Below are 57,671 nucleotides of genomic sequence, written 5' to 3' on the forward strand. Positions count from 1 at the left end.
AAAAGTCCTAATCATTTAAGATTAGGACGGTAATAGATATGTGTACATAACTCAAGAAAAAATTTTAACGCTTATTGCTTTGCCGCCAAAAGCCTAACTTCTGTGCTTCGCGTATTAATTCTTCTCGGAAATCGGGGTGCGCAATGCTGATCAATTTCTCCGCCCGTTGCCAGGTCGCATTCCCTTTGAGACAAACTTTCCCGTACTCAGTTACGACAAATTGAACCGTTGGGCGGGTATCCGTAACCACGGCACCTAAAGTTAATAGTGGATTAATGCGAGAGTGCTTATTTCCTTCTTTGTCAGTATACACGGAAGAAAAACAAAGGAAACTTCTTCCGCCCTTAGAATTGTACGCGGAATCCACGAAATCTAATTGTCCGCCGGCTCCACTGATCATGCGGCTTCCTTTAGACTCCGAACAAACCTGGCCTGTTAGGTCAATCTCAATTGCATTATTAATGGAGACCAAATTATCGATGCTGCAAGCGATAAGCCTGTCGTTCGTATAGTCAACAGGGTAGCCAGCACATTGAGGATTATTATCAATAAAATCATAAAGCTTTTGGGTGCCCGCAGCGAAGGTATAGACAAGCCGACCGGGATCTCTTTGCTTTCTCCTGTTAGTAATTCGTCCTGCTTCCACCATATCTACGTAGCTATCTACGAGCATTTCAGTATGAACTCCCAAGTCTTTTAAGCTTGATTGGGCAATCATTTTCCCCAAAGCATTGGGCATCCTTCCGATTCCCAGTTGCAAACAGTCTCCATCTCTTAATTCTTCAAGAACATAGCTTGCAATTTTTTCATCAACCTCTGTAGGATTCGGTGAAGAAACCTGAGGCAATCCCGTATGACCACCTTCAACAATGTAATCTACTTCGGAAACATGGAGATAATGTCCATATCCTCCATGAGCGATTGGCATATCCTCATTAACCTCAACAATAATGGTTTTTGCCACGTCGGCGCAGGCACGATAATGAGAAATTGTTGGCCCAAGATTAAAGTTTCCGTGTTTATCCATCGGGGCGACTTGGACCATTAGAACATCAACGATGGAATTCTCTTTAATGTAGCGTGGCTCTTCTGAGTACTTCGTAGGCATATAATAAGCTCTACCCATTTTAAAATATTTACGATCAATCCCCGTCATATGAGTACAATTCCAGGTAAAATGCTCACCTTTAGGGTCTGCATCAATGATAGCATGGGGACGCATTGAAACCCCAGCATGAATTTGAACATCATAAAGTTCAGGAATACGCAAAGCTAAAGCCTTATCGAGAACCGGCACTGTGTTAACACCAAATGTATATCGAATCCAATCACCGCTTTTAACTACACTTACCGCTTTTTCAGGGGAAACGAGTTTACCTTTGTATTCATTAACCCACTCTGCCATTTCCGTACCTCCTAGTTAACTATATATTAGCTATTCAGCCTAAAATCCAAGTTAACATTTTACGAGCTTAAGTTTGTTTTATTTTTTTATATTAAATGGCTATACTGTGGTTAAAACCTGTCTTCCTTCTTCAATGTCAGGAAATATATTTTTTGCGACTATTCCAACAACTTCCAACCTAGCGCATAAATAATCATGTTTTACCATCTCGTTTATATGAGAAGGAATGAGCTCTCTGGAGCACACCCCTTCTCATTAAAACTCTGTTATTTACGTTTAGCCTTTTATATCGTGACCATGAGCAGCAGCATGGGCACCCGGTAACTTAGCCAGCACTTTACCGATCAGAAAAATACCAACTATGAAAAGACCCCCGCCAATTAGTTCTATTCCCATCCACTGATATACATTAGTGATCGGGATAGTAGTAGCTAGTGCCTTGTCTGTTGCGGCTTTCATTGCAGCTATCGCAGCAGGGTCACCTTTAGCAGCAACTGCATTAGCTGCTCCGGCCACGGTCTTTCCTACTAAAGCTGCGGCACTGTTTCCACCTGATGCCAGAGCAGCGAAAATAAAGACCATAAAGGCATAATCATTGAATACCCAGGTTATGACATCTTTTAAGAAGATGATCGATAATACAAATATAGCAACATAGACTAGTTTAGAATTAAACATAGCCTCTACAGTTTCAGGAGAAGTGGCTTTTGCCATGTTTCCTCCAAAGATCGGAACTGTTAATCCATACCAATATTTGATTATGATAAGATTGCAAAACCCAAAAAAGCATCCTATTAAGATAGCTGGAGCTTCTTTGATTTTAGCGTGAGCCATAAAGAAAAAAACCATAATCATAAAAGCTGGCCATGTAGCAAGATGAAACTTTTCTAAGACAACTTCACCTACCATGATTAAAGCTACTAGTAAAACTCCTAGTACAACATTGTGCATATTGAAGATTTTTTTAATGGCAGTCGTCATTATTCTTCCTCCTCAGCGACGTTTTAATAATTCCTAGGTAATAACTAACAATGAAGAGCTCTAGTTTTAGGACAAGCATTTAATGCTTGTGCGACCACCATACTTCATCTTTTCCTCTGGGGAAGGGAGGGAGAGCGTTTATAGTACCAAATTTGTTGAGTATTTAATATCTTAATTCTCAACTTAATCGTTTCCCCTCTTTTAATTAAGAAGTAAGGTTAAGCCGAAACTTTATTAATTCACCCCCTTTCCATTTTAGTATTTATTTAACTTATCTAAATATTTGCAATTTATATGCCAAAAATATATTTTCAATTCATTCAATTAAAAATAAAAATTCAATAAATTGTTCAAGCGCTTTCTTGTTATTTTAGGCCCAAAAAACTAGTGCCCCGTAATCCAAGGATTCTCCCATAAATATGGGCTGTATAAATAGTAAACACTTTCTATTTATACAGCCCTGTGAAAATTGGGTTTTTGTTATAACTAACTTACGATGAGAGATTCTTCAGGACATTCCAGACTTGCTTTATCCGCACTTTTTATGATTTCAGTTAGGATAAATGCATTCGGCAATACATTATTAGCATAATACTTTGCACTAGCCACTTTTCCTTTATAGAAGTTTACATCGAAGTGATCTTCAGGTAATTCTGCTAGTTTCTTTTGGGCAATTAAAGCCTGCTCGAGTAAACACTCGGCCACTACTACCTGTGAACATATAAATAGCGAACGAATTGCGTATAGGCCAATTAACTCACTAGCCTTATTGAGATGCCATGATTCGTATAATTTCCTTACCTCATCCAAACAGGAATAGGCTTTGTCCAGATTGTTAAATTCTTTCTCAAGGCCTGCTGTCGCCTTATTCTCGTCGATAAAGGACTTAATCTCAGCCATAAAGTCAGCGAAAGGCTTACCGTCACCCATCCTCATTTTTCGCTTCACAAGGTCTTGGCCATGAATGAACGATGTTCCTTCCCAAATTGTGAGGATTTTTGAGTCGCGCAAAAACTGTTCGATGGGGAATTCATTGGTGTAGCCAACTCCGCCTAATACTTGCATAGCTTCACAGCTCAACGCAACTGATGTTTCACTGCCATAGCACTTGATCAAAGGGGTAAGTATCGAGGCGATCTCCTTATATTTCTTGGCTTTGACCTTATCATTGGAATTTTCGGCGATATCTAGGCTATAGTATCCTTTAAAGATCATAGCCCTAATACCTTCGGTATGTGCCTTCATATCCATTAACATTCTACGCACATCGGCATGTTTAATAATCGGTACCCTCTCGCCTTTAATGTAGCCCTGCACTCTTTCCTGAGCATATAGTGCAGCTTGAGCATAGGCTGAAGACGCCTGATTATTAGCATTGTGACCCGTTCCAATGCGGGACTCGTTCATCATCCTAAACATCATAGCCAACCCCTGGGATCGACCCTGCTTATCCGGAGGCGCACCCAGCATGATACCGTAGCACTCATCATTTTCACCGTGGTTTAACATACAAGTTGCTGATCCTTTGAGCCCCATCTTATGCTCAACAGCTACTGTCGTAACGTCATTGGGTTTACCCATGCTGCCATCTTCGTTAACCCAATATTTCGGTACAATATAAAGCCCTAAGCCAGCCGATCCTTTACATCCATTAGTCGGACGCGCTAAAACCAGATGGATGGTATTTTCACACATTGAGCCATCACCGGCCGTGATAAACATCTTAGACCCCTTAATTTTATAGATTCTAGGATCGTCTGTTGGATAAGCCTTTGTTAATGCATCCCCTACATCTGAACCGGCGGAAGGTTCTGTGAGGTTCATTGTTCCTTGCCAGTCACCGCTCAGCATTTTGGGCAGGAACCTTTTCTTATCTACCTCAGTACCATAATTAATAATCAAGTTGGTTGCACCCGAAGTCAGTTTAATGTTTGAACCCATCGCCGGACAGGCCGCCGAAATCATCTCAAAAGCGCCTTTAAAGAGAAGCAGGGGCATGCCACCTTCAACTTCAATACACTCGCTGCTTGAACCCCAGCCATTTTTCTGAAGAAATTGATACACTTCTTTATAGCCTGGAGGGGATGTTACGACTCCATTTTCAAAGGTAGCTGGATTTCTGTCGCCTGCTACATTGATAGGACTAACAACTTCACGGCATACTTTATATGCCTCTGTTAAGATCGAATCAATATCCTCCATGCCGAAGAACTCTTTAAAACGGTCACATTCCAACACTTCCTCAGTAGGCAGCCATTCTTTCAAAATAAACTTTAAATCACGGACATTGTATTTAAATTCCACGATAATTCCTCCAAACAAAATAGAGTCTTATCTATATCCTTGTGAGTTCTTTATAAATATAAGTGTGAGTTCTGTATAAATCCGATTTCTTTACTCGTAGTTATACCAACCTTTTTTCGTCTTCCTGCCCCATTCTCCCTTTACAAATTTTTCTACAACTAACGGTGAGGGCTTGTCTTTGGGATCGCGGGTTTCCTGATACTTTTCCATACCGACATAATAGGTCAGGTCTATACCCGTTAAATCCATCAAAGCGAACGGTCCCTTCGGGTGACCTAAAGCATTCGTTACCGCAATATCAATCTCTTGTGGGGTAGCGATCCCAATATCTGCAAGGAGCAGTGCCTCATTTTTCAGCGCTGCCAAAATCCGGTTAACCACGAAACCATAAATTTCTTGCTTTAACAAGATAGCGGTTTTTCCTAATATTGCACACAAATCCATTGTTACTTGTGCAGTTTCCGGAGATGTGTGCGGTCCTTGCACAACCTCAACGAGTTTCATGACCAGAGCAGGATTAAAAAAGTGCATGTTACACACTTTATCAGGCCGCTTGGTCGCATCGGCAACCTTCGAACTGACGATATAAGAACTGTTTGTTGCCAAAATCGCATGAGGAGGAGCAATTCTGTCTAAGTCCGCAAACAGTTTCCGTTTTATATCCATTTTCTCGACAGCTGCCTCAATGACAAAATCAGCGTCTCCAGCTGCTTCCTCTAAATTTTGGGTAAAGGAAATATTATTCTTAGCCTGGTCCGCTTGTTCCTGTGTCAATTTACCTTTGGCAACCCGCTCCGGCAAATAGGTTTGAACAAAGCTTGCAGCCTTATCTAACATTTCCAGACTGATATCAGTACAACTGACTTTATAGCCAGCTATAGCAGCGGCCAGAGATATTTGGTGGCCCATGTTTCCTGCTCCAATAACACAAATCTTTTTGATGTCGTCAATTACCATTTGTTCCACCCCCGTAATATTTATACCGTTAGTCAATCAAGTTCTCGATGATCGTAGAAATACCTTGACCCCCGCCTATGCACATTGTAGCTAAGCCATAACGTTTTCCTGTACGCTTTAACTCATTGATCAGTTTGATCAAGATGATAGCACCCGTCGCACCTAGAGGATGCCCTAAAGCAATAGCCCCGCCGTTCACGTTGGTTTTGGCCATATCCAGTCCAAGCTCTTTAATAACAGCCAGCGACTGGGCTGCAAATGCTTCATTCAGCTCAATCAAGTCGATTTGATTCAATGACAATCCGGCCATCTTAAGAGCGGCTTGAGTGGATGCCACCGGACCTATGCCCATGATTTGGGGCGGACATCCTTTGGCACCCATCCCGATGACCCGGGCTAACGGTTTCAGGCCATAGGCTTTCGCCCTTTCCGGTGTAGTCACAATCACAACCGCGGCTGCATCATTACGACCGCTGGAATTTCCTGCAGTGACTGTACCATCATCTTTAAATACTGGTTTTAATTTAGTGAGCTGAGCCATACTGGTTTCTCTTGGATGCTCGTCGGTATCAAAGATGATACTTCCCTTTTTCCCTTTAATTTCGTAAGGAACGATTTCCTCTTTGAACAGCCCTTCTTTAATTGCCCGGAGAGCTCGTTCCTGACTGCTTAGGGAAAATTCATCTTGTTCTTGGCGGCTAAGGTTATACTTTTCAGCCAGATTTTCCGCCGTTAATCCCATGTTCAAATATCCGTAACGGTCCTCAGGTTGGCACCGGGGTTGACTTTCCGTGTTGGAATCTAAAATCTCAGCGTTTCCCATACGGAAGCCATAGCGGGCATTCCTCAAATAATATGGAGCGGTACTCATGCTTTCAGCCCCACCAGCCATCACCGTTTCTTGAGTCCCTGCCCAAATCGCTGTTACAGCATTATTTACAGCTGTCAGGGCTGAACCACATTGACGATGTACAGTATAGGCCGGGACTCCTTCGGTCATATTCGCTCTTAACCACGCTAAACGAGCAACATTAGGATTGTCACCACTTTGTTTTGTATGACCAAAGACGACTTCGTCGATCGCCGTATCGGGAATTCCGCTGCGTGACATCACTTCACTTATGACTTTTGCCGCCAGGAAATCGACCGGAACATCTTTCAGGGTACCACCCACTCTGCCTACCGCAGTTCTTACTCCGGCTACTATAACTGCCTCATTCATCTTTTCTCCTCCTTAACCTAGAGTGCATATTCTTTCTTTAATTGAGCGGCTATGATGTTGCGCTGAATTTCCGAGGTTCCTTCATAAATACGGGCGATCCGGGCATCACGATAAAAACGTTCTACTTCGCACTCGCGCATGTACCCCATGCCGCCATGAATTTGAACTGCTAAATCCGCAACCCGGCCGTAGACTTCTGAACCATATGTTTTGACAATAGCGGCTTCTTTGATTACTTTTTGCCCTTCATCAATTTTCCGGGCAACATCGTAGGTTATGCTGCGCAAGGTCTCGATATCTATAGTCATGTTCGCTAAATAATGCTGGATAATTTGTTGTTCGAAAATTGGTTTTCCAAATTGAACACGTTGCAAGGCGTATTTAACGCTTATTTCCAGCAATTTCTCACAGGATCCGAGATTCCGAGCAGCGAGGCCAGCCCGTCCATTCGCCAATATTTTGAGGGCATTGACATAACCCTGTCCCAACTCTCCTAAGACATTCTCTACAGGTACTTCGCAGTCTTCAAAGATCAACTCAGCTGTTTGAGAACCGTGCAAACCCATTTTCTTTTCATATTTGCCCACGGTAAACCCTTTAAAGCCGCGCTCTACAAGAAAAGACGTAATTCCTTTGGGCCCTTTTTCCTTGTCGGTCACGGCCATGACTGTAAAAATATTAGCAACATCGCCGTTAGTAATAAACTGCTTAGTACCGTTTAAGATCCAACGATCACCTTTTAAAACTGCTGTTGTTTTCATGTTTCTTGGGTCTGAACCTGCAGATGCTTCTGTGAGTGCAAAAGCCCCGATCATTTCGCCCGAGGCGACTTTTGGCAAGTAACGTTTCTTTTGCTCCTCATTGCCGCACTCAACGATCCCGACACTTCCTATTCCATTATGACAACCAATAACTGAGGTAAAGCAATTGGGCCCTCGGCCTAGTTCCTCATAAATCCTGCATTTGCCAACCATACCTGCGCCCAATCCATCGTACTCTTGGGGTGTACTAATCCCAAACAATCCAATCTCGGCAGACTTGTCAAGCAAGCTGCGAGGAATTTTATCCTCTTCCTCCATTTGATCTGCCAAAGGTTCAACTTCTTTTTTTATGAAAGTACGAACAGTTTGTACAATGATATTGAGCTCTTCTTGGGAAACTTCCATTGGTTTAATCCTCTCTTCTTTAGTCATTGACACTTGTATAAAAATTTAAAGCAATAACTATACCAAAAACTAACATTCCGTTACCCTCAATGTTTCCAATTACTTTTACTCAATCTCGACCCCGGTATTTTCTAAAAATCTTGCCACCATATTATAAAAGCCAATGGTCAGGGTAAGTTCAACCAATTCTCGGTGGCTGAGAAACTGGGATAATTCGTTAAAAGATTCTTCAGTGGATTTTACCCTCATAGTAACTTCCTCTGTATATTTGAGAACAGCACGATCTTGATCATTAAATACGGCACTATCGATATCTCCTCGAACAGCAATTATTTGTTGTTCGGATACACCAACCTGTCGAGCTATAATTTCATGCTGATACCACTCATATCGGGAGTCACACAGAAAACCGATCCGTAAAATAGCTAACTCGCGCAAGCGCGCATCAAGTTTTGCTTGGGTAAGCAGTGAATTTCCCATACGCATAAAATGGCGTACACTGTGTTCAGCATGAGCCATCATTTTATTGATATTTAGCCCACTCAGTTGAGACTTACCCCCTGTAATCATATTGCGAGTCTTTTCGGGCATCTCCTCCAAAGGTAACACTGGTAACCTAGACATCCGCAATTTCCTCCGTTCGTTTATGATTTAACATAGATCAAATCTCAATAGGCGTCCTCTCCTTATAATTAATAATAAACCTACATTTACCATCAAATAATGCAAATGCAATGTTCACTTAAAGCAGAGATCCCTTCAGCGCGTTTGATCACTTCTTTAATGACTTCCAGATTTCAATTTTCGCTTCGACAATTTATTGTTAAAAAATATTTAATATTTCGACTTTTAGTACTATTATTATTTATTTTCCCTTAAAGGTCGGTTTGCGCTTTTCAATAAAGGCCTTCATGCCTTCTTTTTGATCTTCGGTTGCGAACAATAAGCTAAAGCATTTATGTTCGTATTGTAAGCCCATGTCTAAATCCATTCGCTGCCCTTCGTTGATACATGATTTTGCCATTTGAAGAGCCACAGCGCCACGATAAGTGAATTTCTTAGCCATTTTCTTTGCTTCTGCTAATAGCTGGTCTGCAGGAACTACTTTGTTCACAAGGCCAACCCGCAAAGCCTCTTCAGCACTAATAAAGTCCCCGCTAAAGATTAATTCTTTTGCTTTTCCGGCCCCGATCAGACGAGGCAAACGCTGGGTTCCCCCTCCGCCTGGCAAAATACCTAGTTTTATTTCTGGCAAGCCGAATTGCGCATTGTCTGCGGCAATACGAATATCTGCTACCAAGGTCAGCTCACACCCTCCGCCTAGGGCATAACCAGCTACAGCTGCAATTACGGGCTTTTTCATATTTTCAATCAGATTAAAAGCTTGTCTTGAGGGTCTGGCATTTCCTGATACGTCAACTGCAGTTAATGATGCCATTCCCTTAATATCTGCCCCTGCGGCGAATACTTTGTCACCACCAGTGATAATCACTGCCCGTACTGAATTATCCGCCCCCAAATTCGCAGCAGCATCTGCCAGCTCATTGAAAACCTGGCTACTTAGAGCATTGAGCACTTCTGGACGATTAAGAGTGACAGTCGCAATTCCTTCTTCAATTTCCACAATTATCGTTTCGTAAGCCAATTTTATTACCTCCCAAATAGTTATTTATCGCCTCGTTTAAGTTTCCGGAACTCACCCCTTTCTTCAATAGCAGTTATTATTTTCATTTATTACTTAAAACCATGCCAAGTAAGATTCCTTAGGAAGGGTTACTTCAGGGATGTCCATAGCTTTATTAGGGACTATTTTCCAAGAATATCTTTGACTATTTCCGGAACTTCAAAGGGCAACTCTGCCACTTTAGCTCCAGCCGAAGTCAAAGCATTCACTTTGCCTTCATAGGTTCCATTACCCCGTTCAATAATGGCCCCCGCATGTCCCATCCGCTTTCCTGGAGGTGCACTCTTTCCAGCGATATACGCTACCACTGGTTTGGTCATTTCCTTAATATATTGAGAAGCCTCTTCTTCCGCGTTGCCGCCAATCTCACCGATCAAGACTACGACCTTTGTTTCGGGATCTTGTTCAAATTTTCTTAAGACATCCACAAAGGTAAGACCGACCACTCTGTCTCCACCCATACCTACCACTGAAGACTGGCCGATACCCTGAGCGGTGAGATTCCCGACAATTTCGTAGGTCAACGTTCCAGAGCGAGCGACAACGCCCACGGATCCAGGGATAAAAAACTGATTCGGTGGAATACCTATCTTACATTTACCAGAAGAAACGATACCGAATGTATTTGGGCCGATCACTACGGCATTGACACGTTTGGCATAAGCGACGATTGCCATTTCATCATGGACTGGGATATGCTCGGTAACCACCACAACGACCCTAATTCCAGCTTCTAGTGCTTCCAAGGCTGCGTCTTTGGCAATTGCAGCTGGAATAAAAATGACGGAGGCATCGATTCGGTGGTGTCCACAGGCCGCGCGAACACTGTCATAAACGGGTATGCCTTCACTGGTGCTCCCGCCCTTGCCGGGCGAAGTGCCTGCGACAATTTTGGTGCCGCAAGCTAACATTTGCTGCGTATGGAAAAATCCCTGTTTGCCGGATATGCCTTGAACCAGAACATTCGTGGTTTCATCAATAATAATGGCCAATTTACTACTCCTCCTTGCCCAACTTATCGTTGTTATCAGCGTAGCTACAGTGAGCGGGCATTAAGCATACGCCAACTTCACAGTCTCTTTGATTGCATCCTGCATGAAGTCATAGGCTTCAATGCCTACTTCCTTAAGAATAGCTCGTCCTGCTTCCTGGTTTGTGCCTACCAAACGGATAACCACTGGGACTGGGATGCCTACCTTCTTTTTGACGGAGGCAAATGCCCTGGCAACATCATCGCAACGTGTAATTCCGCCAAAGATATTGATGATGATCGACTTAGGATTTCTGGATAAGATGAGTTCAAGCGCCTTAGCCGTGCCTTCTTCCCCTGTGCCGCCGCCAGCATCAAGGAAGTTTGCAGGTTTCCCGCCGAAATGAGTTAGTGTATCTAATGTGCCCATTGTAATTCCAGCACCATTGGCCATTACGCCAATGTCCCCGTCCAATTCTACAAAAGCAAGACCTAGATCGTGAGCCGCTTTTTCGGTTTTCGTACGTTCTTCCACTCTTGGAAGGTCTACTTGGCGGTAGAGCGCCTCGTCGTCGATAGTCACCTTGGAATCCGCTGCTATGACTTTATCACCGCTGATCACGAGTGGATTAATTTCAACCAGTTCTGCATCTTTTTGGGTAAATACTTTGTATAATGTTTTGATAATCGATACAAGTTCTTTTCCCTGGGGACTCTTTAAACCAATACCCATTCTTCTTACAATCTCATTGGCGATAAATCCTTGCATGCCCAGTTCAACATCAATATGTTGTTTAACAATATACTCTTCAGCAACTTCTTCAATATCCATCCCACCGTGGGATGAGGCAATGAACACTGGTTTTTTGGCTGTACCGTCGATGGTAATGGACAGATAGAGTTCTTTGTCGATTTGCAGCTTTTCTTCCACCAGGAGAATGTTTACGGGCAGACCCTGGATCGTCATGCCGAATAATTCTTGTGCTGCAGCTCTCGCTTCTTCTGGATTTTCGGCAAATTTGATGCCCCCGGCTTTACCCCTCTTACCCGATAAAACTTGAGACTTAATCACGACAGCACTACCAATTTCTTTTGCTACTTGTGCAGCATCATCTGGGTTGCTAACCATTCTCCCCTTTGGCACTGGAAGTCCGAACTCGGCGAAAATTTCCTTCCCCATGTATTCGAACATTTTCACGGTTCAATTCTCTCCCTCTTTTACTAATGTACTATTACAACTTGTTGAGCTTAATCTTGGAACGCAAACCAAACTATTTAGTGTCTCCACCATAATGGGTCCTACCCAAACTAAGATCTTCAGCCAAAAATTCCTCTGATGATCCGTCGGGAAAATCTATGATAAGCCCACCTCTCTCGCTAATATCAACAGCTAAACCATGTTTAAGGTCATTTCCCTTATTGATATTAACTTCACGCCCTAAAGTGACATTGTTAGCTATCCACTTCGTTCTAAGAAATGAATGCCCTTCTTCTATAAAACGCTTATAATGCTCATCCCAAAGGATAATGAATTTCTCAAGCAATCTCAGACGAGAAAATTTCTGACCGAGCTCTAACTTAAGTGAAGTGCCTGTTTCTCTGCAATCAGGGGGAAGTTGATCATAAGTTTGGTTAACATTAATCCCAACGCCCATGATGACATACAATGGCGCATGACCGGAGAAACTGCTTTGAGCGAGAATCCCGCAAACCTTTTTACCACCGATGACAATGTCATTCGGCCATTTGATTCCCGCTTCGCAGCCTGTCGTTTTTCGTATAGTTTCTGCGACTGCAACTCCGCAAAGAAGTGTAAGTTGAGGAATCAACTGCACATTAATTTTAGGTCTTAGTATCATGGACATTAAGATTCCTTGACCTGCCGGACATGCCCACTGGCGTTTCATCCTCCCCATTCCGGAAGTCTGTGAACTACTCAGAACGATAGTGCCCTCAATGGCTCCTGAACGTGCCATATGTTGAGCAATACTATTGGTAGAGGATACTTCACGAAATAGGAATAGATCCTTTTCTAGTATTCTAAGATATTTGTATGGTAAAGCCATTTCTTCACTAACATTAGTATCAATGGTTAACAACCCACAATCCCCCCCTTTCGTAAAGAATATTTTTTCAAAAACGAGTGGTCAAAGAGGTAATACATGGAATATTGCGAATATTATATGTACTATGATTTTACGTTATCGAAAAACTTATCCTTTAATAACTCTCGGTGTCAACATCTGATGAACTGCACAAATGGAGGTTGGATTCTGATAATAGGACCCCACAAAGGCTTGACAGTATTTACGCAAATTCCCATAATAAACAATTTCATCAACCCAACCCTTTTTAGCGCAATATCCGGGTCTGGATTTATCATAGTAATCTTTGATCATATCGTTCATCTTCTGAATCGTCGGTTCTAAGGATTTACCTTCATCCTTATCTTTGACTAAACGTCTTGCATAGGATGCGGCTGCAGCTGTTTCTCCATGCATGACGTAAACTTCTGTAGTAGCAGTACCAAGCGTAAAAACATTATTGTTATTAGCTTGTGGGCCTCCTAATACATAGTGGGCTGCTGCCGTACCTTTCCTTAGGATAATACCCATCATGGGGAGATCCGACTGTTCTATAGAATAAATCAAGGACATGCCCAATCCCAACATCTCCGCCTGTTCAGCGGTGTCCCCAACGTCAATTCCAGTTGTATCCTGTACCCAGATAAGGGGAATTCGATCACGACCACAGAACGTCACAAACTCGTTCATTTTGATCAGCCCATCGCGGTATAGTTTCCCACCAATTCCTTGATAATCCGCATATTTTGGATAACCCTTGCCCAATATCCCCTGATTGTTGGCAATAAATCCACACAGGAAGCCGTCAATTTTGGCTAACCCACAATATACTTCAGGACCATAGTCGGGTTTGAACTCCATGTGTTCACTGTTATCAAATAGCCTGGCCAATACTTCATGCATTGGATAAACTCTTTTCTGGTTGATAGGTACTAAACTATAGAGATCTGAAGCAGGGAATTTAGGTTCAGCAGGATCGGCAACTCTGAAAAAGTCTTTGGCATAAGCAGGCAGATCCATCATGTATTTTTTAATATCGTCCAGAACTTCTTGTTCCGTGTCACAGACATCTCTCATAAAACCGGTTCCATTGTGATGAATTTCTACTCTACCAGGGGGAGTCGCCTTAGATTTACGTGTTTGCTCGATCAAATTTTCGGCAGCTTCTTCATCGACATACCCTTTGGGGTTCATCCCACCGACTATGCCACCGCCGCCAACTGCCATATTGGCATTTTTATGAGCAATTATTATGGTTGGACTTATCGAATGATAACCGCCACCGGCAGGGTTCGTTCCATAGATGCCGACGATAATTGGTATTCCAAGCTTTTGAAGTTCAGCATGACGAAAGAAGGGTGTACCGCTTCCTCTCCTGTTGGCGTAAAGCTCTTCTTGTTCCATTAACTTAGCGCCACTGCAATTGAGCACCCAAACCAACGGAAGGTGCAGCCTTTTGGCTATATCAGTCACTCGGAGGACATTGTCTGCCTGTCCGGCAAGCCATGCTCCCGCCATAACTTTATTGTTCGAAGCTATGATGACAGCCCATTTACCGGAAATTCTACCCAAGCCGTCAATAACCCCGGTATTCTGCTCTTCATTATTAGCTGGGTCATAGATAGTATGCAATGGACACCAAGTGCCCGGATCAACCAAGTACTCAATGCGTTGCCAAGCGGACATTTCTCCTTTTTTGTTCAAAGCCTCCGTTGCTTTGCCCGAATTTTTGACCCGCTCAACCTCTTTAGCGATCTCGGCTTCTACATTTTTAATGTCTTCGACATTCTGCTCGAGAGTGCGGGCTAATGCCTTACCAATACTGGGCATTTCCCTAAAATAGGGATGAAGTGAATATCCATAGTCTCCCATTATAAATCCTCCCTTTTAGACATGAACGTCAGTCAATAACTTTAACGGTTTGGTTGGTAGCCAAGTTCAATTTTGGAGATAATCTGCATGTGGATATTGGATGTCCCTTCCAGGGTTTCAAATTGTTTGGCATCACGAAGCCACCTACCGCACGGATATTCGGTTGAATAGCCATACGAACCGTAGATTTTCATGGCCATGTTGGCAGCATGCACTGCTGCGTTACAGCCGGATAGTTTAGCAAGTGAAGTTGCCTGTTGGTTCGGTAATTTATTCTCTTTTAGCCAAGCGGCTCGGTAAACGAGATTTTTGGCAGCTTCATCTTCAAGTTTCATTTCAGCAATCTGCTGCTGGATCATTTGGAACTTACCAATTTGTTTACCGAACTGAGTACGCTCATTAGCATATTGAACTGCACCCTCTAGACATGCCGCTGAAAGCGCTGCTGAACCGGTTGCACAACCCATACGAGTGTTATTTAACATCCACATACAAATTTGAAAACCTTTATTAAGTGGCCCTAAGAGGTTTTCTTTGGGAATGACTGCATTTTCAAATACCAGTTCTGATGTTGGAGCCGGCCACATGCCAACTTTCTTCAAAATTGGGATTCTGGTAATGCCTGGAGTATTATTGTAATCCACTATTAAGCAGGATAGTCCCTTTGCTCCTGCGCCTTTTTCGGTGATGGCATAGACAAGTCCAACATCGCAAGTGTGTCCACCGGATATCCACATTTTAGTGCCGTTTAGCAACCAGTGGTCACCCTTATCTTCGGCAAATGACTTCATACTAGCTACATCGGAACCTGAATTGGCTTCGGTCATCGCAAAGCTGCCTACGGATTTTCCACTAACCAACCCTGGGATATACTTTTGCTTTTGTTCCTCGGTACCCCATTCATTAATGGTCATTGCTGGTCCCCAGCAATTGCCGCTAACACTTAATCTCCAGGAAGTATGAACTTTTGCTATTTCATATAAGGCCGTGACAGCTTCCATCCAACCCATTCCGTTTCCGCCATACTCCTCTGGTATGCTCCATCCTAACAAACCCAAATCGCCCATTTTGCTTAGAATCTCTCTGCGATAATAGTGATTTTCTTCATCTTCTTCAACATAAGGAGCAATTTCCTTTTCAGCAAAATCACGGGCCATATCCTGAACCATTCTTTGTTCTTCGGATAATCCAAAATCCATAGAATTTCCTCTCCTCCTGTGGATATTTAGAACTGCCCTCAACTTTTGAGATTGAGGGCTTAAAGGCATTCTTAAAGGCATTAGATTTACTCAATTACCGCTAGGACATCCCCTTCTTGCACTCGATCTCCAACTTTAACATTGATTACTTTCACCGTTCCCGCATCGCCAAATACCGGATTCTCCATTTTCATGGCCTCAATTATGAAGAGTTCATCGTCTTCCGAAACTTCTTGACCTACCTTTATATTGACCTCAAGAATTTTACCTGCAATTGGGCTATCTAAACTCGCCATTGTTTATTCCTCCTAAAAGTTTAGTCAAAACCACTGGACCTATATCTCCTCTCTTTAGTCCCTTAAAATTTTATATTTTGTAAAGATTCTGTTTGTCGCGATATTGTCTACTTTTCTGCGACTGCTATTTGCAAAATTAAATATGCAAAAAACATGCCAACATATATACAATATATGCGAAAAACAGGAATCTCATTGAGTCACTTGGCATGATAATTGCTATCTCTTTAATTTGATGAATATTAAAAGATAGTGCACGGTTTGCCCTTCGTAAGAGTTTGATTTTCGAGAAAGGGGGAAGGACAGCGTTCTCATAATCACTCAGTACTATTTGATTGCTTATCAGGACTTACTAATTTAGAAGGAGAAAGATATGGAAATTTTAAGTATGATTAAGGCGATGGGGCAAGGAACAGGGCTTGCTCATTTTACTCCGGCTCATATAATCATGTTACTTTTTGGAATATTATTTATATGGTTTGGGATCGTAAAGAAATACGAACCTTTTCTGCTTGTTCCTCTAGGAATCGGATGCATCCTGGTAAACATTCCTGGTACTGGTTTAATGAGTCCCGGTGGGCTTCTGTTCTATAACTACCAAGGTATAGCTTTAGTCATTTACCCCCCTTTAATATTTTTGGGAGTTGGGGCTATGACAGACTTCGGACCTTTAATTGCCAATCCGAGTACAATCATCCTTGGGGCTGCTGCACATTTAGGCATCTTTATCGCCTTAATCGGGGCCAAACTTTTGGGCTTCAGTATTGCTGAGTCCAGTGCCATTGGGATCATTGGAGGAGCAGATGGTCCTATGGCAATTTACGTAGCAACCAAACTGGCTCCCCATTTACTCGGTCCGATTGCAGTTGCCGCATACTCATATATGGCGTTACTTCCATTAATTCAACCACCCATTATGAAAGCGTTGGTTCCAATGGAAGAAAGAAAAATCGCTATGGAGAAAATGAGACCCGTATCAAGACGTGAAAAAATTATTTTTCCCATCATGATGATAATTATTGTTTTGGTGCTATTACCACCCATTGCACCCTTAATTTCTTGTTTAATGTTGGGCAATTTGATACGAGAATCAGGTGTAATGGATAGGGTATCTGCCACTATAGGGGGGGTATTTTTAGACATCATCACCGTTTTTATTGCGGTTGCTATCGGTTCAACCATGAGTGCGGAAAACTTTGTTAATCTCCAAACTCTGAAAATTGTGACTCTTGGTCTGATAGCTTTTTGTTCCGGCTCAGCTAGTGGAGTCCTTTGGGCGAGACTTATGTGCAAGATGAGTGGAGGAAAAATTAATCCCCTAATTGGTTCTGCCGGTATTGCGGCTGTTCCAATGGCAGCACGGGTATCACATACTGTTGCGATACAATACAATAAACGCAATTACTTAATAATGCATGCCATGGGCCCAAATCTAGCGGGTGTTTTAGGAACTGCTGTGGCAGGTGGAATTATGCTTACTTTATTGGGGGTGTTTTAAATTGGCAATCATTCCAGATACTCTTTCAGGGGCACTCGTATTAAGTGTATTTGATTTTATCGCTTGTTTTTTTGTACTTTGGGGGATCAGTTTCCTTATCAGGGGTCTCGGTTTAATTAGTAGTAAATTCCCCGAATCGACAGAAGCGTGTAAAAAAAGTTAGTAATAAAACAAACCACCCTTATAGAAAATTAGCGTGTATTTGAAATATACGTTAATACAGGAGGCTGGGTTCAAATGGTCAGAATCTCGGATCTAAAAAACGGTAATTACTGGAAGCACATAGGCATGACAACGATAGAGAATACTGAAGGAATAATCCAAGTTATCATGGAAATTAATGATAATCTGAAACAATTTTACGGAAATGTCCATGGTGGAGCTATTGCTGGATTGCTTGATACTTCGATCGCAGTTGCTATAAACCAACAGTTGGGTTCTGAAGAAGGCGCTATAACCGTAGAAATGAAAATAAACTATTTACGGCCCGTCAATGGAGGAACACTTCGAGCTGAAGGTAGGGTCATCCAAAAAGGAAGAAATATTATTGTCGGACAAAGCGAAATTAAGGATGATGCTGACAATTTAGTAGCCTTTGGTACTGCAACCTTCATGATCACTAAAATTTAAATGTTAAATTTGTGTAGCTTTTGATTACTAACAGATAAACCCACTGTATTCAGTGGGTTTATCTATTTCATATCCTTTTAAACTGTAACTAATGCAAAAACGCATTTTTATCTTTTTAATATTAAAATTTTTTACAACCTGGAAACCTGCATTATATTGATATTAATGCTGAAATGCCTCCATGCAATTTAGCATTAACTAATGCATTTCGGCATTACTCCAATACTGCTATACCTAGCCGTTGTAGCTTCCTAACAACAGTTGATTGATTTACACCTAATAACTTCCCTAATTCATATGTATTCCGTGTATGTTTTAAAGCCATATAGAAGATCTGCCGTTCCACCTCACAGCCGGCTTCCTTGAGAGGCAAAATTGAATTGACTTGGATAACTGACGTATCATCCAGTTGCTCTTGAACTAACTGATTTATGGTTACAACGCTCTCGGGGCAGGTTACGATTAATTGTTCGACCGTATTTTGGATTTGACGGACATTCCCTGGCCATTTTCCACTCAGAAACCATTGGAGGACTTCCGGGGCAAAGTCTTTATCAAGACCGTACTTATAACATACTTTGTCACGAAAACTATGAACCAACGGCAAAATATCCTCAGGTCGTTCCCGAAGGGATGGAATACTAAGAGGAACCACGTGAAGTCTAAAAAACAGATCTTCTCGAAATAATCCCTCCTTAACCATCTCAGAAATATCCCTGTGCGTCGCAGAGATTAAACGAATATCTATTTTTCGGACCTTTGTACCCCCGACACGCACAAATTCACGTTCTTGAATAACGCGCAACAATTTGCTTTGTAGGATTAAGGGAAGATCACCAATTTCATCAAGCAACAAAGTGCCTTGATTCGCTAATTCAAACAGGCCCGATTTTCCCTCTTTTCGAGATCCTGTAAACGCTCCACCTTCATACCCGAAGAGTTCGGACTCTAACAAATTCTCGGGAATTGCGGCACAGTTAACTTGAATAAACGGCCCTGAAGAACGTTTGCTGTTTTCATGAATGAATTTCGCGATAACTTCTTTACCTACCCCAGATTCCCCTTTGATAAAAACGGACGAATCTACAGATGCGACACGTTTGGCTAAATCAAGTACCGACAACATTTTGGGAGAATGAGCTATGATATCTCCTCCTTTACGCAGAGAGTCCAATTCTTGACGGTACTTGTGCGATAGCTCTTTAGTCGTTTTCAGTTCATCACGCAACTCATGAAGCAGGCTTAAATCCCGCAAATTGAAAATCACCCGTCGCAAGGAACCATCTCCCTTAAAAACGGGATTTCCTGTGATGAGAAGATGGCGAGCACTTACCTCCTTCGTAACTGCTTTCCGCCCACGAAGAATACTTTTCCAAAGCGAGGGTCTCTGCAGTTGCAACACATCATCCACAAACTGTTGAAGGATATCTTGTTCCTCTAGGCGACAAAGCATACAAGCAGCCGCATTCGTGCGCAGGACACGACCGAGTTCATTTGTTACCAATATCCCGTCAAAAGATGAATTAATTACGGTGTTCAATTCAGCGTTGAGCTCATTTAAAACTTTCAACTCATGTAAAGCACTCTCGATTTCTGAGATATCCTGGAAAACCCCAACTGCGCCTACAACTTCTCCATCTTCGATGATCGGCGTGCGATTGCTTATATAGGCCCTATCAAAAGCCTCAATTCGAAAATCAAATTGTGGTAATCCTGTCTTAATGACGTCAAGGAGTCCTGTAGGAATGATCATATCTCCTAAATAACCTCCAAGGGCTTCATGCTGTTTGCGCCATGTAAATTTTTCCGCAGCTTTATTAAAGGCCGTGATCTTACCAAATTCATCTATAGCAACAATCCCACTGGTTACAGAATTGGCTACAGCATCAAAGGTCTTGACCCCAAGTTCTTTTTCTCGGAAAATCGCCATACCCACGTCTACGCGTGTGACCATTCCAACGAGAAGCTCTTGATCAAAGACAGGTAAAACTTCTACCTCCAATTCCCATACTTTTTGAACGTTATCACCCAAGTTGACGATTGGAAAAACTGCTTGCATTATGTCCACAGCAGTTTTTACGGGATTATATATTATTTGGGGATTAGTGAGTTGCCGTCGTTCAATGACACCAAGTACTTTTTCTTGTGATTTAACCAGTAATCCCTCAGCATTCAAGTCAGATAGTTTAGTTAGTACATCTACAACTGCCTGCTCTGGTTGAATACAAATTGGAGCAATCATAATTTCTTCAACCTTCATATCACTTACACCTCCAAGCTCCGGATAGTGATATTAATATATTTTATATATTTCGAGCAACATTTATAGAATCCTCTTAATTTGCTAAAAATTACATAATTAATGTGAATATTTAATTTTTTAATTATTAATTTCAATATTTTAAATATTTGGCACAACATTTGCATTATGGATTTATTAGTTAATTTAATTCCTATACTCCACAAGGTTGGTAAGGGATTACAGACGAAAGGAAGGTGGCGTCTTTATTATCAATGGATAACATAAACGTAATTTATGAGAGGAGGAATTTAGACCACGGATGCTCAACCAATTCTTGAAAAAACTTTCAAGTAAGTTCTCTATGTTATAAAACTCTTATTTTGTATTAACACTGGTATTGGTATATGGCCAAGATTTTGACCAGTACTAGTTAAATAGCTAGTTAATTTAGGCATGCAGTCTACTTCTATTCTTGCACAGATGGCTGGTGCTTTTCAGATTCGATCAGTAGCCGGGGTGGTGCTGGTGGTGGCCATATTCTGGGCCATTGCTACAAGAAAAAAGGAGGATGGTATTTTGTACGCCAATGAATATAGAAATAAATTACGTACCCCAGAAGAAGCGGTTAAAGTCGTTAAATCCGGTGATTGGGTTTTTATGAGCCATTTTGCAATGTTCCCGCAGGCTTTAGATGAAGCCTTATCCAAGCGGGTTGGTGAGGTACACGATGTTATGGTTAGAAGTGTGTGCGCTACAGTATCCCCAAAAATATGCGCCGCTGATCCAGAGAAAAAGAGTTTCACATATATGAGTGGCTATTTAAGTGGGCATGAAAGAAAACTGGGCGAGAAAGGCCTTTGCTATTATATTCCGGGCAATTATAGCGCCAGTCCTACAAACATACGCAATGGAAATATGTATCCGCCTGACGTCGCCATGATTCAAACGACTCCCCCGGATAACAATGGATACTTCAACTTTGGTACCTCAGTATCCTATGCGCGTGCTACCTGCGAAAAAGCCAAAACAATTATCCTAGAGGTAAATGATCAAGTTCCTTGGGTGTTGGGTGGTGAGCAGGAAAGTATACACATTTCTGAAGTAGACTATATTGTGGAAAAAAGTTATCCTTTGCCTCAGCTACCACCAACTAATACAGAGACTGAAGCCGAAAGGGCCATTGCCTCAATATTGATTGAAGAAATCGAGGATGGAAGTTGTTTGCAATTTGGTATTGGGGGCATGCCCAATACTATCGCCAAGATGATAGCTGACAGCGATCTGAAAAATTTAGGCATTCATTCAGAAATGGCTACCACCTCATACATCGATCTGATATTGAAGGGCAAAGTTAATGGATCAATGAAGAACATTGACAGGTATAAGACTGTCTTCACGTTCGCAATGGGTACACAACAGCTCTATGATTTCCTCGACAGAAATCCCTCTTTTGCCAGCTACCCGGTAGATATAACCAATAATCCAAACCGGATTGCCTTAAATGACAAACAAATTGCTATAAATAATACGGTTGAAATCGATCTGCTAGGACAGATAAGCTCAGAATCATCGGGAACTAGACAAATATCTGGTACGGGTGGGCAAGTGGATTTTACTATGGGAGCCTCCCAGTCTAAAGGAGGAAAACCCTTTATATGTATGAGTTCAACTACCATGCATGGTGGGAAGTTAACATCCAGAATCGTGCCTAGTATAAAGACTTTCTCCGCCGTTACTTGCCCTCGAACAATCGCCCCAACGATTGTTACAGAATATGGTAAGGCTCAGTTAACTGGTAAATCTACTTTTAAACGAGCTGAAATGCTGATCGAGTTAGCCCATCCGGATTTCCGCGAGGATTTGATTAAAGCTGCTCAAGCCCAGAACATTTGGACCAGAACCAACAAAATTTCTTAGTGCAGACTGTTATTTGACACATGATTATTAGTAATTAACAATGGCATTAAGATTGACTTTAAAATTAAAGTAATGGTTGGCCAACTAAAAAGTGCCAGCAGAAGTTAAACATTCTTAACTCTCCAACTTCAAAATCTGATTAGACTTGGGCCTATTTTGAAGTTGGAGAGTTATTTGATTAGGGGTATATAAATAATAAGATGTTTGAACTTTTAAAAACAAAGTCCCTCCCCTTTGTGTGGGAGGGACTTTGCCTTTAAATGCATTATACTCGATATCCCGAGTAATAAGAAGTTTATAAGTTTTCGGTTGCCTCCAATACCTATTCTTATATATTTCTGCATATTTACTGATTTTCTACATCAATAACTTATCAAGTCCCCAGAACACGCTCATTCCAAAGATAATCCCCAAAAAAAGATTGGGTACAAATCGAGCAAAAATAAAGGTTAAGACTCCAGCCCATAGATAGGGGTTATGTATTAGAACAATCGTTCCTCCCGGTGTCACCAACTCAGGAACAACTAAGGCAGCCAATAAGGCTATTGGAACCAATTCTATAAAATCCCGGGCAAAGCCCTGGACATTTCTTCCTTTAAAAAGAAGGAAAGGTAGAACACGCGAACCATAAGTGACTAAAGTCATTAATAAAATCGTCTCTAGAAATTGGAGTGACACAGTTCTCCCCCCTCCACTTTTTCAGTTTACAGCTCAATGGTGCCTTCTTGCAGTTGTTCTGGTGAAGGGTTTCTTTTACGCCACCATGCCCCAATTCCTGCGGCGAGAGCCACACTTAAAATAAGATAGATCTTTCCCGGAAGAACCATTTTGAAAACAATAGCCAATATTGAGGCTAGAACATAGGTCATAAAATTCTTCTTCGAGAGCGACGTTGTCGTCAAAATAATGAATAAGGCTAAGAGGGCAAATTGAAAGCCGGAGAATTGGATTGGCAACCATTTTCCGATCACCCCTCCAAGGAGCGTAAATATAACCCAAGATGCAAAGGCGCCTGAGTTAATTCCAAGCATGACCCGGCGGCGGTCTTCTTCGTTCGCTACATCTTGCAAAACCCTCGTATTGAGCACAAACGTTTCATCTGTGAGCCCCTGGGCCAACCCCAATGACCAAGGAAGCGTTCTGTCGGGGAAAAAAGGAACGGAAGATAAACTCATAAGGAAATGGCGAATATTAATAATCAGGGTGGTCAAGCCAATCATCCAAACGGTTGCCCCCTGATGAATCATTTCGATCGCAATAAACTGTGACGCACCCGCAAAAACAAAGAAAGACATCAGCCCAGCTTGCCAAACGCTAAGGCCATATTGGGAAGCTAAAATTCCGAATGTTATTGCTACTGGCGCATAACCAATTCCAATTGTCAGCGATTGACGTAGTCCAAAAATAAGCCCCTTCTTTACTCCAAGTGATGAACTTCGGTTCATTGAGCTACCTTCTTGATTACGCTCAGAAAATCCGGATACGATACATCCGCTGCCTCCATGTTTTCCACACTAACCCCTTCCTTAGATACAAGTCCAGCGATAGCCCATGCCATAGCCAAGCGATGATCTCCTAGGCTACTCGCTTGTCCACCACGCAAGGAAGTCTGACCTTGTATACGCAATCCATCGGGCAGTTCTTCAACCTTAGCCCCCAAGGCGTTTAATCCCACAGCTACAGTACGGATACGGTCAGTTTCCTTAACTCGCAGTTCTGCGGCATCCCGAATGACGGTTTCCCCTTCAGCAAAGCTTGCAGCTACTGCCAAAATGGGGATTTCATCAATCAGGCGCGGAATCAGAGTCCCTCCAATTTCGATTCCCTTAAGTTGTGCAGGACGAACACGTAACGTGGCCCTAGGTTCACCACAGATTTCCGATACATTGAGTAACTCGATATCCGCCCCCATTGCTTTTAGGGCGTCTAAGATCCCTGTTCGGGTCGGATTCACGCCGACATTCGGCAGGATCATCTCTCCACGTCCCACCAAACTTCCTAAGACAAGGAAAAAGGCAGCCGATGAAATATCGCCTGGGACAGAAACTTTTTGTCCTGTTAGACACCCGCCCCCGTGAACTTTAACCACTGTCTCCTCGCTTTGGACCTCAACTCCGAACCCCCTAAGCATACGTTCGGTATGATCCCTAGAAAGAGCTGGTTCCTCGACTCTCGTTTCTCCGCTCGCTCTTAACCCCGCTAGAATAATGGCTGATTTAACTTGAGCCGAGGCCACAGTTGTGCGAAATACTTGCCCCTGTAGATGACCACCACTCATCGTTAGGGGTGCAAAATCTCCTCCTTTACGCCCCATGATCTGGGCACCCATCTGCTTGAGTGGGTCTGTGACCCGCCGCATCGGACGCGAGCGCAGGGAAGCATCACCAGTCAGTGTGACAGCAAAAGGGCTACCGGCCAACGCGCCAAGCATCAACCGCGAAGTCGTCCCCGAATTACCAGCATCAAGTACGTCTGAAGGTTCCTGCCAGGCTTCCATTCCCTCACCACGAATCCAAACCTCTGTCCCCTGTCTCTCCCAATGGACTCCAAGCTGTTTTAAACACCGAAGCGTGCTTAAACAGTCCTGACCTAATAAGAAATTTGAAACATGAGTTTCTCCGTGGGCCATACCGCCCAAGAGCGCTGCCCTATGGGAAATGGATTTATCGCCCGGAACTTGGATTTCTCCTTCCACGCTGGAGACTGGGTTTATAAACACACCTCGCATTGGTATTAGCCCCCTTAGTCCTAAACTTTTAACTACTTAATATTGATGCATCCCGAACTTCATGAGCTTTGCGAAATGCTTCAGCAATAGACTCTCCGTCTCCTTGCAGTATACACTCTCGCAATTCCCTAATTTTCTCTTCCCAAAGGGTAAGCCCTCCCAGTATTGCATCAGCATTTTTCACCATGATTTCCTTCCACATTTCTGGAGAACTATCGGCAATACGCGTTAACTCTCGAAAACTCCTCCCTGCTAACTCCAAGGCGGACACCCCCTCTTTACCAGCATCCTGCGTTGCTAAAGTTAAGGATACTGCTAACAAATGGGGGATATGACTGACCATTGCCACATCTACATCATGATCCATAGGGTCTCGAAACACGACTTTGGCTCCAAACCCTTCGACTAGTTTCACGAGGGCTTGGACAACATCGCGTGGACAATCAGCTGTTGGGGTTAAGACGTAGGGATATCCGCGAAACAACTCGGAATCAGCAACTTCAAACCCAGACTGTTCCGAACCTGTCATAGGGTGCCCCCCCACAAAATGAAAGTCACGGGTACCTTTTTGATCGACTGTCCCTGACTTTTTACAAATCTCACTCTTTAGGCTTCCCACATCGGTGACGACCGCTCCCTTAGGAATCTTACCGACCAATTGATCTAGACCCTTCGTCAATTCCTGCAAGGGAAGTGCTAAGACAACCAAATCAACCTCTAGAAACTTCGGCATAGCTGTCCACCCTGTCTTAATCCACCCCCGACGCACGGCTTCATCGATACTAGCCTTTTCCGGATCAACCGCAAACACTTCCCATCCAGCAAGATGTAAAGCACCTGCCCAAGACCCGCCGATCAGCCCCAAACCAAGGATGCAAGCCTTCGGAACACGAAGGCCTGACCATCCAGGTGTCAAATTCTCCACTCACTCACTCCCCCAATTTACGATCTAGGGCGAGAGTAAGCCTAGCCAAATCAGCCATCATACCTTGGAATGTCTCTGGTGTTAAGGACTGTTTTCCATCTGAAACGGCCTTTTCGGGATGTGGATGAACTTCGACTATTAAACCGTCTGCTCCGGCAGCCAGTGCCGCTTTCGCCATGGGGTGAACCAGCTGCCAGCGTCCAGTTCCATGACTGGGGTCAACAATGACTGGAAGGTGAGAAAGAGCATGCAGAGCAGGGACCATACTTAAATCAAGCGTGTTCCGCGTATAACTTTCAAAGGTCCGAATGCCCCGTTCACAGAACATCACCTGGTAATTTCCCCCATCCATGATATACTCTGCCGCCATCATCCATTCTTCTAAAGTTGCCGATGGCCCTCTTTTGAGAAGGACAGGTTTCCCACACTTGGCCACTGCTTTGAGAAGAATAAAGTTCTGCATATTTCGGGCACCAATTTGGAGAACATCCGAATAATCAGCTACTAATGAAACATCTTGGGCATCAATAACTTCTGTGATGACCAATAGTCCTGTTTCTGCACGGGCTTCGGCCAAATAACGCAATCCCTCTTCTTCTAATCCTTGGAAGGAATAGGGGGACGTGCGCGGTTTAAAGGCACCACCCCGCAGAAAGGTTGCCCCAGCCTCGCGTACAGCGTGAGCCGTTTCCAAGATCTGCGCTCTGCTTTCGACAGCACAAGGGCCCGCCATAACATGGACATTGCTGCCCCCGATTTCATGTTCACCAATACGGATAATACTATCCGCAGGGTGAAACTCACGGCTGACTAATTTATACGGTGCCATTATAGGCACGACTTTTTCTACCCAAGGCAATGCTTCCAAATCGAGCGCTTCAATTCGCATGCGGTCTCCTATGGCCCCCATGATCGTTTTCTCGACCCCTTCGGAAAGATGAACTTTGAGTCCCTCTTCTGTTAACCGTGTGGAAACCTCCTCAACCTGTTCTACCGTCGCACCCTTTTTCAAAACAATAATCATTTTACCCGACCCCTTTCTACCATTCTACATTATTTCGTACCAGTTTCTAAACTATTCTTGCACCTTAATCTCCCGCGACTTCTACGCAAGTTAGGGACGGTTCTTGACTTGCATTCTTGACTTGCATTACACATCGGGCTACTCGATTAAGAAAAAAGGTATAAAAAAGCACCCTGAATAGAGGGTGCCCTGACTCCTAATCGCTCCCATCCTACTCTTTTCCTTTTAGCGAGTCCTTCAATGTGAAACACCCACTGTAACACACAGTCACCATTCTACATAAGCTTTGCCAAACAAAGCTTGCTAATCCATCACGAGATTAAAGGTTAAATTTAAACCATCTTACCACAGGAAGGGCTGTTCTCACAACCCCTATAACACAATTAAATCTCTCGACCCACTGCTTTGGCCACAGGCCCTACCTTTTCCATAAGTTCCGCAAAATGTTCAAAGTTTAACGATTGATCCCCATCACTCAAGGCCTGATCCGGCTGAGGATGAACTTCAATCATTAAGCCGTCTGCACCTGCTGCAATTCCCGCTAGAGCGACTGGATTGACCAGTGACCATCTTCCAGTACCATGACTGGGGTCTAAAACAACGGGAAGATTGGTGAGTTCTTTTAAGGCAGGGATTGCCGAAATATCCACTGTGTTTCGGGTATACGTCTCATAAGTCCTAATTCCCCGTTCACATAAGACGACCTGATCATTGCCTTCGCTCATGATATACTCCGCAGCATAAATCCATTCTTCTAGCGTTGCAGAGAGACCTCGTTTTAATAGAACCGGGTGCTTTGTCTTTCCGACTTCAGTTAACAGCGTGTAATTCTGCATATTGCGTGATCCAATTTGAAACATGTCTGCAACTTCCGCAATTCGTTCAATGTCGCGAGCATCCATAACTTCCGTAACGACGGGAAGGCCAGTCAGTGCCTTGACCTGGGATAAAATCTCCAAGCCGCTTTCCCCTTTTCCACGAAAAGAATAAGGGGAGCTCCTTGGCTTATAAGCCCCACCTCTGAGTAGTGTCGCTCCTAGACGCTTAACTTCTAGAGCCGTACTCAATAATTGCTCATAACTTTCGATGGCACACGGACCAGCAACAACGACCAATTGAGGGCCGCCGATGATAACATCTCCCACTCGAACCGTCGTGGTTTCTTGTTGTTGATCTTTTCGTCGAGCGATTAGATTCACCGCGTTCCCCTCTTCCTCATTTTCCGCTTAATCTATTAAATCGTCTACTTTAACTATCTCCATCTACAAGATCTTTACGCAGTGATACGGCATTGCGTAAAAAAACGTGCCGTATTTCCCTTTGGGAACGTTCAGTGTTAACGTGTAACAGCACACGAATACAGCGTGGGAGTGCACCGGGAACTGGGATTTCTGTCGCACAAAGCAACGGTACCAACTGCCACCCTATCTCACGGGCACTAGACGCAGGGAAATCCGCATTTAAATCCGACGTCACGGTGAAGATGGCACTGACCAGGTCTTCTGTACACAGCTGATTTTCATCGAGGATCATTTTTAAAAGTTCCATAGTCGCTTCACGAATCTCCGCGGCATCATTGCGCTCGACCGTTGTCGCACCTCTAATACCTCGCACCATGTGTTAACCCCCTTTTATTCTTTGGGAGCGACGCGATGTCCCAGTCCTACAGCCACCTCGTCCAAATGTAAGAGCCCGATTCCAAAAAAGATCGCAACACTGAGATGATCATCCTGACGTGCAATTCCAATCTTGCCACCAATATTCAGACCCATGGCCTTATTCATAATTTGACTTAAGGCCTCGCGAGTAGCACCGGCTACTGCCCCTTCATCCCCATGTGTCTCGTGAATAGCACCTTCGCGCTTAGCGGCTACAATAGCGCGTTCGATAATCTTGCGAACCGAGCTGACATATTCTCCACCATAATCGACAGCAGCAGTTTTAACCCCCAACCGCAAGTAAGACTCTTTTAAATGGGTCTCTTCTTCTCTGCTCTCTGTCATAGCCATCTTTAAGGCAGCGAGCGCAATTTTCTTACTTTGTGTCATTAGAGTGTTCTTCCTTTCCCTCTAGTTTCACTTGTGCTTCTGACAGGTGCAAAGGAATACTGGTATAAAAAGACACCTCTCAGGTGTCTTTGCTTCATCGTAAACCGTCCCACCATTCTTCCTTTATATAATTCACTTATTGTGGTCTGTCCTACCGTACTACCCTCCTTTTTAAAAAACACCAAACTATTGCCACTAAATACTATAGTTGAGAGCAATTATAGTACTCCAAGGCATGATTTGCAACACTACGGGTTCACCGTTGGCTTCACCGTGATAGTCTGAATATTTCCCTGTAAAACGACGATCTGATTTTGACGGGGCTCAAGTAATTGAACATCTTTCTTCAAAACTTGCACCCGTACGATCTGCGACACGCCCGTCCCATCGAGTTGAATTTGACCAGCTTGAACCGCTATTTTTTGTTCCCCTTTTGCTAACGAGGCTATCACTTTACCATTTTGGAGCACACGAATCGGAGCAGCAGGTATCGCTTTTAACGTCACCTGCCAAGTCTTAACCGTTTCGGCAAGTGTTGGATTAGTAAGCGTGGGTAATTCTAAGGGAGGAGCTTCCACCTTTGAAGCCACCGCCATGTAAAATTGCAGCGGATCCCTCACCGCGCTTAACTGCATTAATACGAGTAATACTGAGGCTAGAACCATGATTCGGATAATCCGGCGTTCTCCCCGCTGAACTGTAGTCCACATCCATTCTAATACACTTCTTCTGCGCACGTACACCACCTCGAAAAGAGTTTATGCAGAAGGTGTATTAATCAGACCACCGAAAGAGAGCCATCGCATGCAGCACATCCTGCTCGGTAACCCATGGCAAACGCAGCTTGGAGGTTATACCCGCCTGTAATGCCATCGACATCCACAACCTCGCCAGCCCAATAGAGGCCCTCAACACGTTTTGAAGCCATTGTTTTTGGATTGATTTCCTTAACGTCAACTCCCCCAGCCGTTACAATCGCCGCTTCTATAGGAAGAGTTTCCGTAATCGTAAGGGGTAACGCTTGCAACAATCCCACTAAGCGTTTTCGTTCTTCGCGGCTAATTTGATGCACTACCCCCTCTGGGTCAATCCCGCATAAACGGATCATAACTGGGATCAAGCTTTGGGGTAAGAGGTCATCCAGCACATTTTTGAATTGCTTATTGCTATACTTCTGAAAATCGCGTTGGACCCTAGCATCTAACTGTTCTGAGGAAAGGGCTGGTTTCAAATTAATGCGCAACTCAACTTTTTCCCCTCCCCGAAGCCCATCTCCGGCCTGACGGCTTAGCGTTAAAATGATGGGCCCAGACACCCCAAAATGCGTAAACAACATTTCACCAAACTCAGCGGCTTGCTTCTTACCGCTGATCCACAAAGAAACCTCTACATTTCGCAGGGCCAGCCCCTGCAGCTCCTTCACCCACTCTTCGGACGTTTTCAGTGGAATCAATGCAGGCCGTGGGGTGATCACTCGGTGACCCAGTTTGCGAGCAAACCGGAACCCATCTCCGTTCGATCCTGTTGCAGGGTAAGAGGAGCCTCCAGTACAAACGATAACCACAGGAGCCAAATACCGTTTTTGGCCAGGTCCTCGAACCCCTACAACATGCCCTTCCTTAACAATAATTTCTTCCACTGCTATACCAGTTCGTACCTCTACTCCCTTGTCTGACAGAAAGGTCAAGAGGGCTTCAACGACTTTTTCAGCGTCATCGGAGACCGGGAAAACCCGTCCACCCCGTTCAACTTTCGTCTCTACCCCGAAACGGGCAAGAAACTCCCGTAAAGCCACGTTGTCGAAACCTCGCAAAATGCTGTGTAAGAAGCGGCCGTTTCCAGGATAGTGACTTATAAAATCCGAGACATTTTCCTCATTGGTTATGTTACAGCGTCCTTTGCCTGAAATGGCAATTTTCCGTCCCAGGCGTTCCTTCTTTTCTAGCAAGAGCACCTTCAATCCGCCTGCAGCTGCTTGTCCGGCGGCCATCATCCCGGCAGCTCCGCCACCAACTACTATCACCTGATACTCGTTCATTAGTTTATTCCTTTCTTTTGTGACCCTGAAACCCGAAATGCGATAATTGGGGGTAATTTACAGCTCAAAGATAAATTTATCCTACCACATTACACGTTAAAAGTGAATGAATGTCACTTTGCCCATAAAACTCTTCTGTGCTAAGATTGATAATAGAAACCCTAAGACTTTGTCAATCAACAAATAATAAGAATAAAATTAGGAGGAATCGTTCATGAGTCTCGACCAACGCACCACTGTTATAACCCAAATCTCTGCAGCCGCAGCCTGTAATGCCCTAGCTGCGCTTCGTCTCGCCGTCACAGAAGCCTTATCTATGGGCATAAGCCCAGAAGAAATCCAAGAAGTTCTCGCCTTAGCCAAGGATATTCAGCAGCAGCCCATTTCTCATGTCACTCATTTAATAGATCAACTATTACGCGAAACCAAGAAAACGACGCACAAACACAGTGCCCACTGCGATTGCGGTGGTCACCATGCCTAAGACTGGAAAATCGTAAGATGATGCTAGCCTTTTATCAGGCGATTCAATCCTTTCACAATCCAAGCATGGACGCTTTTTTCATCCTGCTTAGCTTCTTAGGAAGCGAACCAACTTACATTCTCTTAATTGCGGTTCTTTTTTGGAATGTAGACAAACGATTTGGTTTTAGACTGGCTGTTTTATTCCTGATATCCATGGCTTTTAACGGCTTTCTCAAAGGTTTTTTTCACACCCAGCGCCCGATCGGCCAACCAGGTATCCGCTCTATTTATCTTTCATCTGCAACTGGGAATTCCTTCCCAAGTGGCCATAGTCAAGGAGCAGCTACTTTTTACTCCTATCTATGGCTGCGTTGGCGCAGGCAAAAGCGATGGCTAGGTATTGGATTTCTCATGATTGTAGGGATTGGTTTTTCAAGATTATATTTGGGGGTACATTGGCCAGGAGACATTCTGGGCGGGTTTCTTTTCGGTGCCATTATGGTCCTAGGGTTTCAACGGCTTGATGAAACCTTGTTTAAACTCCCATTTTCGCTATCCACCAAACTCCTCCTCTCCATCGCCCTCCCTCTGTTATTATTACTTGTTTATCACACTCGTGAGGGGTGGCAAATGGTTGGCTTTGTCATCGGTTTTACCAGCGGATATTTTCTGGAGGATTCATTGTTGGACTATCGAGAGCGCACACGATTTGCCCCATCTCTCTATAAAACACTGGTTGGACTCACTCTGCTGGGACTTTGGGTCTGGCTTTGGCACCCGTTAACCCAACACTATCTTTGGGTTTATCTGCCGGTTCTCACGTTAGGAGGGCTATGGACATCCTTTGGTGCCCCCTATCTATTTCGCCGCTTAGGTTGGGAAGGCCCTCTACAGGAAAAAGGAGCTACCGCTACCCGGATCGCTGGTCGAACAGACCAAACATAACTCTGAGTTATCAAAAATTCGTTTACCACACCGGCTGCAATACTTCGGACTTCCCTCGTGAAGTAATATCTTGCCAGTCAGAAGACGATAGGACAACTGCTTAGTGCTAAATGACAAAGCCAAAGGTCGGCAAATTTCCACACAACGACCACAATGTACACATTTCTGAGGTTCAAGAATAAGACGCAGTGACATGATCTTTTCCTCTTTATCTGCATCTTCGATTACTGGGTTCATTTCTTCACGCTTCTGTAACGCCCCCTGTGGGCAAATCGCTGCACACACCCCGCAACTGGTACACGTATCAGCAACGGTTAGCGCACGGAACGGAATTTTCTCTTCCAAAGTTTTTTCCAAAACTCCAAGGAGCCACTGACGTGATCTTGACATGGGATACGTCTCATCGGCAGTCAGATTGGGTAGCCATTCCTCAATCTTTTTCATGCTTCTTTGCCGCCAACCCGTCATCTCCACACGTCGAACAACAGACTTAGACCCGTCTTCTGTCTCTGACACTACAGTTTCTTCCTCCGGTCGCACTTGTATGCGTACGCTTGCATGGTCTGGCCAGTCCAGATGCACTTGTTTAAACACCTGGACACTAGCAGCACAAGCTTGACGATCCTCGCACTCAGCACAAACTCCCGTCATAATCGTTACAGATTTTTCCCTAGCAAGGAGCATAAGGGTGATCCAGCCGTCCCTATCCAGAATCCCTAGACAAGGTATCTCAAAACCACGGGGAATGGCCTGTGGACAATTTAAAACGATTTCTTTAGCCCCCAGAAGATAATCATGGAGTTGATGCATCGTCTGATCTACAAAACCGTCACTCGGACACACGGCCATGCATGCTCCACATTCTGTGCAAAGTTTGGCGTCTAATTGGCGATATTCCGAAATCGCTTGGTGTGGACAACCCTCTATGCACAATCTACAAGCACGGGCAAACGGTTTTTTTGTGTTAAGACAATTTCCGTTGTGATAGACGATTTGGCATGTCATATTCTTAGCCTCACTATTTTTACTTATTGCCATGACTATTCGTTTTCTAACTACAAAACCCTTCCTTATTATTCAATGTTGGCAAGCATATATTTCGCCAGTTGGTTTTCTACCCCCACTAAGTGCGCTAACATGAGCTTCTGTGCACTCTCCGCATCATGATTTTTAATTGCCTCATAAATTAAAAGATGCTCTTTATATAATCTCTCTGGCGAGTTTGTATCTTCGTAGAGCTTACTTCGACTAGATTTTAAAGTCTTTTGCATGGTATCTGAAATAGTATTCATCAGGCGAAACAGAATCTTGTTATGTGTGGCCCTGGCAATGGCATAATGGAAGTGATGATCTGCTTCCTCCCCCAAGAGTTGCTTTTGGAGGTCCACTCGCATGATTTCTAAGGCTTCAAACATATCGCTCATCTCATCGTCTTCTGCTCTCTCTGCTGCTAACCCAGCAGCCTGAACCTCTAGAATCTTGCGAGCTTCATATAGTTCCAAGTCCGTATCTTTTTCTATAAAGAGCATCCAGGCAAGGGGAGCAACGACTGAATCAATGTTTACCTCTCTGATGTAGGTTCCTTCACCCGAACGTACTTCGATCAGCCCCATCATCTCCAGGGCACTGATTGCTTCGCGAATGGAGGCCCGACTCACCTGAAATCGCTCAACTAGTTCCCGTTCTGAAGGCAAACGGTCGCCTGGTTTCAACTGTCCTTCAGCAACAAGTTGACCTATCTGATCAACAATCTGTTCATAGATTTTTCGTGTTTTAATGGGTTTTAACATTAGCCTATGTCACTCCTTTTGAACCTCTGCTCAAGGAAGACCTCCGCAGGTTCTAGACCATGATAACTTTAAGCCTTTCGTTACCTCCATAGTGTAACATATCACATGACCAAAACCCAATTATATTTCTTTTTTAAAAAAACATGGAAACACTTACTGACAGAAGCGTTTCCATGTTGAATAGCCTTTCCTTTTAAGAACGTTTTAATTCTTTCTTACCTGCACGATAAGATTCTGCCAGAATCTGAATCGTGTGGACTACTTCTTCCTGTATCCCCACATTTTCCACGCCACTTTGCAGCTGCAAGCGGCAAGCTGGACAGCCTGTTGCTACAGTATCCGTATGAGTCTGAGCAATATCGGCTGTTTTACGGTCAGAAATCTGCACGGAGAGATCCGGGTGCACTAGGCTAAATGATCCGGCCATACCACAACAACGGCCCGGCTCTTTCATCTCAATCAATTCTACTCCGGGAATACTTTTCAGGATTTCGCGTGGTTCTTGATGGATCCCCTGTCCACGGTTTAAGTGGCAAGGATCATGATAGGTTACTTTACGCGAAACACGGCCCAAGCCTTCCTTTTTGAAGGGCACTTTATGAATTAAGAACTCCGAAATATCATAAGACTTCCCAGCCCATTTATCCGCCAAGCCTTTGAATTCGGGATCATTTTCTAGCAGCTCGCTAAAGACATGTTTCCAGGCAGTACCTCCGGAAGAGCAAGCCACAACCAAGGCGTCTGCCCCCTTCTTCTCAAAGGCTCGTAAGTTGCGTCTTGCCAAAGCACGCGCTGAGACAACATCCCCATTGACCGAGGCCGGAATACCACAGCAGCCCTGACCGTTCGGTATAACGACTTCGATATCGTTTTCCGTAAGCACCTCGACAACTGCTTTCCCGATATCCGTGTAAAAGTAATTGATCATACATCCCGTAAAGAAGGCCACTCTCATTTTGGGATTTTTGACACGAATGACTTCAGGATATTCGGAACGCAAAGGTTTTTTCGCTAACATAGGAAATACCTTTTCCGTCCCAATCCCAATATCAAAGCGCATCCGCGCCATACGATCGCTTTTATGCGGCAAGTGCTTTAAGGCAACACCTTGGAAAATGCTTCCTGTCTTCATCCCAAAATCGAACATTCGTTGCATTTTCAAGGCGGTGAAGGCAATCTTTTTAACCGGATGCAACCCTTTTTTACGCACAGCCTCTGCCCTAGCGGCAAGGATAATTTTATCAAACCGAACTCCGCACGGACAATTATTATTACATGCCATGCAAGTTGTGCATAGAGAAAAGCGATCGGCCATTCCCTCAGTCATTTCCATTTCTCCTGAGAGAATATATTCCGCTAAACTAATCTTTCCCCTTGCCACTCCAACCTCTTGGCGTGTTTCTTTATAAATGGGACATACGGCCTGACAGTTTCCGCATTTCATGCATTTATGGAGTTCTTCGGTAATCGAATCCAGTGAATCATATACGGACACGATTAGTCCCTCCTTACTATCTTCCCAGGGTTCAACACATAGTTTGGATCCAGGGCTTCTTTAATACGCCGCAATGCCGTTACACCGGCTTCTCCAAATTCCATATCAAGATATTTCATTTTAGCCATACCAATCCCATGTTCACCCGAAAGGGTTCCCCCTAGTGAAATAGCCACTTGGAAAATTTCATCGACAGCCAAGTGGACCCGTTTCATTTCTTCCAGATCTCGTTCATCCGTCAAAATCGTGGGGTGTAAGTTTCCGTCTCCGGCATGTCCAAACGTTGCAATTTGAAGATTATATTTTTCGGCAATTTTACGAATCGCTTTAAGCATATCAGGAATTTTGCTACGTGGAACGGTCGCATCTTCCAGTACAGTCGTCGGTCTCTTTTGAGCGAGAGCGGGAAGAGCACTGCGGCGAGCCAGCCACAGGAGATCGCGTTCTTTATCATCTTTAGCAATATTGACCTGAACGGCCCCTTCTTCTTTCAAAATCCGTTCAACCAAAACAGCTTCCCTTGCGACAACTTCTTTATACCCATCGACTTCACACAAGAGGACTGCTTCGGCATCGAGCGGAAGTCCCGCATGCACAAAGTGCTCTACAGTCTGAATGGTATCGTTATCCATAATCTCCAGGGTCGCTGGAATTACTTTATTACGAATAATGGCCGCGATGGCCTTCCCCGCTTTATCAAGGTTATCAAAGACTGCCAAAATACTTTTCCGTGCCTCAGGAGCAGGTATTAGTTTGACAATTATTTCGGTAATAATCCCCAGGGTTCCTTCAGCGCCTGTGAAGAGGGCCACTAAATCATACCCTGTGACATTCTTAACTGTTTTTCCGCCCCACCGGATAACATCCCCATTGGCTAAGACCACTTTCAAACCCATGATATAATGTTTAGTTACACCGTATTTCAGACCACGCAATCCGCCCGAACACTCTGAAACCGAGCCACCCATAGTAGCAGTGGTGACCGTACCGGGATCTGGCGGATAAATCAAACCATGTTTACCAGCTTCGTCATTGAGCGCTTGAATAATGACACCTGGTTGAACTGTTGCCGTAAGATTGTCTTGGTCTACTTCCAAGATCTTATTTAGATTGAGCATTGAGAGAACGATACCCCCTTCAGTGGGAATGGTTCCCCCACTAAGGTTGGTCCCTGAACCACGAGGATAAATAGGTACATTGTGACGTATGGCTATTTTTACAATTTCTGACACTTGTTCGGTAGAAAGAGGCGAAACCACCACATCCGGCTTATGATGTTTCATCGCAGCGGTTGCGTCATAAGCATAAGTCAATAAGTCTTCTTGCTCTGTGAGGACATTTTCACGACCGAGCACTTGAACAAGTTCTTGCAACACTTCACGAGCTAACATCCTTATACCCCCTTAAAAAACATCTGGTCATTCATCTGACGGTCAGACCACCTAACCATATATTAATTCAATTTTATAGAAATTTCAATATCAAAACTCAATTCTCTTTCAATGAAAATGAAATAAAGTGGGAAGGGTTAAAATGCCACCGCTTCCCACTTTAATCTTACTTTTATACTACGATAAATTTTAGTGTATGAGTGAGGCAATTGTCGGCATTATACCAGCAATCGTCGGAATCATGCCTTGAAGCACATATGCTTGGAGATAAGTCATTATGCAAATGATTGTTAGAAGGAAGAGTGAATGCTTTAAGGTGAAACGGAAGAGGTCAGATTCTCTACCTACTAAACCAGTTGCAGCAGCCGCTACGGCAATGGATTGTGGAGAAATCATTTTGCCCACAACGCCACCTGAGCTGTTGGCAGCAACGGTCAGAACAGGATTTACACCAATTTGTTGAGCTGTTACTTGTTGTAGTTGAGCAAATAAAGCATTAGCAGAAGTGTCAGATCCCGTTAAGAAGACTCCGAGCCAACCAAGGACTGGGGCGAAGAATGGGAACGCATGTCCAGTTTGCGAGAACAAAAGACCAAGGGTGTAAGAAAGCCCTGAGTAGTTCGCAATGTAAGCGAAACCGAGCACTGAACCAATCGTGATAATAGGATAGACCAGTGTTTTTATCGTATTCCCAGCGACCTTACCCGCTCTTGCCGGGCTTATCTGGAGAATGAGCATAGTGATAAGGCTAGTAATCAAGATCGCAGTTCCAGCGGCTGCGAAGAAATCCCACTTGTAACTTGCCGCGTAAATCGCCGGTTTTTTAACAATCGGCATGGTTTTTAAAACTAAGCCGTCCAATGCAGGCCAATGAGGGATCATTACGAACCATTTAAGGCTTTTTCCAATCAGATCTTTAAAACTATTGGTACCCCAAATACCCACCATGATCGTGAGAATTGCAAAAGGAGACCAAGCCTTCATAATTTGACCCGTTGTATACTTTTTAAACTCTGCAACCTTTTCCCCTTTTTCACTCGGAAAACGCCAGATGTTTTTGGGTTTCCAGAATTTAAGCAAGATGACTGTGGAAACGAGGGAGAATAAAGATGCAATGATATCGGGGAGTAGAGGTCCGAGATAATTTGAAGACCACCACTGGGCAATGGCAAAGGTAAATCCTGAAACAGCGATAGCCGGCAGGACTTCTTTAGCCCCTTTCCAACCAGCCATAAGAATAATTAAATATAAGGGAACGAACACTGAAAGGAATGGAAGTTGACGTCCAACAGCCGCAGATATTATGTTTGCATTCATGCCAGTAACTGCACCTGCGGTAATAATCGGAACACCGATTCCCCCGAAAGCAACTGGGGCCGTGTTCGCAATTAGACAAAGTCCCGCAGCATAGAGGGGTTCAAAACCCAAGCCGATCAGGATTGCACCGGATATTGCAACTGGTGTTCCAAATCCTGCAGCTCCCTCCAGAAACGCTCCAAAGGAAAATGCGATAAGAAGTGCTTGAAGACGACGGTCACTGGACAAAGAGGCAATTGAACTTTTAATGATTTCGAACTGTCCAGCCTCAACTGTTAGGTTATACAGAAAAACGGCAGTTACAATGATCCAGGAGATTGGGAACAATCCATTAAGGATTCCCAGCGCACTCGCAGACAGTGCTGTCCCTAGCGGCATCTTGTAAACTATCATAACATCAATAATTGTCAATAAGAGCGTGGTACTTCCGGCAATATGTCCCTTCATGCGTTTAATGGCAAGCGCCCAAAATAAGTAAAAAATCGGAAGGGATACCGCCAACGCCGTGAGTCCAAGACTATTTCCTAAAGCGGCGTAGTTCTGTGTCCATGGCATAATTAGTTCCACCTTTCATTAAAACATGTGTAAAAGCATTTCCATTTCATTCAAACCTTATACGGAACTTACTCTTTACCCTTGGCGTCTTCCTCCCTCCACGTTACTCTCTGCTTTTATTGTGCAACCATTAGGCAGACTGATTGCTGAATGGTCAGACCACCTAAACACATATTAATCTAATCTTGTGAACATTTCAATATGTAAAGAGTTTTATAGAGAAAAAAACAATTTTCACAAAGTTTTTTCAGTTCCGTGTTATCCTTGTTCCCTACCCCCATAGTGAACCAGTTAGCGCGTATATTTCTGTTCGAGAAACTTTATCTCTTGTTGAAACGATTGGCTTATACGATAGAGCAATCGTTCCATGTCCAAGCGGTGAAGCGTGATATTTTCCGGACTAAGAAACTCAATTTTCCGAAATTCAGATTTTATCAACAACGGCAACAAATCGTCGAGATTTTCAATTCGAAGGGTCAATATAATGGGCGCATAAGCGACTTCATGAACACGCTTCCCGTCCCCTTCACTCACCACGTAGATATCTAGGCTCAAATCAACATCTTCAATAAGAATCCCTTGAAGCGGAACATTGCGCAATAAGGCGACCTGCTGTTCTCGCATCGTTTCTGCCATTTGTTCGTTACTCTTGCCTCCAAAGAAAAAGCGTCCACTCCGCGCTTCGCCCCGATAGTCCATGCGAATTCGCACGCGAACATGTTCGACAAGAAGTTCATTACCAATCTTAATTTTCATCATTATTCTCTCCGTTTCTCTATTGCAAGCACTTTATCTTTGAATTTCATCCTCGAAAATATTCTCCATGCGTTTGATTTTCTCCTGCAATCTTTGCTTTACGGTTGTGAATTGTGGACATACTAGAACACAAGATGCGTCTAAAGGAGGATAAATTAATGCTTAATACAGTCGTTGCCATTTTTAAAGGGCCGCAACAAACGAAAGAAGCAATTGAAGAGATCCAAGGGGAATCCCTAGCGAATAGCAGAATATCAGTCATAGTCCGTAGCGAATATATCCACCAGGGCGAGTTCAAAGAAGAAATTGCTAATGAATTAGCTTATTACCCCAGTGAGATTAACTTGGACAAATTTAATGCTTGGTTAGTTCAAGCTCCACCATTTACAGTACCCAACTTAGGCGAAGTTGTAGTCGCCGGCCCACTGGCCACTCAACTTATGCACCAACCACAGAGTCGGGGGCTTGTGGAAGTGCTCCTCAGCTATGGTCTTTCTGAAATCCGTGCTAGGCACTATGAACATGAGGTACGGACAGGGCATTGGTTAGTACTGATCCAAACTCATCATGAAAAAATTAATTCAGTAGCCAACGCTTTGCGTTCTTTTGGCGGAAGAGACATTGAAAAATGGAGAAAAGAAATTGATCATCCTATTTATCCTATTGGCTAAGCACCAGTAACTTCATAGGCCAACTGTAGAACGCAATTCCTTTACTTCTTGACGTGTAAGTGCTCTATAGGCGCCAGAACAGAGAGTCTTTTCCTGAGTTAACGTTCCAAAACGAATCCGTTCAAGTTTAACGACTGGATATCCAATGGCTGCAAACATTCGGCGGATTTGACGATTTCGACCTTCATGGATCGTCACCTCAAGGACTTCCAAGTGATCACCCTTAGAGTCAAGGTTAGTTCGCTTCAAAACACCGCTCACGCGCTCAACTTTAGCTGGAGCGGTGTTTCCATCTTCAAGAAGTACTCCCTGTCGTAAACGTTCAAGGGCATTAATTCCTACAGGACCTTGCACCCAGACCCTGTACGTCTTCTCAACTCCGTACGACGGATGCATTAAGCGATGAGCTAATTCTCCGTCGTTAGTAAGAACCAATACACCCGATGTATCATAATCCAGCCTACCAACGGGATAAACTCGAGTTGGAACATCTTTCATTAAATCAACCACAGTGGGACGCCCTTGGGGATCACTCGCACTAGTAATCACACTAACTGGTTTATTGAGCAAGTAGTATTGAAACTCTTCAAATCGTTCAACTGGCTTCCCATCAACTTCAATATGGTCTTTTATACCGACCTTTGTCCCTAAAGCAGAAATTGTATCTCCATTAACCGTAACTCGCCCCTCCAGAATGAGCTGTTCAGCATGTCGTCGTGAAGCGACTCCGGCCTGGGCGAGTACTTTTTGCAAACGTTCTCGGTTCTCTGCATTGAAAACTATGTTTTTACTTTCCATGAATCTCCGATCTCCTTCACTGTTGAAAACTATCCGTTTTTCTGGTGCAAACTTGCCATCTTAACACATAGTATACCATACCTGAAATAATCTAAGAACGAGCCACAAACACCACCCCAATCACGATAAACGACACCCCGATTGCCCGGTAAAGGGATATCTCTTCTTTAAAGTAAAAATATGAAAAAAACATAATCACGATATACCCAAGGCTTACTAGCGGGTAGGCGTAGCTGAGCTCAACTTTGCTTAATACCTTAACCCAAAGCACAAAACTCAAGCCGTACATTACCATTCCTAACATCACTGGTCCATTCTTCACAATAGCTATAAGGCTCTGGAGCAAATGAACGCTTGAAAAATCGAGTTCTAAACGCTGAGCCCCGATCTTAACGAATATTTGTCCCACTGCTCCAAGAAGCACGGATATCAGCGTTAATGCTAACATGTTTCACCCTCGCAATTTTATCAAAATACGTTCAATACTGCTCCAGATTCCTTCAATACCCAGTACCACATATAAGGTCAAGCTTAACACGGTTGGAAAAGCATAACGGCTTTGCCCTTCCGTGAGGAAATAAACCCCAGCAAACATATAGAAGGTAATGAGAAGGAATAGACATCCTTTATCACGGCTATGGCTTGATATATACCACGTTTTCTCTCTGTGCTGATAATTTTCCCGGGCAAAAAACAAACCGAAATGCATTATGGTATAGCTTAAAATGCTAGCGATGCCTCCGATAAACACCGACGCTCTTATGAGTTCTGTCGCCTTAAACCACTTGATTTGGAGGGAAGGGGATATGCCGCTTCCATAAAACGCTAAAAAAATATCTCCATAGTTTTTATCTCCATATTGGATAAACGTCCTCTTGACTCGCTTTAAACCTAAGCTAACAAATTCTCTCGGGTGGCCTACAATCCATGCCTTGGCGGCACGACTCAACATTTTATTTTTTTCAGTCGGGTTTGCCGACCGATAATCCGACCTGTTGACCACAGAGTTTTCAACGTTTTCTGCGGGCATCCAGCCACTAAGTTTGTTTTGTGAGTTATTGTTAATATAAAGGACAATTCCGCCATTATTTGAAACATAAGTAAACTCGCCAGTAAGCTTGTAGTTACGATAAAGCCACGGGGCTAGGACAACTCCAGCTAAGAGAATAACAACCACACCATTTTTGAAACTTTTCAAGAACTCTTTATGCCAAACGAGATCAGTAAGGATTATAGTCAGGGCAAAGAGCGGGAAATAGGGCTTTAACATGGTGTTTAATCCGGTGATAACCCCGATGGACACATATTTATACTTTATATCAGATAAATAGACATAAGTTCCAAGCAACAAGAGGGTTGTAAACAATATCTCTGAAGCAACATTGCTATTATAATAGATGTTCATTGGAAATAAGACAAAAAGTACAAAGATACGTTTACGCAATCTCTCGGCAATTCCTATCTTTCCCAAAATATGAAGCACGAGCACATTATTTAGCGTACTTAAAACCAAATTAAGCGCTTTCGCTACCCAAGTCGAAGCCCCCAGTAGCCAATAAAAAGGAGCTAAAAAGATCGGATACCCAACCGTAGTGTAGGTATCTCCCCATTGTCCCCCGTTGGCTATTTGAGTTGCTATTCTCTGATAATACTCAAAATCAGAAACAGGTTCTGTTCGTACTAAGAGAACCCATAGAACGCTTAGCACAAATCCCAGAATTAAAACTAAATAGTAAAAGGAACTCAGCTTTTTCAAGCGTAAGCCAGTTGATCCATCCTTTAGGCCACCAGAAAACACAGCACAACCTCATTCACTTTCTATGAAAAATTATTATCTCAAGTTTGATTGCCAATTTTTCTAACTTAAAATATAGAGGACCGACGTCAGCCACAACAAGACAGCGACAATAATGTGAGGATCTTTGGTCACCAATTTCGAGGGATCCCCCCCTTTACCAATCCGGATGAGGTATAGATATCGCCACAAGCCGTAAATCACAAAAGGAACCGTATAGATCAAGGTTGTCGTGTGATGCAATATGACGGTACTTGGATCTATTACATACAGGCTATAGGTCAATATAACTGCCCCGGCTGTAATTCCCAAAAGTTGATTTAATAGTTCCAAACTGTAATTCTTCAGGACCGGTCGATGAGCGCTAGCCCCCGTTAATAAATCATTGAGTTCTGCCCACCTTTTGCCAAAACCCATGAAAAGGGCGAGGGTTAAGCCGCTCAGCAGCAACCACTTCGAAGGTGCAATTCCTACGCCCCATGTTCCCATTAAAATTCTAAGCATAAAACCGAATGCGATTAATAAAACATCAAGCAACACGACTTGTTTCAATCCCTTAGAATAAGCAATATTTTGGGCCAAATAATAAAGCAGTATTCCTAGCGCAATACTGGAAACAGCCAAACCTAACAACATGCCTATTAAGAGAAAAAAGAGAAAGATAACTCCCGCTACCCTGGGCGTAACTGCTCCCGAAGCAAGAGGACGATGACATTTCTTCGGGTGCATCCGATCACGTTCCCGATCAAGAAAATCATTTAAGACATAAACTGCACTAGAAACAAAACAAAATGCAATTGCCGCAGTTATCGCCTTGAGCAACAGATCGACATGGCCCCAGTTTTGTGAGAAAAGCATCCCTACCATGACAAACGAGTTCTTAACCCATTGCTTTGGCCTGATTAATTGTCCTAACGCTTTAACAGTATTTTTTGTATTCTCCAGCGGCACACCCTTAATATTTCTAACTCTAACCCCGAATTCAGAGCTATCTAAATCTAGAGTACAATCGTTACTCTCTTCAGTGACGAGTGCTTCATCCTCACTATATGCAGGTAAAATAGTACAAAGCATACTAATGATGCCCCCTTTCGGCCTCACCATTAGTATGTACAAAGCACATATCAATAAAACGTCTTAGTGACAATCCATACAGAAGCGATTAAGCCTATAAAATCCGCTAATAGGCCCAGCTTAAGTGCGTAACGATATTTCTTGATTCCAACGGAACCAAAATACACCGTTAGCACGAAGAATGTAGTATCCGTACTTCCTTGAAGAGTTGATGCTAACCGACCAATATACGAGTCAGGACCATACTGATTGATAAGCTGTGTTGCCACCCCTAATGCTCCCGATCCACTAAGTGGGCGCATGATTGCTAGCGGGATAATCGCAGCAAAATCGGGATCCAAGCCTAAACACCCGAAAAGTGGTTGTAGCCAATGTGACACGATCTCGAGCGCTCCAGAGTCAACGAAAACCCGAATTGAAAGTAGCATTCCAATTAAAAATGGGAGAATCCGCACGCCAGTTTTAAACCCATCCTCTGCTCCAGCAACGAAGGATTCATAGACAGGAACTTTACGAAGGTAGGCCAACACCGGAATCAGTAACAGGAGTAGTGGAATCGCCCATCGAGAAATCTCGGCAATAACATTCATTTTTTCCTCCTATAACGAATCAGGAAATCTACGAAAATGGCAACTGTCATGGCACACCCTGTCGCAATGATTGTTGTTCCGATGATTTCCGTGGCATTCACTGAATTTGCCTTAAGCCGGACGCCTATAATCGTGGCAGGAATTAGCGTAATGCAAGAAGTATTGAGCGCTAAAAAAGTACACATTGCGGGACTTGCCACATCTGGCGTCGGGTTTTCCTTTTGTAGTTCTTCCATAGCTTTCAATCCGAAAGGGGTCGCGGCATTTCCCAAGCCTAATATATTAGCACTCATGTTCATAATAATGGCCCCAAGTGCTGGACTTTCTGGCTTCAGTGAAGGAAACAAGCGACCGATCACAGGACCAAAGATGCGGGCAATCCCTTTTACTAGACCAGCATCTTCAGCCAAACGCATGAGACCTAACCATAAGCTCATCACACCAATTAGTTCAATGGCAACCTCGACCCCAAGTTCTGCAGCTTTCATTGCAGAAACTGTTACATTTTCAATGTGCCCCGTAAGTGCAGCTACAATAATTCCAATCGCCAACATTAATAGCCAGATGAGATTAACCATTTCCCACCCCCTTGTCTCAATGAAATGTATGAAAAGGACAAACAAAAAAGAACGAAATCTCTCGTTCTTTTCGTTGACCTTATATGATCTTGACAAATCATATCTTGGATTTAGTCACGGGCGATAATAATGTCATCCGCCAATGGTTTTTTCTTCCTATTTATCATTCCAGTCAGTTTATCTAACAAATCAGGAACCGTATCCAGTAACCGATCAATGACCACATTCCCATCCACAGGAAGAAGACGAATAGTTCCATTACCTACGACCAAAAAACCGACAGGTTGTACTGATACTCCAGCACCAGCACCACCTCCAAAAGGAAGTGAGCCTCCGCCTCCTTGTCCAGTTCCGCTCCCTGCATTATCTTTATTATCTTCTGGTGGTGCAAACTCACTGCCGCCTGCTGCGAAACCGCAAGAAACCCTCGAAATTGGAATAATTACGGACCCATCAGGAGTTTCTACTGGATCTCCAACGATCGTGTTCACATCCACAATCTGTTGGATACTCTCCATAGCTGTTTTCATTAACGATTCAATAGGATGATTCCCCACGTGACTGCCCCCTTATACCCCGCTTAAATGTTCTCAATACATTTAATCCTACAAAAATAATATGGCCGATTCTTAAGTGGAATATGCATCGAATATCACATAAAAAGCCTTCTTTTTTATATTGAGGGACAACTATAAGGGCAGGACATGAGACCTCGACCTTCACCTGTTGATAAAGGCGGGAAAGTGCAAAACCAAACATAGTCCAAAAGGCTCCTGCCGCAAGTGCTGTATTGCTCGCATCTTTATATCCAATTTCTATGCGCCAGTTGATATCTTTACAATGAATTCCCCTGTAAAATCGACTCTTCACCCGATTAAAATATCTTATCAAAACGGGAATCTTCAACCAAAGACGGGACAACCAGCCTCTGCGTATATAGCGTACACGTGCTTTCTTCGTCGCATGGCGTGTTCCACCTCTCGCCTTTACAACCTCTTCCATTTCGATTTGGGGTCCTTTTTCCCACTCTAATTGAAGAGTTGGGATTTGATATTTAATATGCCATAACCCATGAAAGGCACGAAAATTGATATCAAGATGATCTTCCTCTTCGATACGCCGGTATCGAAAGTCTACTTCAGCTTTAACCGTTAAACTAAGCAGTGATAGAATAGCCACAGCGAGCAAGAATGCTAAAACTCGCAACCAAACCCCTCCGTACTCCATATCCGTCGTCATGGTGTCTGACTCTCCTAAATAGGTAAGATGCCCGATTTTGAGGAACTTTATGCAATTAACGACTAATGACTTCGTCATCTGCAGGGAACTCTGAATTATAATTCAATCGAATAACCGGAAGGTATTTCCTATCCAATTCTAGTATTTTAACCTAGAAGCTGCAGAAACTAAGCCGATGTCTAATTTTGTGTGATGGAGGTTTTGGTTATGAGAAAGGTTGACCCTGGTAATTTCAATTTTCTTCAGCCCGGTTGGTTTGTTCTCCATGTACTTGCAATATTTGGAACGATTATGCTTGGAATGGCCCTAGAACGAAGAACTTGATTTGCTACGTAGTCCAAGGATTCACCCTTGTCCCCGGGCCACCAAACTGGTGGCCTTACCAGTTAGCTCATCAAGTAATTCTACCCAAAAATTATCTGGCAATCAGGATTTCCTGCAATTTCTCCATGCCCTCAATCAACCTTGGTCCAGGTCTGCATATTGTGTGACAAGGAATAGGATAAACCCTCTTTTCACGAACCGCAGTTATCTGCTCCCAATCCTTTGTAATAATGTCATCCACCGTTCTCTGGCAAATAGGATTCTTGGCAACACAGCCACTGCATTTTGAGGGTACAGATTGTCCTTTTTCGATGCCGCAAAAAAATATAACTTCGGGATCAAATTCTTTGATTTGATCCCGAAGCACTCGAACATAGAAATCCTCAGACTGGAAATCCATCAATTGAGCACCCGCAATTCGAAGAGCATCATATTGAATTGATCGAGTTCCCTGTGTAACAATAGGATCTGTACTCATTAAGTAAAAAACCCTTCGAGTTCTTCCTTGGGACCTTCGGCGAAGATTCCGGACCCTCTCTCTCAAAGAATTAATGACTGGTTGAGCGGAAATTTCAGTTCCACAAATCCTTGCCAACTCACTCATCAGCACGAAAACGTCATCAACTCTTGAGGGCGTTGAAGCAAGGACTTTAATCTCAGTGTTTTCCAGTTCCGCGATAAGTTTTTTGTGCAATGCCTGATCGGCTAAGAGGAGATCCGGCTTGAGAGAAAGAATTTTCATTAGTTGCGGCTGTCCAAATGTACCCACTTTATCCTTAGCTTTCGCATCCTCAGGGAAATTGCAGTGTTCCGTTACTCCCACCACCTGTGTTTGTAAACCTAAAAAATATAGAATCTCTGTGTGTGAAGGAACAAGAGAAATAATTCGTTTCATATTTGTGCTCCCCTCCCATTTGAAAATTCCATCGTTCTCTGACCCCAACAGGCCCCTTGAAACTCCCCATACTTTGGAACTCACATAATAGAATTTTTATGAAGTAACATAGGCGATTATTTCTTCTATTTTATTCTTTCTTGTATAATCTGCTGGTTTGTTAAAAATTTCGAGCATACCTATTTCATCAGATGTTAATTTCTTTTTCCTTTTCACCTTCCATTTTATGGATGTCTTCAGTAATCTCATAAGCATTTTATCAAAAAAATTTAGTTTACGATAATCAAAGCCCCCCCGTAAATAAAAGAACCGTATAAATTTTTGCTGCTCGGAAGTAAAGTTCTTATTTTTCACTTCACTTACCACCTCTTCTCTTAAGGGCGACACCCCCGTAGCAAATACAACAACTTTTTTATCTTTTAATTTGTCAAGGTTTTGTGCTATAAACTTTACTCCGTTGATACCGACGGCATACAAACCGCCACCATATATCACAGTCTCATAGGCTGTCAGCATATTAGTAGTGACTTCTGAACCATCAAAAATATCAGCTGACAACTCCTCCGAAATCCATTCTGCATATTTCTTTGTGAATCCTGTTTTTGATTTGTATATTACCACAGTTTTCATCACTTTCACCTCGAAATATAGACTTTCTCGCATCATCTTCGTTTATAACCATAAAGTTTATAACCTGCTCACAATTAATCGGCGATGACTTGGATGTATATATCAGTGAGCTATCAGATGGGCTAGAAAAGCGATTTGTTGATTAACTCAGACCCTGCAATGCGTTTAAACTCTTTTTCAATAAGGTTCTCAGCTACAACTGGTCTGACGACGTTATTATCCGTCCAAAACGTCCTAAAAAACATCCCATGTGCTTTCCAAAGACGAGATTTTGTCCATTACTGATCATGTGCTTAACCTTAAGCACAAAACGATTCTCCTGACGACGTATTCTTCTGGACTGAGAATTAGCGAAACGCTCTATAATAAAAACCAAAAACTAAGTCTTAGTAAGAATTTACGTTAAGGCACGTCATTCCAATCCTTACTAAGATAATAGAAAAAGCCATTAATAATATTTATTAACGGCTTTTCTCTATTCGTTGCCAAACTTGGCGAAAACGCTTGAGCCCTAGTTTAACCTGCGAGATCATGTTTGAGGTGTAAAGCTAAGTTCCCAACTCTAGTGTACACGCCACTTCATCATCCACATTCAAACCCACTTCAAGGTTCGGCAAATCGTCTAATGACCGCAAACCAAAATGAAGAAGAAACTGTTCTGTCGTTGCATAAAGAATGGGCCGCCCCGGACCTTCCTTACGACCTACATCTTTCACTAATCCCTTCTCTACTAACGTGGCCAAGGCTCGCTCGGATTGGACCCCTCTGATGAAGTCTACTTCCCCTCGCGTAACCGGCTGTTTATAGGCAATAATCGAAAGCACTTCAAGGGCTGCATTGGAGAGGGCCTGAGCAGGTTGTTTATAAAGAATCTCAATATAGCGGGCTACTTCCGGCTTAGTCCCCAATTTATATCCACCATTGATTTCGAGGAGAGTTAAACCGCAAGAATCCACGGCATACCTGGTACGAAGCTCGTGAAGTAGCTCTTCAATTTTCGAACTATCCAATTCAAGAATCTCCCCGAGCAATTCAGCGGTGAGCGGATTCTTGGCAACAAATAAAAGGGCTTCCAAAGCAGCCGTTTCCGGTTCCCGAAACAGCATTCCATCTACTCCTCTTCCGTGAATTCCCAGGCTTTCTTCGTTGGAAATAACATAATATCGCTCAGCATTGCTGACTGTTCAGCCCGAACTTTTCCAGATTTCAAGAGTTCCAGCAAAGCCAGAAAAGAGACAACTACTTCCATGCGTGATCCGATCCGCATGAGTTGTCCAAAACGCATCCCATTCGGATGCAGAAGTACGCGACGCAAAACATCTGTGAGCATCACCTCAATCGCGATCTCGTCTGGCTCAACATGCTGGATTTCTTCCCCTTTTTCAGCTCGTTCGATCACCTGGCAAAAAGCTTGCCAAAGGTCATCGAACGATACTCCCATGAGTGGATCCTCGGGCTCGACATCCGCTAGTAAGCCCTCGACATCAACCTCACGATAATAGGAGCGTCCTGATGAAGTTTCCAACGCTTCTAAAACTTGCGCCGCTTGTTTATATGCGCGGTAAGCAATTAAGCGTTCAACCAGTTCTTGTCTTGGATCTTTTTCCTCATTCTGATCTTGTTCATTTTTCGGTGGTTTCGGCAAAAGATCTCTAGATTTAATATAAAGCAATTGGGCTGCGAGGACTAGAAATTCTGATGTAACTTCCATATCCAAAGACCCCATTTGCTGTACCGCTTCCACGAACTGGTCGGCAATCCGCGCGATCGGGATATCATAGATATCCACTTTTTCTTGTTGAATAAGGGTCAACAGTAAATCAAGTGGTCCCTGATAGGCAGGGAGTTCAACCTGCGGAGCAGTTTTCCCACTATTCCCCCATTCCATTTACAGCCCCATGACGCAGTGAACTTCTTTCATAGTCACCGAGGCAGTTTCCCGAGCACGTTCTGCCCCTTCTTCTAGAACCTTCTCCACGCGGCCTGGTTCCTCCCAATAAATGCGTCGTTCCCTAAACGGGTTTATAAGCTTCTCCAAGTTCTCCGCTAGATGCCGTTTACAAGCTACACAACCCACTTTTCCGCCGCGACAATTTTCTTCCACTTCCGCAACTTCAGGAGTGTATATCTGATGGAACTTATACACAACACAAACTTCAGGGTGCCCAAGGTCATCTTTACGTAGCCGGGCTGGGTCGGTAACCATTTGTTGAACCCTCGTCTTGATCTCCTCAGGAGAGGCCGTTAAGGAAATGGCATTGTGATAACTTTTACTCATCTTACGCCCATCCACCCCCGGCAAGAGAGGCACTTTGCCCACAAGATCTTTCGGTTCAGGGAATACCGTTCCGTAAAGATGATTAAAACGACGGGCAATTTCCCGACAAAGCTCAACATGCGGGATCTGATCTTCCCCGACCGGAACCACACTTGCTTTATAAAGTAAGATATCCGCTGCCATTAAGAGGGGATACCCTAAGAATCCGTACATGCCTAAGTCTTTCCCCTGTTGACTCAATTGTAGAATTTGATCTTTGTACGTAGGAACACGTTCCAGCCAAGACAAGGGCGTAAACATACCTAATAGCAATTGAAGCTCGGCGTGTTCTTTAACCGCTGATTGAATAAAAACAGCGCTTTTCTCGGGATCAATTCCCACACTAAGCCAATCTAAGGCGATGTCCCTCCGCAGACGAGGAAAATCCAAGTGGTCCTCATACCCCGTCGTCAACGCATGTAAATCCACGATGGAAAAATAGCACTCATAATCCCTCTGTAAGGCAACCCAGTTCTGGATTACACTCAAATGCCCAATATGCAATGCGCCAGTGGGGCGCATCCCACTAAAAATTCTTCCTTTCATAACTAACACTCCTTTTTTCATCTTAGACAGTGTTTACAAAATTGTTTCAACTCAACCACAATGGCCCGAGAAAAGGAGTTAAAACGAGGGTAATAATGGTCTGATAAGCATAAGCAATCCCATTCACCGCAGGAAATAATACCTTACTTAAAATATCCGTAAAGAGAAGAAGAACTAAAATGATCATCCCATACTGTTCAAAAGCTAATAGCCGATAAGCTAAGCGTTGGGGCAATATCCCTCCGAGAACGCCAAACCCATCAAGCGGGGGGATTGGCAAGAGGTTAAAAATTCCCAAGCCCAAATTCATGAGCACAATAGCTTTAAATATAAGCGCAATAACGCCACTCCATGCAGAACCATGGATCCAGTGCATCGTCAAATACCATAAAAATAGCGCCACAAATGCCGTGAGTAAATTCATAAGTGGACCAGCCAAAGAAACTAACATTCGCCCTCGCAGTTTGTTTCCTTTGAAATATTGGGGGTTGGTCATCACAGGCTTAGCCCAACCAAATTGGTATAAGAATGCCATCAGCGTTCCGAAGAGATCCAGATGCACAAAAGGATTCAACGTCAAGCGCCCCTGACTTCGAGGTGTCGGATCTCCCAAACGGTCTGCGACCCAAGCATGCGCAAATTCGTGAAAGGCAAAGCCAATCATCAAGGCAGGAATATTAGCTATTAAAGATGGTAAATTAAAACCAGACAAATGTTTTCCTCCTTCTAACGCGGGGTGTCAACCCAATGTCGAACTATCCCCTTCTCTTCTTCCAAAGTATGGATCCGGCCTTGCAGCCAAGCCCGACGCACTTGGTCTAGGATTTTTCCAATCTCCGGCCCCTGCTTAACACCCATCTGGATAAGTGTCTTTCCATTAAGAGACATGTTGATCTTTTGACTAGCCTCCAGATATTCCGTGAGTAACTTGCTAAATCGTTCATCTCGAGTTAAAACCATTACGACTTCCTTGGGAACTTTGTTTAGCAATGCGTCCATCTCATTCAAAGACAGTGGATTCGATAAAGACTCGCGTAAGGATACGAAGGTCATGGTTTCATCACGAAGAGATCTGTTAAGGATGACTCGATCAAGCACTTTTTCAATGACTGGCGAGTCCATGTCGGAAATAGAGATTAGCCAACGCGTGTTTAGCGACCAATCGGCACTATCCTGCTCATCCTCTAAATTAAAGTTCCAAGCATAATCATCACCAAACCACGCTTTAAACAAGCCGCTTCGGATTAAGGTCTGCCCCATAGCCAAATAGTTAATTTCTTTAAAGATATGCAAGATTTCTTCTGTAAACCGTTCAACACTAAGTTTAGCAAGAACACCTGACTCTATCGCAGTATATAACGCTTCAAGAGTTTCTTTGGCCAAACTAAAATGATATCGTTCTGCAAAACGTATCGCCCGAAGCATTCGGGTCGGGTCATCAATAAAACTAAGATTATGTAAAAAACGAATTTTCCCTTGCTGTAAATCCCGCTTCCCGCCATAATAATCCACAAGTTCTCCGAAATGCTCAGTATTCAGACAAATTGCCATGGAATTTATGGTAAAATCCCTACGAAACAAGTCATCACGCAGACAAGATTCCTCAACTTGAGGAAGTGCTCCGGGAAAGGAATAATATTCCCATCGCGTACTAGCCACGTCAAGATGACTCCCATCGGGGAATGTAATCTGAGCCGTTCCAAACTTTTCATGCTGAGTAAGCTTTCCATCAGGCATACGTTGTATCAAAGCCCTTGCAAATTGACCGCCGCTCCCTTCGACGACAAAATCCAAGTCTTGGGTTGGGAAAAACAGTAATAGATCCCTGACGAACCCCCCTACAAGATAAACGGCACACCCTTCTTCTTCCGCAGTATCTCGTACCGCTTTAAGGATAGTCTTTATTTCCTCAGGCAGGCGTTCTATCAAATCCAAAATATCCTGACGCATTGCGACACTACGCTCGCGCACAAGTTGCATTTCAATAGGAACCGAACCTCCGTGAACGAGACGCAAAACATCGGACCGGGAAACGATGCCAACTAGGTTTCCATCTTCAACCACCGGGAGACGCCCAATATCGTGCTGGACCATCAGCCGCTGAACTTCATCCAATGGTGCCTCTACATCCACTGTGGTTACTTTTGTCGTCATAAAAGCCTTTACTGGTGCGTGTTGCAAACCGTGTTTAATTGCTTTATCCACATCACGGCGGGAAATAATTCCCACCAAACACGTATCCTCAGTCACTGGTACCCCGGTGTGCCCGTAACGCAAGAGCATTTGCTCTACCTCACCCAGCTTCGTCTCTGGAGTTACGGTCTTAACCGGATAACTCATCATATCTCGAGCGAGGTGAGGCCGTTTAGCACGACTTTGAATCGCTGAGCGCAGTTGTTTTAAAATAACCGGCAGTTCGGCATCCTTAATCGTGGCAGAAGCAGCTCTCGCATGTCCTGCCCCACCAAATAATTGTACTAATCCGTTAACAGGTAAGCCTCTCCCTCTTGAACGACCCACGAGATACACCCTATTCTCCATTTTGACCAATAAAAACCAAGTATCAGCGCTCTCAAGTTCCCCGACTCTGTGAGCCAATAAGGCAAGCCCACCGACATAGTCCTTGGTCTCCGCATACGAAAGATACACTGATAACCCATCGAAGAGTTCTGTCTGACCTTGGTCAAGCAATTGTTGTAATAGATCTTTTTGTTCCTCTGCAAGAGGCCTACGTAAATATTCGGCAATAACCCCTAAATTCGCACCTTGCTCTAACAAATAAGCCACAGCGCGAACATCACGGACTGTGGTACTATCAAACAATAAACTCCCAGTATCGTCATAAATTCCAATAGCCATTAGCGTTGCTTCAAAACTACTTAACGGTAACCCAAACCCAGCCAATTTCTCAACGAGGAGCGTTGCGCACGCACCAACCGGTTCAATAACCATTTCCGGTTCGAGTTTTCCAGCATAAGGATGGTGATCGTAGATCTCTATCTCAATCCCTGGAATTTGAGCCACCCTTTCACCCAGCACACCCGCACGTTTAAGTGAATGGGTATCAACTAGGATAACTCGGGAAACTTCGTCCACGTTAATATCTTGAGCTTTGCGAAACCGAAGTTGATCCTTAGAAAGCGCCAAAAAGTTTTGAACATAGACATTAGGTTTCCCGTCAATCACTAATACGCTGTTCGGATAGAGTTTTTGAGCGGCCACCATCGACGCTAGAGCATCAAAATCGATTTGGCGATGGGCCAAAATAATATCCATAATTACATCCTCAAACCTTATTAAAAAATAACTTATTTTTAAATTATATCATCTTTGGCCTGTTTCCAGCAACAAATATGCTCACCATTCGTTCTGTACCTTTTCATCCGACACATTGCTATTCGACAGGAGAGGTTTGCACTCCTCTCCGTAAATCTTCCCTATTCAAGCTGAATGTAAACCCTAACTATTGAATACTGAGATTTGGTCGTTCTAATTGAACAGATCCTGCAGCTGTCGAAATCTCTAAATCGATTTTTGTCTTCGCTTGAGCAAAGTTCGAGCTGACCCAAGTCTTATCCTCTAGTAATAACCCTGAGCCCATGAAATTCGTACTTGTAGCCACTCCGTTTAATCGAATTTTCAGCCCTACATTTTCGGGAACGACCAACGTTAATTTAGAAGCGCCACTGTCAATTTTCCCTTGGGTGGAAACCCCCATGTCTCCAAATTGGAGTTCGAACTTACTAGCTCCAGTTCCAATTTTAAGATTATCCACCGGAAGACGGCTTAAATCAACTGTCCCGTCGATCGCACCGGCGGTAATATCGAAATCATAGTGTACCTTGGTTGATAAGTTTAGTTCTAAATCGTTCTGATTACTCATATTTGCATTTCTTCCCCATGTAGGGGAAGACAGTGTAACATTTAGAGTGTCTCCTGATAACCGGGTACTAACACCCGATCCGTTTGTCCCTTGCCCGGAACCCTGATTTTTTCCTTCATAGCTTCCCGTTATAAGTTGGCGTTCACTGTTCCCAGGATCAAGGGCCCGTATTTGAATCTGAGATCCCCCCAAATTCAGATTAACCTGTGCTTTCTTTACATTCGAAGGTAACGATACATTTATGGGCTTAGTTACGGTAGTCCCACTGTTAAACGGGATATTCATTTGCCTAGGTACAGGCGTATCTCCCACCACCAAGGAATATCCAACCATGCTCAGGAGAAAAACCAGCAAAACAGTACTAAACGGTATTCGACGGCTAAACAGCAACCCGATTCCCGCTAAAATAAGAATTAATGGCCATAGTTCAACGACGTTCAGCCAAAAATTCCATGACAATTTTCCATAGTTGAGCAGGAAGAAGACAACCCCCAATGCCATCAAAAGCAGCCCACGGCTTACAGAATCAAAAGTTCTTCTCATTTTCTACCCCCCCGCCAAATAATTGCAAGACCTATAAGAATAAGAAGAAGAGGCCACATTTTACTCATATCGAACCAGTGCGGGAGCAACCGTTCAAGCAGAAAGAGAACTCCTAATGTCACCAAAATTCCACCGGCAAATTTCGAGCGATTTTCATGATTCTCGTGTCTACCAATCCCCTTAGCCGCCACTTCTACATCTGAGACCATTTCCTGGACAACATTCCCTATATCACGCTTATGATGCTCCGTATGAACGCCCTGTTCCGCAGGATTTACGGGAACAATCACCCAGGCGGCCAAATAAGCCAAAAAGCCTACACCTCCGGCAAACGTCGCAACTAAAACAATGAGTCGAACCAAGGTTACATCAACACTAAAATAGTCGGCAAGTCCTCCGCAAACTCCTCCAATCATCTTTTCTTGTACCGAACGGTATAATCTGTCTGTCATGTTCGTTCCTCCTAATAAGTTCTGATATTTTTTTGTCTACACCTCTATTACGTTAGAAGGAGTCAAATTGTTTCAGGCAACGATAACTAAATTTTGTCCGCACCCAGTTCACAGTCACAGTCACATACATCGAACCATATCACAGTACTTTATTGCATAATAAAGTACTGTGATAAAAATAGGACATCAAGCCTTTAAAGCTTAATGTCCTATCAAAAAATGATCTGAAATTAGATACTATCATTAATTTCTTCAGTTGCTTGTTCAATCTCCTGAGAAGTCATACCGCTTTTACCCAGATTAAACTTGATTGCATCCGTCCAAAAAGCACATTTTGCACTTATTTTTTTGAACGTTTTAGCATTAACTTTACTCGTTTTAGCTCTAGCATCTGCATTTGACTGTACTATCGAACAAATATAAAGAGCTTTTACACGAGCCTCTTGATCAAGCTCATTAAAGGTCTGATTCAGTTCCGCAATTAAATTGCGATAGTACTCCGAAAACTCCTCAAAAGGAATCTCCGTTTCCATATGTAAGTATTCTTTCAACTTTTCAAGTAGCTTTTCCAATGTGCACCCTCCAAAAAATTCGCCTTCTAACAACCTTATATAGTATATAACCATTTAATTAAAATGACAAGAGCACACGACTAGTTTTGCACATTACTAGTTAAGCCACTTTTTCTTCCAAAAATATGCCATGACGATTAAAACAATAAGAGCAGATAATCCATAAAACACACTAAGACCATAAGTTGTATGAAGCAAGGGCATGACTTCAAAGTTCATTCCAAAAAAACCGGTCAACAGAGTAATCGGTAACAGTATGGTCGCTAAAAGCGTCAACAACTTCATAATATCATTGGCATGATTATCAATGGCTGCTTGATATGCTTCTCTTAGACTCTCAATCATTTCATGTGTTTGATGAACATGATCCATAGCGCGCCTCATGTCAAATATTAATTCCTCTTGGAGATCCCCGTACACTGCTTTTTCGATATTCTTGAAACGCTCAAAAATACTGCTATGGGCATTCAAAGATCGTTTCAAGCCCAAAATTCGGCGGTGCAAGGCAATAATTCGTTTTAATTGCCAGGAACGGGGGGCAGTCAGAATCTCCTCTTCCAGAATATCCATTTGGTCTTCAATGATATCCAAACGTTTCTGATGGTGACGCAACACTCTTAAACCTATGGCACAAGCCAGCTCTAGGGGATTTGACAGAATACCCTGTTGGGCCCATTCGTCCAAACGCTCTGATGACATACCGTTCCATTCTAACAAAACAAAGGCCTTGGGAGTTAGAAAGATGCGAACTGGACGTTCCTTCCCTTGCTCATCAATATCTCTAAAACAAACATAATGAACATTCGTCCTCAACCGATCAAAATGGGGACGAAAAATTATAGATCCTTCTTTGCTTCTCC

At 43.5% G+C, this 57,671-nt stretch carries 55 protein-coding genes and 1 pseudogene (1 of these 56 running past the window's edge); 6 read left to right on the top strand and 50 right to left on the bottom strand.

Annotation, left to right across the window (positions count from 1 at the left end):
- Positions 1–64 precede the first annotated feature (64 nt).
- The 14 genes from DSOL_RS15080 to DSOL_RS15145 form a co-directional block, all read right to left on the bottom strand.
- Complete coding sequence (locus DSOL_RS15080; protein WP_075365658.1) at positions 65–1,405, bottom strand: acetyl-CoA hydrolase/transferase family protein; 1,341 nt, start codon at positions 1,403–1,405, stop codon at positions 65–67.
- 276 nt (positions 1,406–1,681) lie between these two features.
- Entirely contained in the window at positions 1,682–2,386 is a 705-nt protein-coding gene (locus DSOL_RS15085; protein ID WP_075365659.1) for a hypothetical protein, read from the bottom strand.
- Positions 2,387–2,872: 486 nt separating this feature from the next.
- Entirely contained in the window at positions 2,873–4,690 is a 1,818-nt protein-coding gene (locus tag DSOL_RS15090; RefSeq protein WP_075365660.1) for an acyl-CoA dehydrogenase family protein, read from the bottom strand.
- A 90-nt stretch (positions 4,691–4,780) separates the two neighbouring features.
- Entirely contained in the window at positions 4,781–5,647 is an 867-nt protein-coding gene (locus DSOL_RS15095; protein ID WP_075365661.1) for a 3-hydroxyacyl-CoA dehydrogenase family protein, read from the bottom strand.
- A 28-nt stretch (positions 5,648–5,675) separates the two neighbouring features.
- A complete protein-coding gene (locus DSOL_RS15100; RefSeq protein WP_075365662.1) occupies positions 5,676–6,869 on the bottom strand; it encodes a thiolase family protein in 1,194 nt (397 codons plus the stop codon).
- Positions 6,870–6,886: 17 nt separating this feature from the next.
- Entirely contained in the window at positions 6,887–8,035 is a 1,149-nt protein-coding gene (locus DSOL_RS15105) for an acyl-CoA dehydrogenase family protein (protein WP_075365663.1), read from the bottom strand.
- Positions 8,036–8,140: 105 nt separating this feature from the next.
- A complete protein-coding gene (locus DSOL_RS15110) occupies positions 8,141–8,659 on the bottom strand; it encodes a carboxymuconolactone decarboxylase family protein (protein WP_075365664.1) in 519 nt (172 codons plus the stop codon).
- A 241-nt stretch (positions 8,660–8,900) separates the two neighbouring features.
- Positions 8,901–9,680, bottom strand: coding sequence for an enoyl-CoA hydratase/isomerase family protein (locus DSOL_RS15115; protein WP_075365665.1), 780 nt, complete (start codon positions 9,678–9,680; stop codon positions 8,901–8,903).
- Positions 9,681–9,841: 161 nt separating this feature from the next.
- Positions 9,842–10,711 carry a succinate--CoA ligase subunit alpha gene (sucD, locus tag DSOL_RS15120; RefSeq protein ID WP_075365666.1) on the bottom strand — a complete coding sequence of 290 codons (870 nt, stop codon included), beginning with the start codon at positions 10,709–10,711 and terminating at the stop codon, positions 9,842–9,844.
- A gap of 60 nt (positions 10,712–10,771) precedes the next feature.
- Entirely contained in the window at positions 10,772–11,887 is a 1,116-nt protein-coding gene (sucC, locus tag DSOL_RS15125) for an ADP-forming succinate--CoA ligase subunit beta (RefSeq protein WP_075365667.1), read from the bottom strand.
- 73 nt (positions 11,888–11,960) lie between these two features.
- Positions 11,961–12,788 carry a biotin--[acetyl-CoA-carboxylase] ligase gene (locus DSOL_RS15130; RefSeq protein WP_235838842.1) on the bottom strand — a complete coding sequence of 276 codons (828 nt, stop codon included), beginning with the start codon at positions 12,786–12,788 and terminating at the stop codon, positions 11,961–11,963.
- A 114-nt stretch (positions 12,789–12,902) separates the two neighbouring features.
- On the bottom strand, positions 12,903–14,645 hold the full coding sequence (locus DSOL_RS15135; protein ID WP_075365668.1) for an acyl-CoA carboxylase subunit beta: 1,743 nt from the start codon (positions 14,643–14,645) through the stop codon (positions 12,903–12,905).
- Between the two features lie 41 nt (positions 14,646–14,686).
- Positions 14,687–15,844: an acyl-CoA dehydrogenase family protein gene (locus DSOL_RS15140; RefSeq protein WP_075365669.1), complete on the bottom strand. Its 1,158-nt coding sequence runs from the start codon at positions 15,842–15,844 to the stop codon at positions 14,687–14,689.
- Between the two features lie 86 nt (positions 15,845–15,930).
- On the bottom strand, positions 15,931–16,140 hold the full coding sequence (locus DSOL_RS15145; RefSeq protein WP_075365670.1) for an acyl-CoA carboxylase biotin carboxyl carrier protein subunit: 210 nt from the start codon (positions 16,138–16,140) through the stop codon (positions 15,931–15,933).
- 373 nt (positions 16,141–16,513) lie between these two features.
- Here DSOL_RS15145 and DSOL_RS15150 point away from each other — a divergent pair, with 373 nt between their 5' ends.
- Both DSOL_RS15150 and DSOL_RS15155 read left to right on the top strand, forming a co-directional pair.
- Positions 16,514–17,638, top strand: a complete 1,125-nt coding sequence (locus DSOL_RS15150; RefSeq protein ID WP_075365671.1) for a sodium ion-translocating decarboxylase subunit beta — start codon at positions 16,514–16,516, stop codon at positions 17,636–17,638.
- A 237-nt stretch (positions 17,639–17,875) separates the two neighbouring features.
- The gene (locus tag DSOL_RS15155; protein WP_075365672.1) at positions 17,876–18,268 is read left to right on the top strand and encodes a PaaI family thioesterase; all 393 of its coding nucleotides are present in this window, start codon (positions 17,876–17,878) and stop codon (positions 18,266–18,268) included.
- A 214-nt stretch (positions 18,269–18,482) separates the two neighbouring features.
- Here DSOL_RS15155 and DSOL_RS15160 read toward each other — a convergent pair whose 3' ends face one another.
- Positions 18,483–20,528, bottom strand: a complete 2,046-nt coding sequence (locus tag DSOL_RS15160) for a sigma 54-interacting transcriptional regulator (RefSeq protein WP_075365673.1) — start codon at positions 20,526–20,528, stop codon at positions 18,483–18,485.
- A 558-nt stretch (positions 20,529–21,086) separates the two neighbouring features.
- Between DSOL_RS15160 and DSOL_RS15165 the strand changes: the two genes are divergently transcribed.
- Positions 21,087–22,427, top strand: a complete 1,341-nt coding sequence (locus DSOL_RS15165) for an acetyl-CoA hydrolase/transferase family protein (RefSeq protein WP_075365674.1) — start codon at positions 21,087–21,089, stop codon at positions 22,425–22,427.
- A gap of 357 nt (positions 22,428–22,784) precedes the next feature.
- Here DSOL_RS15165 and DSOL_RS15170 read toward each other — a convergent pair whose 3' ends face one another.
- From DSOL_RS15170 to DSOL_RS15220, 10 genes and pseudogenes are all read right to left on the bottom strand, one after another.
- Positions 22,785–23,105 carry an AzlD domain-containing protein gene (locus tag DSOL_RS15170; protein WP_075365675.1) on the bottom strand — a complete coding sequence of 107 codons (321 nt, stop codon included), beginning with the start codon at positions 23,103–23,105 and terminating at the stop codon, positions 22,785–22,787.
- A gap of 26 nt (positions 23,106–23,131) precedes the next feature.
- A complete protein-coding gene (locus tag DSOL_RS15175) occupies positions 23,132–23,872 on the bottom strand; it encodes an AzlC family ABC transporter permease (protein ID WP_075365676.1) in 741 nt (246 codons plus the stop codon).
- Positions 23,869–25,155, bottom strand: coding sequence for a 3-phosphoshikimate 1-carboxyvinyltransferase (gene aroA, locus DSOL_RS15180; RefSeq protein ID WP_075365677.1), 1,287 nt, complete (start codon positions 25,153–25,155; stop codon positions 23,869–23,871). Before aroA ends, DSOL_RS15175 begins: the two co-directional genes overlap by 4 nt.
- A 28-nt stretch (positions 25,156–25,183) precedes the next feature.
- The gene (locus DSOL_RS15185) at positions 25,184–26,080 is read right to left on the bottom strand and encodes a prephenate dehydrogenase (protein WP_075365678.1); all 897 of its coding nucleotides are present in this window, start codon (positions 26,078–26,080) and stop codon (positions 25,184–25,186) included.
- A 4-nt stretch (positions 26,081–26,084) separates the two neighbouring features.
- Positions 26,085–27,104, bottom strand: coding sequence for a 3-deoxy-7-phosphoheptulonate synthase (gene aroF / locus DSOL_RS15190; RefSeq protein ID WP_075365679.1), 1,020 nt, complete (start codon positions 27,102–27,104; stop codon positions 26,085–26,087).
- A 383-nt stretch (positions 27,105–27,487) separates the two neighbouring features.
- Positions 27,488–28,309 (bottom strand): annotated as a pseudogene (gene aroF, locus DSOL_RS15195) (3-deoxy-7-phosphoheptulonate synthase); the annotation flags it as partial.
- 43 nt (positions 28,310–28,352) lie between these two features.
- Positions 28,353–28,721 (bottom strand): chorismate mutase, encoded by a 369-nt coding sequence (aroH, locus tag DSOL_RS15200; protein ID WP_075365681.1) that lies wholly within the window; start codon positions 28,719–28,721, stop codon positions 28,353–28,355.
- A gap of 14 nt (positions 28,722–28,735) precedes the next feature.
- Positions 28,736–29,152 carry a HutP family protein gene (locus DSOL_RS15205; protein WP_075365682.1) on the bottom strand — a complete coding sequence of 139 codons (417 nt, stop codon included), beginning with the start codon at positions 29,150–29,152 and terminating at the stop codon, positions 28,736–28,738.
- A 248-nt stretch (positions 29,153–29,400) separates the two neighbouring features.
- Positions 29,401–29,889, bottom strand: coding sequence for a hypothetical protein (locus tag DSOL_RS15215; protein WP_075365684.1), 489 nt, complete (start codon positions 29,887–29,889; stop codon positions 29,401–29,403).
- Positions 29,890–29,930: 41 nt separating this feature from the next.
- Complete coding sequence (locus DSOL_RS15220) at positions 29,931–31,190, bottom strand: BaiN/RdsA family NAD(P)/FAD-dependent oxidoreductase (protein WP_075365685.1); 1,260 nt, start codon at positions 31,188–31,190, stop codon at positions 29,931–29,933.
- A 214-nt stretch (positions 31,191–31,404) separates the two neighbouring features.
- Between DSOL_RS15220 and DSOL_RS15225 the strand changes: the two genes are divergently transcribed.
- Positions 31,405–31,674 carry a hypothetical protein gene (locus DSOL_RS15225; RefSeq protein ID WP_075365686.1) on the top strand — a complete coding sequence of 90 codons (270 nt, stop codon included), beginning with the start codon at positions 31,405–31,407 and terminating at the stop codon, positions 31,672–31,674.
- 17 nt (positions 31,675–31,691) lie between these two features.
- Complete coding sequence (locus DSOL_RS15230; protein WP_235838843.1) at positions 31,692–32,600, top strand: phosphatase PAP2 family protein; 909 nt, start codon at positions 31,692–31,694, stop codon at positions 32,598–32,600.
- Here DSOL_RS15230 and DSOL_RS15235 read toward each other — a convergent pair.
- The 6 genes from DSOL_RS15235 to DSOL_RS15260 all read right to left on the bottom strand — a co-directional run bounded on the left by DSOL_RS15235 (position 32,544) and on the right by DSOL_RS15260 (position 39,904).
- The gene (locus DSOL_RS15235) at positions 32,544–33,605 is read right to left on the bottom strand and encodes a 4Fe-4S binding protein (protein WP_075365687.1); all 1,062 of its coding nucleotides are present in this window, start codon (positions 33,603–33,605) and stop codon (positions 32,544–32,546) included. The genes DSOL_RS15230 and DSOL_RS15235 overlap by 57 nt on opposite strands.
- 68 nt (positions 33,606–33,673) lie before the next feature.
- Positions 33,674–34,390, bottom strand: coding sequence for a FadR/GntR family transcriptional regulator (locus tag DSOL_RS15240; RefSeq protein WP_075365688.1), 717 nt, complete (start codon positions 34,388–34,390; stop codon positions 33,674–33,676).
- Positions 34,391–34,583: 193 nt separating this feature from the next.
- Positions 34,584–35,885 (bottom strand): (Fe-S)-binding protein, encoded by a 1,302-nt coding sequence (locus DSOL_RS15245; RefSeq protein ID WP_075365689.1) that lies wholly within the window; start codon positions 35,883–35,885, stop codon positions 34,584–34,586.
- Positions 35,886–35,887: 2 nt separating this feature from the next.
- Positions 35,888–37,276, bottom strand: a complete 1,389-nt coding sequence (locus tag DSOL_RS15250) for an FAD-binding oxidoreductase (protein WP_075365690.1) — start codon at positions 37,274–37,276, stop codon at positions 35,888–35,890.
- Between the two features lie 189 nt (positions 37,277–37,465).
- Positions 37,466–39,148 carry an L-lactate permease gene (locus DSOL_RS15255; RefSeq protein WP_075365691.1) on the bottom strand — a complete coding sequence of 561 codons (1,683 nt, stop codon included), beginning with the start codon at positions 39,146–39,148 and terminating at the stop codon, positions 37,466–37,468.
- A gap of 291 nt (positions 39,149–39,439) precedes the next feature.
- A complete protein-coding gene (locus tag DSOL_RS15260; protein WP_075365692.1) occupies positions 39,440–39,904 on the bottom strand; it encodes a hypothetical protein in 465 nt (154 codons plus the stop codon).
- A gap of 158 nt (positions 39,905–40,062) precedes the next feature.
- Between DSOL_RS15260 and DSOL_RS15265 the strand changes: the two genes are divergently transcribed.
- Entirely contained in the window at positions 40,063–40,575 is a 513-nt protein-coding gene (locus tag DSOL_RS15265; protein WP_075365693.1) for a hypothetical protein, read from the top strand.
- Positions 40,576–40,587: 12 nt separating this feature from the next.
- On the opposite strand, the gene DSOL_RS15270 is transcribed toward DSOL_RS15265, so the two are convergent.
- The 19 genes from DSOL_RS15270 to DSOL_RS15360 all read right to left on the bottom strand — a co-directional run.
- Positions 40,588–41,373, bottom strand: coding sequence for a pseudouridine synthase (locus tag DSOL_RS15270; protein ID WP_075365694.1), 786 nt, complete (start codon positions 41,371–41,373; stop codon positions 40,588–40,590).
- Positions 41,374–41,464: 91 nt separating this feature from the next.
- Complete coding sequence (locus tag DSOL_RS15275) at positions 41,465–41,821, bottom strand: SMR family transporter (protein ID WP_075365695.1); 357 nt, start codon at positions 41,819–41,821, stop codon at positions 41,465–41,467.
- 3 nt (positions 41,822–41,824) lie between these two features.
- Complete coding sequence (locus DSOL_RS15280; RefSeq protein WP_235838844.1) at positions 41,825–43,171, bottom strand: hypothetical protein; 1,347 nt, start codon at positions 43,169–43,171, stop codon at positions 41,825–41,827.
- Positions 43,172–43,231: 60 nt separating this feature from the next.
- Positions 43,232–44,242: a decaprenyl-phosphate phosphoribosyltransferase gene (locus DSOL_RS15285; RefSeq protein ID WP_083642624.1), complete on the bottom strand. Its 1,011-nt coding sequence runs from the start codon at positions 44,240–44,242 to the stop codon at positions 43,232–43,234.
- 50 nt (positions 44,243–44,292) lie between these two features.
- Entirely contained in the window at positions 44,293–44,832 is a 540-nt protein-coding gene (locus DSOL_RS15290) for a spore maturation protein (RefSeq protein WP_075365696.1), read from the bottom strand.
- Positions 44,829–45,410, bottom strand: coding sequence for a nucleoside recognition domain-containing protein (locus tag DSOL_RS15295; protein WP_075365697.1), 582 nt, complete (start codon positions 45,408–45,410; stop codon positions 44,829–44,831). Before DSOL_RS15295 ends, DSOL_RS15290 begins: the two co-directional genes overlap by 4 nt.
- 110 nt (positions 45,411–45,520) lie before the next feature.
- Positions 45,521–45,967: a GerW family sporulation protein gene (gene ytfJ, locus DSOL_RS15300; protein WP_075365698.1), complete on the bottom strand. Its 447-nt coding sequence runs from the start codon at positions 45,965–45,967 to the stop codon at positions 45,521–45,523.
- Positions 45,948–46,649, bottom strand: a complete 702-nt coding sequence (locus DSOL_RS15305) for a DUF2953 domain-containing protein (RefSeq protein WP_235838845.1) — start codon at positions 46,647–46,649, stop codon at positions 45,948–45,950. Before DSOL_RS15305 ends, ytfJ begins: the two co-directional genes overlap by 20 nt.
- Positions 46,650–47,064: 415 nt before the next feature.
- On the bottom strand, positions 47,065–47,868 hold the full coding sequence (locus DSOL_RS15310) for a helical backbone metal receptor (RefSeq protein WP_075365699.1): 804 nt from the start codon (positions 47,866–47,868) through the stop codon (positions 47,065–47,067).
- Positions 47,869–47,964: 96 nt separating this feature from the next.
- The gene (locus tag DSOL_RS15315) at positions 47,965–48,498 is read right to left on the bottom strand and encodes a flavodoxin domain-containing protein (RefSeq protein ID WP_075365700.1); all 534 of its coding nucleotides are present in this window, start codon (positions 48,496–48,498) and stop codon (positions 47,965–47,967) included.
- A gap of 548 nt (positions 48,499–49,046) precedes the next feature.
- Entirely contained in the window at positions 49,047–49,604 is a 558-nt protein-coding gene (gene scpB / locus DSOL_RS15320) for an SMC-Scp complex subunit ScpB (RefSeq protein ID WP_075365701.1), read from the bottom strand.
- A gap of 5 nt (positions 49,605–49,609) precedes the next feature.
- On the bottom strand, positions 49,610–50,386 hold the full coding sequence (locus tag DSOL_RS15325; RefSeq protein ID WP_075365702.1) for a segregation and condensation protein A: 777 nt from the start codon (positions 50,384–50,386) through the stop codon (positions 49,610–49,612).
- Complete coding sequence (gene trpS / locus DSOL_RS15330) at positions 50,387–51,361, bottom strand: tryptophan--tRNA ligase (protein ID WP_075365703.1); 975 nt, start codon at positions 51,359–51,361, stop codon at positions 50,387–50,389. It lies immediately after the preceding gene.
- A 46-nt stretch (positions 51,362–51,407) separates the two neighbouring features.
- The gene (locus DSOL_RS15335) at positions 51,408–52,073 is read right to left on the bottom strand and encodes a site-2 protease family protein (protein ID WP_235838846.1); all 666 of its coding nucleotides are present in this window, start codon (positions 52,071–52,073) and stop codon (positions 51,408–51,410) included.
- A gap of 14 nt (positions 52,074–52,087) precedes the next feature.
- A complete protein-coding gene (locus DSOL_RS15340; RefSeq protein ID WP_075365704.1) occupies positions 52,088–54,637 on the bottom strand; it encodes a CBS domain-containing protein in 2,550 nt (849 codons plus the stop codon).
- Between the two features lie 187 nt (positions 54,638–54,824).
- On the bottom strand, positions 54,825–55,787 hold the full coding sequence (locus DSOL_RS15345; RefSeq protein WP_075365705.1) for a LiaI-LiaF-like domain-containing protein: 963 nt from the start codon (positions 55,785–55,787) through the stop codon (positions 54,825–54,827).
- Positions 55,784–56,239, bottom strand: a complete 456-nt coding sequence (locus tag DSOL_RS15350) for a PspC domain-containing protein (protein ID WP_075365706.1) — start codon at positions 56,237–56,239, stop codon at positions 55,784–55,786. The genes DSOL_RS15345 and DSOL_RS15350 overlap by 4 nt, the downstream gene beginning before the upstream one ends.
- A gap of 230 nt (positions 56,240–56,469) precedes the next feature.
- A complete protein-coding gene (locus DSOL_RS15355; protein ID WP_075365707.1) occupies positions 56,470–56,811 on the bottom strand; it encodes a hypothetical protein in 342 nt (113 codons plus the stop codon).
- Between the two features lie 96 nt (positions 56,812–56,907).
- A protein-coding gene (locus tag DSOL_RS15360) for a magnesium transporter CorA family protein (protein ID WP_075365708.1) crosses the window boundary here: on the bottom strand, positions 56,908–57,671 show its 3' portion. The gene runs 196 nt beyond the window's last position; 764 of the gene's 960 nt are visible here — the last part of the coding sequence; its start codon lies beyond the right edge, outside the window — the gene reads right to left on this strand; its stop codon occupies positions 56,908–56,910.

Origin of the sequence: Desulfosporosinus metallidurans (genome assembly GCF_001936615.1) — a bacterium.
GTDB classification, from domain to species: domain Bacteria; phylum Bacillota; class Desulfitobacteriia; order Desulfitobacteriales; family Desulfitobacteriaceae; genus Desulfosporosinus; species Desulfosporosinus metallidurans.

What these genes read in the sequence shown, in the direction of transcription:
- DSOL_RS15080 (WP_075365658.1), bottom strand. Translation starts at nt 1,405, where the DNA reads ATGGCAGAGTGGGTTAATGAATACAAAGGTAAACTCGTTTCCCCTGAA.
- DSOL_RS15085 (WP_075365659.1), bottom strand. Translation starts at nt 2,386, where the DNA reads ATGACGACTGCCATTAAAAAAATCTTCAATATGCACAATGTTGTACTA.
- DSOL_RS15095 (WP_075365661.1), bottom strand. Translation starts at nt 5,647, where the DNA reads ATGGTAATTGACGACATCAAAAAGATTTGTGTTATTGGAGCAGGAAAC.
- DSOL_RS15100 (WP_075365662.1), bottom strand. Translation starts at nt 6,869, where the DNA reads ATGAATGAGGCAGTTATAGTAGCCGGAGTAAGAACTGCGGTAGGCAGA.
- DSOL_RS15105 (WP_075365663.1), bottom strand. Translation starts at nt 8,035, where the DNA reads ATGGAAGTTTCCCAAGAAGAGCTCAATATCATTGTACAAACTGTTCGT.
- DSOL_RS15110 (WP_075365664.1), bottom strand. Translation starts at nt 8,659, where the DNA reads ATGTCTAGGTTACCAGTGTTACCTTTGGAGGAGATGCCCGAAAAGACT.
- DSOL_RS15135 (WP_075365668.1), bottom strand. Translation starts at nt 14,645, where the DNA reads ATGGGAGACTATGGATATTCACTTCATCCCTATTTTAGGGAAATGCCC.
- DSOL_RS15140 (WP_075365669.1), bottom strand. Translation starts at nt 15,844, where the DNA reads ATGGATTTTGGATTATCCGAAGAACAAAGAATGGTTCAGGATATGGCC.
- DSOL_RS15145 (WP_075365670.1), bottom strand. Translation starts at nt 16,140, where the DNA reads ATGGCGAGTTTAGATAGCCCAATTGCAGGTAAAATTCTTGAGGTCAAT.
- DSOL_RS15150 (WP_075365671.1), top strand. Translation starts at nt 16,514, where the DNA reads ATGGAAATTTTAAGTATGATTAAGGCGATGGGGCAAGGAACAGGGCTT.
- DSOL_RS15155 (WP_075365672.1), top strand. Translation starts at nt 17,876, where the DNA reads ATGGTCAGAATCTCGGATCTAAAAAACGGTAATTACTGGAAGCACATA.
- DSOL_RS15160 (WP_075365673.1), bottom strand. Translation starts at nt 20,528, where the DNA reads ATGAAGGTTGAAGAAATTATGATTGCTCCAATTTGTATTCAACCAGAG.
- DSOL_RS15175 (WP_075365676.1), bottom strand. Translation starts at nt 23,872, where the DNA reads ATGAACCGAAGTTCATCACTTGGAGTAAAGAAGGGGCTTATTTTTGGA.
- aroA (WP_075365677.1), bottom strand. Translation starts at nt 25,155, where the DNA reads ATGCGAGGTGTGTTTATAAACCCAGTCTCCAGCGTGGAAGGAGAAATC.
- aroF (WP_075365679.1), bottom strand. Translation starts at nt 27,104, where the DNA reads ATGATTATTGTTTTGAAAAAGGGTGCGACGGTAGAACAGGTTGAGGAG.
- aroH (WP_075365681.1), bottom strand. Translation starts at nt 28,721, where the DNA reads ATGGTGCGAGGTATTAGAGGTGCGACAACGGTCGAGCGCAATGATGCC.
- DSOL_RS15205 (WP_075365682.1), bottom strand. Translation starts at nt 29,152, where the DNA reads ATGACACAAAGTAAGAAAATTGCGCTCGCTGCCTTAAAGATGGCTATG.
- DSOL_RS15220 (WP_075365685.1), bottom strand. Translation starts at nt 31,190, where the DNA reads ATGAACGAGTATCAGGTGATAGTAGTTGGTGGCGGAGCTGCCGGGATG.
- DSOL_RS15225 (WP_075365686.1), top strand. Translation starts at nt 31,405, where the DNA reads ATGAGTCTCGACCAACGCACCACTGTTATAACCCAAATCTCTGCAGCC.
- DSOL_RS15230 (WP_235838843.1), top strand. Translation starts at nt 31,692, where the DNA reads ATGATGCTAGCCTTTTATCAGGCGATTCAATCCTTTCACAATCCAAGC.
- DSOL_RS15235 (WP_075365687.1), bottom strand. Translation starts at nt 33,605, where the DNA reads ATGACATGCCAAATCGTCTATCACAACGGAAATTGTCTTAACACAAAA.
- DSOL_RS15240 (WP_075365688.1), bottom strand. Translation starts at nt 34,390, where the DNA reads ATGTTAAAACCCATTAAAACACGAAAAATCTATGAACAGATTGTTGAT.
- DSOL_RS15250 (WP_075365690.1), bottom strand. Translation starts at nt 37,276, where the DNA reads ATGTTAGCTCGTGAAGTGTTGCAAGAACTTGTTCAAGTGCTCGGTCGT.
- DSOL_RS15255 (WP_075365691.1), bottom strand. Translation starts at nt 39,148, where the DNA reads ATGCCATGGACACAGAACTACGCCGCTTTAGGAAATAGTCTTGGACTC.
- DSOL_RS15260 (WP_075365692.1), bottom strand. Translation starts at nt 39,904, where the DNA reads ATGAAAATTAAGATTGGTAATGAACTTCTTGTCGAACATGTTCGCGTG.
- DSOL_RS15265 (WP_075365693.1), top strand. Translation starts at nt 40,063, where the DNA reads ATGCTTAATACAGTCGTTGCCATTTTTAAAGGGCCGCAACAAACGAAA.
- DSOL_RS15270 (WP_075365694.1), bottom strand. Translation starts at nt 41,373, where the DNA reads ATGGAAAGTAAAAACATAGTTTTCAATGCAGAGAACCGAGAACGTTTG.
- DSOL_RS15275 (WP_075365695.1), bottom strand. Translation starts at nt 41,821, where the DNA reads ATGTTAGCATTAACGCTGATATCCGTGCTTCTTGGAGCAGTGGGACAA.
- DSOL_RS15285 (WP_083642624.1), bottom strand. Translation starts at nt 44,242, where the DNA reads ATGCTTTGTACTATTTTACCTGCATATAGTGAGGATGAAGCACTCGTC.
- DSOL_RS15290 (WP_075365696.1), bottom strand. Translation starts at nt 44,832, where the DNA reads ATGAATGTTATTGCCGAGATTTCTCGATGGGCGATTCCACTACTCCTG.
- DSOL_RS15295 (WP_075365697.1), bottom strand. Translation starts at nt 45,410, where the DNA reads ATGGTTAATCTCATCTGGCTATTAATGTTGGCGATTGGAATTATTGTA.
- DSOL_RS15305 (WP_235838845.1), bottom strand. Translation starts at nt 46,649, where the DNA reads ATGACGACGGATATGGAGTACGGAGGGGTTTGGTTGCGAGTTTTAGCA.
- DSOL_RS15310 (WP_075365699.1), bottom strand. Translation starts at nt 47,868, where the DNA reads ATGAAACGAATTATTTCTCTTGTTCCTTCACACACAGAGATTCTATAT.
- DSOL_RS15315 (WP_075365700.1), bottom strand. Translation starts at nt 48,498, where the DNA reads ATGAAAACTGTGGTAATATACAAATCAAAAACAGGATTCACAAAGAAA.
- scpB (WP_075365701.1), bottom strand. Translation starts at nt 49,604, where the DNA reads ATGCTGTTTCGGGAACCGGAAACGGCTGCTTTGGAAGCCCTTTTATTT.
- DSOL_RS15325 (WP_075365702.1), bottom strand. Translation starts at nt 50,386, where the DNA reads ATGGAATGGGGGAATAGTGGGAAAACTGCTCCGCAGGTTGAACTCCCT.
- trpS (WP_075365703.1), bottom strand. Translation starts at nt 51,361, where the DNA reads ATGAAAGGAAGAATTTTTAGTGGGATGCGCCCCACTGGCGCATTGCAT.
- DSOL_RS15340 (WP_075365704.1), bottom strand. Translation starts at nt 54,637, where the DNA reads ATGGATATTATTTTGGCCCATCGCCAAATCGATTTTGATGCTCTAGCG.
- DSOL_RS15345 (WP_075365705.1), bottom strand. Translation starts at nt 55,787, where the DNA reads ATGAGAAGAACTTTTGATTCTGTAAGCCGTGGGCTGCTTTTGATGGCA.
- DSOL_RS15350 (WP_075365706.1), bottom strand. Translation starts at nt 56,239, where the DNA reads ATGACAGACAGATTATACCGTTCGGTACAAGAAAAGATGATTGGAGGA.